This window comes from Ferruginibacter sp., assembly GCF_031391665.1.
Lineage (GTDB): Bacteria > Bacteroidota > Bacteroidia > Chitinophagales > Chitinophagaceae > Ferruginibacter.
This window is the reverse complement of record NZ_JANMUN010000068.1, coordinates 1-57,671: the sequence shown is the minus strand read 5'-3', so window position 1 is coordinate 57,671 and position 57,671 is coordinate 1. Positions and strand designations below refer to the sequence as shown.

Here is a 57,671-nt window from a genome sequence, read left to right as displayed (position 1 = left end):
TCATTAAATTTAGAATGATAGATAGCAATGTTGCCGCCAAAATGTTTTTGCAGGCGACGAATAATTTGTGCCGTCAATGCAATTTCCGGCAATAAATACAATACCTGTTTACCCTGCTGAAAATATTTTTCCATCAGCTTTACATACACTTGTGTTTTGCCGCTGCCGGTAACTCCGTGTAATAAACAAACATTTTTATTGGTGAAACTTTTTGCCACTGCATCACTTGCCTCTTGCTGGGCCGCACTAAATTCAAAATCAACATCCATATTGCGGGGCATGGTTTTAATTCTGTCGACACTCCGTTTTTCTACAAATAAAATATTTTTTTCTACCAGGCCGTTTAACTGTGCAACTGTTGCACCCGATTTTTTTAATAATGCTGTTTGCAAAACATCACCTTCAGTTTTTTCCAAATGCAAATAAGCTAAAAGCAATTCCATTTGTTTGGGGGCACCTTTCCACTCGTTTAATTTTTTACTTAGCTCATCGTCATTGTTATAAATGGGGTTGAGCAACACATAATTTTCTTTTTTGGCTTTGTATTTTTCATCCATGCTTTCCCATACAAAACATACTTTTTTTTCAATCAGTTTTTTTATAATAGGGTAAACATGGTTAATGTCGAGTATCTGCTGCACTTCTGATAAGCGTAATTCTTTTTTTATCAGCAAGGCTTCGGCCACTAAAAACTCTTCATTACCCAAATGCGAAAAATCATCACCGGCTTCTTCATTGTATAATAAAATTGTTTCGCTGCTTAATTTAAAATGTGCAGGTAAAGCCGCTGCCATTACTTCTCCTTCGCTGCACATGTAATATTGTGCCATCCATTGCCAAAGCTGCAATTGCTGCGGATATACTATGGCTTCATCATCCAATACATTTATTATAGGTTTAGTTTTATAAGAAGGTTCTTTATCTAAAATATTTTTTACAACGCCTGCATATTTTTTATTTTTCAATTCCACTTCTGCCCTGCAGCCGGGTTTTACTTTATCCATTAATTCAACAGGAATGGTATAAGTATAATTCTGCGGCAATGCCAATGGCAAAATTATTTCGGCCCACAGGCCGGAGGAAGGTTCAGTAAATAACATTTCATTGTTTACATTCATTGAGCGATGCTGATATTTAAAATTAAAGAAACAATTTGTGCAGGAGGCTGAAAATAATTTTTCTTTTAGAAAGCCCCTTCAGGGGTTTGGGGTTTTATCCAGCTCACTTTATATTCAATCAATTTTTCTGCCATTACATTATACATTTTTTCTTTCAGCCAATGCACATCTTTTGTGGTTAATCCTTCCACAGGTATTTCTTCTAAATAAACAATTCGTGATTTACCCGGAGTTAGTGAAAAAATATTATCGTAATGATAGCGATCGTAAGCATCTAAAAATAAAATAGGCTTAATAGGTGTTTGCGTTTCAATCGCAACCCTAAAGGCTCCATCATAAAATTCTTTTAATGGCTGGTGTGTTGTATTAAATGTACCCTCCGGGCTTATTACAATTGAAATGCCTTTTTTAATTACGCTTTTCAACTGCAGCACACTTTTAGCTCTTTTTGCGGCGCTGCTTCTTTCAACCAGTACAACCGTATTTCTGTATAAAAAACCAAAGATGGGAATTTTTGCCATTTCGGCCTTTCCCAGAACCCTGAAGTGTTGTTTGCGGATGGCCTTCATTAAAAGCGGGATATCTAAATACGATATATGATTAAATACAAAAACATATTGTTTTTTGGTATCGGGCCTGCTCTCATATATATATTGTTGCCGGATGCCCATCATCAGTAAAAAAAAATCGGCCCAAAGCTGGCAAAGCTTATATATAAAGTTGCCGCCTTGTATTTTACCAAAAAAAGAAGCTATTACCACCAGTGGGAATATCAGTAAAAGAAAGGCCGTGAATAAGATAAATCCGTAAACACTGTACAGGATTTGTATAAAACGCAAGAAATACTGCATAATTTAGAGCGAATATATATTGTTTATGTACGCAGGCGCATTGCGAAATACTGGTTTTCAGTTAAAAAAAGCAGCTTTGCCCTCAAAATGCCCAATCGGGGATATTTTTATGTTTTACTGCGCCAAATTACGGTTTAAACCCTTACCTTTGCCGTCCTAAATTTGGGATATTTATGTTAGCAGTAGTAAAAATAGCAGGTCAGCAATTTAAAGTAAAAGCAGGCGACAGTTTATATGTGCCGCACATTGAAGGCAAAACCGGAGACCAGGTAGAATTTGCCGAAGTATTGATGACCGATAACAACGGAAGCGTTGTTGCAGGATCTGATGTAAAAGCTGTGGTTAAAGCTGAAATTATCAGCGATCTTATTAAAGGCGAAAAAGTAATTGCCTTTAAAATGAAAAGGAGAAAAGGTTTCCGTAAAAAGCATGGTCACCGTACCCAGTACACTCACATTAAAGTAACAGCAATAGCTTAAAAAAAGTTAATTGGTTTAATGGTTAATTTGTTTAGTAATAAAAACATTTTATCCATCGCACCAATAAACTGATAAACTGATAAACTAATTAACGAATAAACTTTTAAGACATGGCACACAAAAAAGGTGAAGGTTCCGTAAAAAACGGCAGAGATTCACAAAGCAAAAGATTAGGTGTAAAAATTTATGGTGGCCAGGCAGTACTTGCAGGTAACATCATCATCCGTCAACGTGGTACAGTTTATCATCCCGGTAAAAATGTTGGTGTTGGAAGAGACTTCACCATCTTTGCATTAACCGATGGATTGGTTGAATTCAGAAAAAGTAAAGGAGATAAAAATATAGTTTCTGTCAATGCTGTTGAGGCTACGGCTTAAATATTTTTTAATTTTTTTTGTTAGTTTGATAAATATTTCTATTTTTAAGTATTATTTACTAACCAATTAAATTTAAAAAAATGGCAACAAAGAAAAAAGCTGCAAAAAAAGCTGCTCCTAAAAAAGCTGCAAAAAAAGCTGCTCCTAAAAAAGCTGCAAAGAAAGCTGCTCCTAAAAAAGCTGCAAAGAAGGCTGCTAAGAAAAAGTAAGCTTTGCTTTTTAAAGCAAAAAAATACGGAAGCCCTGGTAATTTTACCGGGGCTTTTTATTTTGTAACCCTTTGTGACACTGTATTACAGCCAAGAGCATTTTTTAGATTTTACTTTAATTTTTATACACTTACAAAAAATAATTTTAAATAAGTTGATGAAAATATTTTTAGATACTTGATTGCGATACAACTTTTTTTTGCTTTTTATTTCAACTCATTTTTATTTTTTGCATTCAATTTTATAAAAATTACAGCTTGTTTTTTTGTCATTTTAAAAAAATGACCACTTCCTTATTTTTGATTTTATTACTTTTGAAACATGGATAATTACCAAATTGCCGAAAATTTTTCTCTTTTAAGCAAGTTAATGGACATACATGGCGAAAATAGTTTTAAGGCAAAAACTTATGCTATTGCAGCTTATCATGTTGAAAATTTACCAGAACAATTAAGCAATACACCACAAGAAAAAATTAGTGTTATAAAAGGTATTGGTGAATCGACAGCAAAAAAAATTATTGAACTTTTACAAACAGGTGAGTTAAAATTATTGCAGGAAATGATTGTAAAAACACCGCAGGGTGTTATTGAATTGCTGAACATAAAAGGTATTGGTCCAAAAAAAATACATACTATTTGGAAAGAGATGGAAATAGAAAGTGTGGGTGAATTATTATATGCCTGCCAGGAAAACCGTTTGAAATTATATAAAGGTTTTGGTGAAAAAACGCAACAAAATATTATTGAAACTATTGAATATTATTTACACAACCAGGGCAGTTATTTATATCCGCAGGTAGAAGAAGTAGCACCGCAAATTATTACTTATTTAGAAAAATTATTTTCGGCAGAAAACGTTTTTATTACCGGTGCTTTTAAAAGGCAGGCAGAAATTATTGACGAGCTGGAATTTGTAATAAACAGCACCAACGAACTGATAAAACCCAGGTTTGTAAGTGCCAACCCGCCAGAATTACTTGATGAAACACCCGATAGTTTGCTGTATAAACTATTAAATGGGTTGCGCCTGAGGCTGTACACCGGAACAGAAAACTTTAAGAAACGTGTATTTACCACCGGCGGCAGTGCCGAGTTTACAACAGCATTTGAGCAACAGTTTACCGGCATTAATTATAATAATAGTGATATTTCAATATTTGAGCAAGCCAAAATAAATTTTATTCCACCCTGTTTAAGGGAAACTGCAGGTGTTATTGAAAAAGCGAAGTCAATAAAAATACCCCACCTTATACAAACCGGCGATATAAAAGGCATCATCCACAGCCACAGTAACTGGAGCGATGGCAGTAATACCATTGAAGAAATGGCTAAAGCGGCTAAAGAAAAGGGCTTTGAATATTTAGTTATCAGCGACCACAGCAAAAGTGCTTTTTATGCACAGGGATTGAGTGAAGAAAAAATTGCAGCACAACACCAGTATGTAAATGAATTGAATGAAAAAATAACCGGCTTTAAAATTTTTAAAAGTATTGAATCTGATATTTTAAATGATGGCAGCCTCGATTACAGCAACAGCATACTTGCTACTTTTGATGTAGTGATTGCTTCTGTACACAGCAATTTAAAAATGAGTGAAGAAAAAGCGATGCTGCGTTTATTGAAGGCTATTGAAAATCCATATACAACAATACTCGGCCACATGACGGGAAGATTATTGCTGAGCCGCAAAGGATATCCGGTTGATCATAAAAAAATTATTGATGCCTGCGCTGCTAATAATGTAGTAATAGAATTAAATGCTCACCCCCGCCGCCTTGATATTGACTGGCGCCATATTGATTATGCACTGCAAAAAAATGTGCTCATCTCCATTAACCCCGACGCCCATACCATTGAGGGATTTGACGACATACGGTATGGCGTACTGGCTGCACAAAAAGCTATGGTTACAAAAGAACAAAATTTAAGCAGCATTGGCTTGAAGGAGTTTGAAGCTTACTTAGGAAAAGTTAAGGAATTGAAAGGAGTAAGATAATTGAAAAAATGAAACCAATTATATTTTGAAATTTGTAACAATATCCGACTCTCACGGTTATCATAAACAGCTTAAACTTCCACCGGGTGATGCTTTAATTCATGCTGGTGATATTTCAATGAGAGGTGATGAACTATCAATAATTGATTTCTTACATTGGTTTAGCCATCAAAATTATGAATACAAAATTTTAATTGCCGGCAATCATGATTTTTATTTTGAGAGAGCATCAATTGGGGAAATTGAAAAAATTATTCCTGAAAATGTTATTTATTTAAACGATAGCGGTGCAACAATTAACAATATTAAAATTTGGGGCTCACCCATTACTCCCTGGTTTTTTGATTGGGCTTTTAACCGTTACAGAGGTGAGCAGATAAAGAGACATTGGGATTTAATTCCTTCTGACACTGATATCTTACTTACACATGGTCCTGTATCAGGCATTCTTGACAGCACTAAAAAAGGAGAGCATGTTGGATGTGAAGATCTATTAACCCGGGTAAATGAAATTAAACCCCGTGTTCATATATGCGGACATATACATGAAGCATACGGAACCGTAGAAAATTCGGGGACTAAGTATATTAATGCAAGTGTGCTTAATGAGCGATATGAATTAACTAATGATCCGATTATTTTTGAGCTGTAATGTAAGAAGCTCTTTGAATTAATTTTACATAATCCAGTTTGGATAAAGTCTATTGCATTTTCATTTCATTACCACTATTAATACCAATAAACATTTCGCTATTTTTGTTACCTAAAATGCATTTATGAAAAAACACTTTTTATTGCTTGTAATTACCCTTTCTTTTTTTGCCAGAGGTTTTGCCGATGAAGGCATGTGGCTGCCGCAACTGCTGGCTGCATTGAATGAAAAAGAAATGAAGAGAATGGGAATGAAAATTAATGCCAGTGATATTTACAGTATAAGTAAAGGAAGTTTAAAAGATGCCATTGTAAGTTTTGGTGGTTTTTGTACTGCCGAAGTTATTTCAGATAAAGGGTTGCTGTTAACCAATCATCATTGTGGTTTTGATGCCATACAAAATCATTCTTCTTTACAAAACAATTATATACGTGATGGATTTTGGGCTTACAACAACGGGCAGGAATTACAAAACCCCGGATTATTTGCCACATTTATTATTAGTATTGATGAAGTAACAGCAACTGTACTAAATGGCATTACTACCAGCATGAGCGAAAGAGAAAGGCAAAGTGCTATTGATAAAAATATTAACGGGTATAAAAAAAATATAAAAAAAGAAAGCTACCAGGATATTGTAATCCGCCCCTTTTTTGAGGGTAATAAATACTTTATGTTTATTACCGAAACTTATAAAGATGTACGTTTAGTTGGTGCCCCACCTTCTTCCATTGGTAATTTTGGCAAGGATACTGATAACTGGATGTGGCCACGCCATACAGGAGATTTTAGCATGTTCCGCATTTATGCAGGTAAGGATAATAAACCTGCAGATTACTCAGCCGATAATGTACCGTACAAACCTAAACGCAGTTTAAATATTTCTTTAGATGGGATGAAAGAAGGCGACTTTACCATGGTGTTTGGTTTTCCGGGAAGAACAACAGAATATTTACATTCTGCTGCAGTGGAGCAAGTAATGAATGTTAGCGACCCTGCTAAAATTGCCATACGTGAAAAAGCATTGGATGTACTGAACAGTTTTATGCGTAAAGATGAACAAATAAAAATTCAATACGCAGCAAAATATGCAGGTATAGAAAATGCTTATAAAAAATGGAAAGGCGAAGTGCTGGGTTTACGCTCTTCTAATGCAGTAGGTAAAAAGCAGGAGCTGGAAGCCAGTTTTGAAAAAATTGTTTTATCTCAACCGGCAATGAATATTGCCTATGCTGATCTTTTAAAAAAAATAAAACAGGCTTATGCAGATATAGAACCTTATGCTTTGGCCCGTGATTATTACAATGAAATAATTTCAAAAATAGAATTGTTTGGCATTGCTGCAAATGCCAATTCGGTAGTAACTGCCTTTACAAAAGATGAAGCAACTTATAAAAAATCCGTTACCGAAGTTGGTGAAAAATTAACCGGCACTTTTGGAGAATACAATGCCACAGTTGATCAAAAATTATTTGAAGTATTGATGGAAATGTATGTAAACAACCAGAAGGAAGAAAATGTTTCTCCGCTGCTGAAAAAACTTTTAGCAGAAAATGGCAACTCATTTGCAGCATTGGCAAAATCTATCTACAGCCAAACATCGCTGGCCGATTTAAACAAAACAAAGAATTTGATTAATGGTGTGGGCGCCAGCGGCATTCAAAGCATCTCTAATGATGTTGCTGTAGTTTTGTACAGCGATATTTTTAAAACCTATGCAGCAAAAGTATCGCCAAAATTAAATGAACTACAAAATACTATTAACGAGTTGCAACGCACTTACATGCAGGCGCAAATGGATGTGTTTACAAAAAAAATATTTTATCCTGATGCCAACAGCACTTTACGTTTAACTTACGGAAATGTAAAAGGATATATTGCAAGAGATGCCGTGCAATATAATTTTTATACTTACCTGGACGGCGTGATGGAAAAATATAAACCCGGAGATTATGAATTTGATGTGCCGCAAAAATTAATTGACCTGTATAATAAAAAAGATTTTGGGCAATATGGTGTTAATGGAAAACAACCTGTTTGTTTTATTGCTGCTAACCACACCACCGGTGGTAACAGTGGCAGTCCTGCATTAGATGCGTACGGCAATTTAGTAGGCTTAAACTTCGACCGTGTTTGGGAAGGCACCATGAGTGATATCAATTATGATAAAAATATTTGCAGAAACATAATGGTGGACATCAGGTATGTTTTATTTATTGTAGATAAATTTGCCGGAGCAAAAAATATTATCAGTGAGTTGAAGTTGGTGAAAAAGAAAAAGTAAAACAGTAGAGTAAATCGTTAGTATGCCAGGTTGAGTTTATTCAAGCTTCTATATTTTTTTGAAAGACTCTGCGGAAGTAATCCGGCTTCGACAAGTTCAGCCTGACAGCTTTTAAATTTTTAGGTTAACTTTATTAAAATGAAATTTCGTGATGCCATACAAAGTGACTTAGCAACCATTGTTGAAATTTATAATTCAACTGTTGAATGCAGAATGGTTACTGCCGATACAACTCCTTTATCTGTGGAGAGCAGGCAAGAATGGTTTGATGAGCATAGTGCAGATAAACGTCCGCTGTGGATGGTGGAAGATGATAATAAAAATATAATTGGGTGGGTTAGCTTTCAATCTTTTTATGGCAGGCCGGCTTATGATGCTACCGCAGAAATAAGTATTTATCTGCATCCTTTACAAAGAGGAAAAGGTTATGGCAAAGCTGTATTACAATATTGTATGGATACCGCTCCTGCGTACAATATAAAAAATTTACTGGGCTATATTTTTGCTCATAATATTCCGAGCCTGCAACTATTTACTGCTCTTGAATTTGAAGAATGGGGCCATTTGAAAAACATAGCCATACTTGATGGTATTGAAAGAAGTGTAAAAATATTAGGGAAACGGTTGTAAGCTTTAGAGAATATAGCTCATTTTAATCATCGTATTTGTTTTAAAAGTATTGGTTAGTCATTTGAATATTTAAATCAATGGACTATTCAATTAATTTGGAGTTTCTATGTAGGAGTTTAGGCGGAAATAATAGGGTCATGTAAAACTTTCCTTTTTAAAAATATTATCGCTCCATTAAATTTGGTGAGTAAGAAGAAGTAATGATAAATGTCAAACTAAAACCCGTCGTCTGAATCATTAGAAAATTTGTATTGATAACTAACTGTATTACTAGGGCTCTTAATAACAATCAGGTGAAAGTATATTACTCTATCGAATGCTGGGAATTTTGCATGCATTGACAGAGCATTTGTAACCGGATTAAAATATTGGTCGCCCCAACTGGTTAGCTTTTTAAAATCCATTGGTGATCCATCAGTTTTAACTTTAAAAGAAAGTTTAAACAGGTTACTACCCTGCTGGTATTCGCTGTAATCACCATTTCTAAAATCCCGCTGAAGAATAGCGCCAATCGCATCATTTACAAACGACCGGAAATTATTGAGTTCAAGCTTTGTATTGTTTTTACTTTGTGTATTAACAACTGTGTCATCTTTATAATCATAGCATTGAGCCGTTTTAAATTGGTCTAAACTTTCAATATAGGATGACAGAAAGTATTTATTAAGATATGATTTACCAGTGTACTTCTTATTCTTTTCCATAACACTACTGAAATTACCATAATCGAAAACACCATTCTTATAATATTCAGTACAATAGGGATTACTTCTAAGATAGGATAACCATTTTCCCTCTGGTTTGCCGTTGACTACTTCTCCCTTTGCCATAATTTTAGTATTAAAAAAGCGATCGTTCCCGAAAACCTCTCCATCGAAAAAGCCTTTCCCACCATTTACTGTTTGTTCCCCATTTGGCTTATAAAAATCAATTAAAAAAGTATCCGCCACGTTAATCAAAAGTTTTCTTTCAATCTTTCCGTCGGGGTAAAAATAAAACCACTCGCCAATTGGACTACCATTTTTGTATTTCCCGTTACACTTTATCTGCCCATTAGAATAAAATACCTCAAAATAGCCTTCCATTGAACCTTCGTTATAATTTCCTCTGCCAATAACGTTCCCCAGTGTATTAAGATCTATAAACGATTTAGAAAAATCACCAAAACTATCTATCCTTGTGTACCGCCGGTTTTGTGCACATTTTTGCTCAGTAAAATTGTAACTTTCATTAAAGTACATAACAATACTATCATCTCTAATAATATCATAAAATTTTAAATCGGTATTCTGACTTGTGACATTGTTACAAAATGTGATACAGATAATAAAAAAAGTCAGTAAGGATTGATAAATTTTCATTGGCTATATTTAACCCATTTTATTATAAAATGCAATATAAAGAATTATTTTTGTAGCATGTACATTCTGCAGGCATACGCTCATTTCTACAGGCACTCCGCCTATATTTCCATCATGATGAATGGAACCTCGGAAGCGTTTAAACAAAAGATAATAATTACCGGGCCTTAGTTGCTCAGAGTAAATGTAACAATTACAACGAACTTGAAGCTGGAGCTTCAAGGTAAAAAACATATTTTATGCAAATAGCAATTTTAGGTGCCGGTATGGTAGGCCGTGCCATGGCAATTGACCTTGCCAAAAATTATTCTGTTACTTCTTTTGATGTAAGTGAGCAATCGTTGCAACTGCTTGCACAAAAAAATAAATCTGTTACAATTGTACAAACTGATTTAAGTGATTACAGTAATTATAAAATTTTATTGAAAGATTTTGATTTTATAATTAGTGCAGTACCGGGTTTTATGGGTTATAAAACTTTAGAAGCTATTATTACGGCACAAAAAAATGTAGTGGACATTTCTTTTTTTCCCGAAGATGCTTTGCAGTTAGATGCGCTGGCAAAACAAAAAAATGTTACGGCTATTGTTGACTGTGGTGTGGCACCCGGCATGAGCAATTTAATTCTGGGGTATCATAATGCTAGAATGAAAATTGAAATTTTTGACTGCATGGTGGGTGGATTGCCAAAGAAAAGAACAAAACCTTTTGAATACAAAGCTCCTTTTTCTCCCATTGATGTACTGGAAGAATATACCAGGCCGGCCCGTTATGTGGAAAATGGAAATATTGTTACCAAACCTGCATTAAGCGATGCTGAGTTAATTGATTTTGAAAAAGTGGGTACGCTGGAATCTTTTAATACCGATGGTTTACGCAGTATTTTATTTACGATGAATCATATTCCGAATATGAAAGAAAAAACATTGCGGTACCCCGGCCATATTGATTTAATGAAAGGGTTAATTAAAGCAGGTTTTTTAAATACTGCTCCTGTCAATTTTAAAGGGCAACAGATATCTCCATTAGAATTTACTTCAGCATTGCTTTTTGATCAATGGAAATTAGGTGCTGCTGAAGAAGAATTTACCTTGATGACCATTGCAATAAAAGGTGAAGGCAAAACTATTAATTACCTGTTGTACGATGAATATGATGCAGTAACACAAACCAGCAGCATGAGCCGCACAACCGGTTATACCGCAACAGCCGCAGTAAACATGCTAATAAATAATTTATTTACAGCTAAAGGAGTTTTTCCCCCGGAGCTGGTGGGCATGGACGAAAATTGTTTTAATTTTATACTGAATTATTTGAGTGAGCGCAATGTAATTTATACAAGTTCGGAAATTAGTCATTGAGGCATTCGTCACTTTAACTGTTTTGGATTTCCAGTCTTGTGATTGCTGTAAAATATTTTAAAATGCAGACATTTACAATATTTTATAAGTAAAAAGCCAGTACATCAGTTGCAGTTTATTACATTTGCTGATACATTTAAATTATGAAATACACTTTCGCTTTAGCACTGGTTATTTTTTTAGCTGCCTGCAATGGCGGAGATAAAACAATTGATATTGATCCTGATCTTGTACATAAAGACGCTCCAAAAATTGCTTACAATATTGTAAACATTTATCCGCATGATACCAGTGCTTATACTCAAGGGTTGCAAATGTATAATGGCAAATTATATGAAGGAACAGGCGATTACGAAACTTCGTCTTTACGCATCACCGATTTAAAAACAGGTAAGGTAGAAAAAAAACACCTGATGGGTACTGCGGAAATATTTGGAGAAGGCATCAATATTTTTAAAGGTAAAATTTACCAATTAACCTGGAAAAATAATATTGTGTATGTGTATGATGTAAATAATATTGACAAACCAGTTAAAACTTTTAAGTGGCAATACGATGGTTGGGGTATTACCAATAATGGCACTGATTTAATTATAAGTGATGGTACTGCCAATTTATATTTTGTTGATGCTGAAACTTTCAGGTTGAAAAATACTGTTGCCGTTACAGAAGATGGAGTTCCTATTGATTCTATTAATGAGCTGGAGTATATCGATGGCTTTGTGTATGCCAATGTTTATGGAGAAGATTTTATTATAAAAATTGACCCAGCAAGCGGACATGTAATAGGTAAAATGGATTTGCAGGGATTAAAAGAAAAATATTTCCCAAAAGAAATTATTCCTGAAAGAACTGATGTATTAAATGGTATTGCTTACGACAGCACTACAAAAAAATTATTTATTACAGGCAAGCGCTGGCCAAAAATGTTTGAGATAACTTTGAATTAGATTTACGTCTGCAAAAGAGTTTTGTTAAATTTGATTAAACCATTGCAATATTTCTGCTTTTCTGCGCCTGGACACAGGAATGTGCATTTTATTATTTAATTCCAGCACCCCTTCCCTATCAACCTTAATTACATGACCTTTGTTTACCAGGTAGGATTTATGCACTCTTAAAAACTGATGATCCAGTAATATATCTTCATATTCTTTCAACGTCTTTGACACGATTAATGTTTTCTGATTAGCAAAAAAGAATTTTGTGTAATTACTACTGGCCTCAAGTAATACAATGTCTTGGGGGTTGTACAAAAAAACACCTTCATTAGTTGATAATGCCAGCTTGAAATGCTCCTGGCTTTTTTGCCGCAGGTTGTAAATAAGATTATCTACCAATGGCTGTTGAGAGCTTGCCGTTGCTGTTTGCATTTTTACAATATGCCGGTTCACTGCATTTTTTAAATCAACAATATCAATTGGTTTCAACAAATAATCCAATGCGCTGAACCTGATTGCCTTGATTGCATATTTATCATAGGCTGTGGTAAAGATGACGTCAAAATCCCATTCGCTGGCCTGGTTCATAAAATCAAATCCATTCATGCCGGGCATTTCAATATCCAGCATTACCAGCGATGGTTTAAATGTTTCCAGTAATGATAAAGCTTCGGTTGGTTTATTGGAAATTTCAATTTGCTTATCACCCGGTATATGTTTTTCAAGCAATACTTTTAATATGCGGCCTGCCGATTGTTCATCATCAACTATAAGGATTTTAATCATTACTGCTTTTTTTATTTACAGATAATTGCGCTGACAAATTAATTATAACTCTTGTACCGGCAGCATTTCCGTTGCTGTCTTTTAAGTCAATAATTTCAATAACAGCAGATCCAGGATGCTGCTCATTTAAAACTTCAATACGGTGCAAAGCCAGTTTTGTGCCTTTTGATTCCAGTTTAGCGGCTGCCAGTTTTTGCTGTTTTATTGCTTCGGCCTTAGCTCTGCCTACGCCATTATCTTCAATCACGCATTCAAGCCTGCCTATTTTTTCGCTAAAGTGCAGCAACAGTTTTTTCTCCCCTTCTTTATTTATCAGGCCATGCCAGATAGCATTTTCAACAAATGGCTGCAACAATAAGGAAGGTATATAAATATCTTCCTTATCCAGATTTTCATCCACTATTATTTCGTAGCCAAATGACTGGCTAAACCTGAGCGACTCCAGTGATAAATACAAGCCAATAGTTTCCAGTTCGCTGCTAAGCGGAATTAAATTCCTGTCGGAATTATCTAAAACCAACCTTAATAATTTAGAGAATCTTGACAGGTAATCATAAGCTGCATCAACTTTCTCTGTTACAATACATTCCTGTATGGCATTTAACGAATTAAAAATAAAATGCGGATTCATCTGTGCCCTTATGGCTTTGGCTTCCAGTTCGGCCAGTTGTTGCTTTATAGCTGCTTTATTTTTTATTGTTTTTACCCTGCGTCTGAATAAATAAAAAACAAATAAGCCAACAATACCTATTGCAAAAATTCTAAACCACCAGGTTTGCCACCACGGCGGCAATACTATTATTGTAATCCGTGTATCATTATTTATCCAGCCCCCTTCGTTGTAAGATGTTTGAATAAGAAAATGGTATTTGCCCGGCTTTAGGTTATAAGTTACCTGGTTGTTTTTAGTGGGCTGCTGCCATCCGCTATCTAATCCTTGTAATTTATAATGATAAAAAAAACGGTTGCTGGTAATTAGTGTATTGGTTAAATAATACAGAGAAAGTTTGGCATTGTCATACTCAAGTTTTATAGAATCTTTGGGCTGCAACAACTCATAGCCCCCATCATCGTACAACCGGTGTACTACTAAGGCGGGTTTATATTGTTGCTCAGGTTTTACATCGTTGGGGTCAACCACAAGCAGGCCGCTATTGCTAAAAATTATTTTACCAGCTTTGGTTGTGGTGTTGCCCACTACCGAAAAACCTGCATTGCTTACACCATTTCGTTCATCAAAATGCTGAAAAGTTTTAGTAGCAGGATTGTAACTGATTAAGGAATTAAAATTTGTGATCCACACTTTTCCCAGCCTGTCGGTTACTATATTTTCTACCCGTGGGTGTCGCAGCCCGTTATGCTTGTTAATAATGGTTATGCTGCCTTGAGGGTTAATAATATTTAAACCATCGTAAGTACCAATATACATACTGCCGGCAGAATCTTTTGCAAGGCAATATACCCTGTTGGAGCTTAGGCCATTTGCTGTTGTATAAGTGGCTAAAGTTTTTTCTTTAAAATTATAACAATAGGCAGCACCGTTTGGCGATGATGCTATCCATATTTTATCGCCATCGGGCAGCATATCAACTATTCTTTTTTTTGCAATTGCTTTTAGCAGTGGGTGTGTATCAAAGCTATCTATAGTAAAGGTTTGGGGGTGCAGCATAAATAACCTGTTATCTGCACCTACTATCATCACGCTGTTGGGTAGTTGCCGCACTACCCGTACACCGTTTACCGGAAGTGATTTTGTATGTGTACTTAAAAATTTTATCAGCCGCCCATCTGCATTAAATTTTGCAAGGCCCTTTCCATTATAGGTTACCCACATATTGTGCTGGTTGTCTTTGTATATAGTTCCAGATTCGGTTGTTGTTTCGGCAACGGGTATCTTGGCAAGTGGCGATGTAATATTTGTTGAAGTATTGCTTTTGGGGTTCCAAATAAAAAGTTTATTAATGCCTTTAATCCAAATATTACCATTAATATCTTCGCCTACACCTGTTATGCCGCCGTTTATAATTTTACCTTTTTCATCTATAAAATTACTTCGCTGCTCAAACATGCCGCTAAGCACATTGGTATAGTTGAGGCCCGATGTAGATGTAATGATTATATACCCATCCTTGCGGCAAAATATCCATCGCAATATATCTGATGATATAGTATTGCTGTTTAGTGCCTCGTGGCGATAGCTGTAAAATATTTCTTTGCTTGCATCAAATCCTATTAAGCCACCCGAACGGGTAGAAAGATAAATAGTACCATCAGCTGCGGTACTGCTGGCAAATATGGAGGCTTTAATAAAAACGCCCTTAACATCTTTAACTGTATTGTAAATTTTTACAATGCTGTTTATGCCGATATTAATTTTATACAGTATAAAACTTTCATCGGATGTAGCAAGCACTTCTTTATCGTTTAGTTTGCAAATACTTGAAAGGTTTTCTATCGGCACATCGGTCAATATTTTTTGGTTGGCAAAATTTATAAGCATTGCCTTATTGTCCATCACAAACATATAGCTTGTTCCATTAAATTTTCGCAGGTTGGTAATGCCTGCGCCTTTTCTTATATTTTTATCAAACCAGTTTAGCACTTGCCACTGGGTTTTTCCCTGGGGCAGTAAATATGTTTTTCGGGTACTGCTGGCAATAATGCCTAACCCTTCTACTTCAAAACAAAAATCAATATTGGCATTTTTCAAACTGTCGTGAATTATCACCCGGGTTATTCTGCGTTTTTCATCCATCAATGCAAGGCCCTCATTGGTGCATATCCAAATACGGTTGCGGCTGTCGCAAAATAAAAACCCAATTTCATTACGGGGCAGCGCAGGGTGTGTTTCTTTAAGGTATTGCGAAATACGGGTACCATCATAGCTTATCAATCCGTCGTTGGTAGCCATCCATACAAAACCAGTGCTATCAAAACAGGCATGGCCAATTATATTACTGGGCAGGCCTTCGGCTATTCCTAAATGACGGAAAGATAGCTGCTGTGCTTTTGAAGTAAATGCAACAGATACAAGCAACAGCCAGCATAAACAAATGCGATATAAAAGTTTATGGTTCACTTAATAATACAAAAATATACACCCTTTTTTGTATTATTCATCCGTTTGCTCATTGCTGCTACCATTAAATAAGTAAAATACAATTTACGCACCTTTCAATAAATAATTATATCCATTCACTTTTTTGCACATACTGATGCTGCTTTCTGTACATAGCTTAGCCATGCAAACAACCATACATGACAGAGATAAATTTAATAGCAGAAAAAATAAATGAAGTAAGGGATGAAATGAGGAGAACTGGTGTATGGAAAAACGAAACCCCTGCCTGGGTAAAAGAATTTGAAAAAAGAACAATAGATACCGGCGAAGATTTTAGCGAATGGCTGCAGTTTGTTTATTTACCAAACTGCCCGCAGGAACCTGACAACAGCCTGTTTGTTATTGAAAAAAACTACATAGTACCACAGGCAATTAAATTTTTTGGCAGCGATATTAAGAAAGGAAAGTTGCTGCAATTATTAATTGAATTGGATTCTTTATCATAAAAAATGAAACAAACTATATGAAAAAAATAATTCTCTGCTTATGGGTTTTGGTGCAATGCCATTTATTGGCTGCACAAAGTGTAGGCATAGGCACAGCCGCACCCAACAGCAGTGCAGCCCTGCATATTAGCAGTACTACCAAAGGATTGCTGTTACCCAGCATGACAACAACGCAACGTAATGCCATTGTATCGCCGGCGGAAGGATTGCTGATTTACAATTTAAGTACTAACGAATTAAATCAGCGGCAAAGCGGCGGCTGGAAAATTTTAATTAACAATGATTCATGGACGGGTGGTGGCAGCGGACAATTATTTAATATAGGCGACAATGTAGGTATCAACACAGCAGGCCCATCCGAACGGTTGGATGTTAGTGGTAATATTCGCAGCAACAGTTCTATGATAATTGATAATACTGCTGCCATACTGCAATTGAAAAGTGCTGGGGTTAGTACAGGTTTTGTACAATTATCAGGCGATAATCTTCGCTTTGGTACCAATAGTGGTAACACCAATGGCAGAATGATTATGCGGTTTGATGGAAGCGATATGTTTAGTTTTCAAAAAACAGTATCGGGTGGCTCTTCGGTACAAATGAGTGCCAGTGGTGTCCCGGTTGGATTGTTAGAAGCAACTACCAGCGGCAATGTATCGCTTACTGCTGTTAACGGCAATACACAGGTGCAATTAGGTGGCGAAGTGTTTATAAACAATTTTACTAACAAAACAGGTATTGGCACTTCATCCCCGGATGAACGGCTGCATGTAGCAGGAAAATTAAAAGTTTCAGGAACTGAAATGACAATTGACGATGGAAGAATAACAGCCACTGCTACCACTTCAGCATATAATCTACTGCCGCTTGCATATGGAAGGATCAACGATAATGGTACTAAGGCAGGAGGAACCCCAAATTTTAGTTGCGTAAGAGTTTCAGAGGGTACTTATGAGATTACTGTTACCGGAAGTACGGCATCTTCCGTAATTACTGCCACACCAGGAAATGCCAGAGTTATAAGAGCAAGGTACATCGGGGCCGGAGTATTTGAAATATTCACCAGGGGTTTTTCTAATGAGGATCTTGATTCAGAGTTTCATTTTATAGTGTACAATCCATAACAATCAATTTTTATTAACCATTAAACTTTTTTAAAATGAGTTTTGATTTTGAAAAATTTGCCAACGCCATTGAAAATGGCTTTAAAGGAAACTGTGTGGGTTATGCCTTTGTTGTTTCGTATAAAGAAAACTGGAAAGTAAAAAGAGCCGGGGGACAGGCCCGTACACTCATAAACACACCGCCACTGGAAATGAGTACCAACATACAGTTTCATACAGCCAGCGTAAGTAAAGCAATAACTGCAGTTGCTTTATTAAAAGTATTGTACCAGCGGGAAGATGTAAGTCTGGAATCATCCTTTTATAAATTTTTACCCAGCCACTGGCAGGTACACCAAAGCCTTCGGGGCATTACTTTTCAGCAATTGTTAAATCATACATCGGGTTTTCGTTTTAGTGGCGGATTAGATTATGCCGCATTAAAAAAAGATATGGCAGCAGGTGTAAAAACTGCGGACATTGGAGTAAGAGAATACCAGGGAGAAAACTTTGCCATTATGCGTTTATTAATTCCTGACCTGGCAAAATACCCTGTTTCTAAAAATGCGCAGGGCGGCACGGGTATTGATATTTTACAGGCCGCCGAATATGCTGCGTATTATATTGACTATTTGCAAAAAGAATTATTTACAAAAGCAGGGCTGCCAAAACTAAAATGCGAAGCCGAAGCATTTAAAACAGGAATGTGTTATCACTTTCCGCACAACAATAAAGCAGGTACCGATTTTGGGAACCAAGTTTTAGTAGCTGGCTCAAAAGGCTGGGTAATGTCTGCAGCAGAACTGGCAAAGTTTTTTAGAACAGTTCATTATACAGAAAATATTTTACCCAGCTGGCTAAGTAATAAAATGAAAAATGAATTATTAGGCTACGACCAAATTGGCAATACATCTGAAGGCATTGGTTTTTACTGGAAAAATGGAGGATTCCCCGGCTCACAAAATGCTGGTGAATTAAATACCCTGATCATTGGTTACGATAATCATGTACAGGTTGCTCTAATCATAAATTCGGAGTTGGCAGGCAATAAAGGAATGGTTGAAATAATTAATGCCGCACATGATGACGCTTATAAAATGATAAAAGTAAATGCAGATGATTTGGAAAGAAGCTAAAGCGAAAATAAATGAGGGTTTTTAAAGTTTACTTGCTCTATCGTTTGCAAATTACCTTTTGTTTAGTGCTTATACTTTACTGATAACATAAATAACCGAACTGCATTTTGTTTTATCTCCCAATGCTTTTAAGTTAGATATAAAGCCATTAATAAATGCTTTGATAATATTTCCTTTACCATTTTTATATTTTTCGCTGAGCATGCTCACATAAAAGCTATCGTACCACATAGGTTTAATAGCAGTGATTTTTAAATTGTGCTGAGCAATTAATTGCTGCATTGCTGGAGGAGAAAAATGATACAAATGCCGGGGCACATCGTAAGCTGCCCACTGCGCTGCATAAATTGCTGCATCTTTAGAAGTATAATTGGGTACAGCAATAAATATTTTTCCGTTGGGTGTAAGTAAGGTTGATAATTGTTTTATGTATTCATGCAATTCATGCACATGCTCCAGCACATGCCACATTGTTATGGCATGGTAGGTGGAAGGTTTTAATTCAAATATTTTTTCGGAGGAAAGCGGTTGTATGGAATATAATGCTGCAGCTTTTGCCCTTGCGGTTGCATCGGGTTCTAAACCGGTAATACCCCAGCCTGCAGTTTTCATGGTGTTTAAAAACGCCCCGGTGCCACAACCAATATCTAACATTTCTCCTTTCACCATGCCCACTTCATCTATAAGTAATTGCTTTTTTTTATTTAAAGTGCGGCTTCGTACCCAATGGTATAAAGTATTTACAAAACCTTTTTTAGTATCGCTGTGAGAAATATAATTATCCGACTGATAATATACCCCAATTTCATTTTGTGCCGGCACATCCTGCGTAAACCCTGCTGTACAATTTTTGCAATGCCAAACAGCAAATTCTTTTTGCGAAACGGTATAATCTTTTGCGTTTAGTTGTGGAGCAATATTTGGAGAATAACAAATGGGGCAGTTAGTATATTGAATCATGCAGTACTACTTTATTGAGGGGCAATTTGGTTGGTATTAATGGTTGGTTTATTTCGTTTTTCGTTAAAAAAAATTAATAGCCCAATTACACCCGAGGTAACACAAACATCGGCAACATTAAAAATACCTGTACGAATATTACCGATGCCCACATTTAAAAAATCGGTGACATGCCTGTCGTATAAAAGTCGGTCGATAATATTTCCTATACCCCCAGAAAGAACAAGTGCAATTGAAAATACTTTCATCGCTCCCATTTGCTGCAGGTTTTTTAAAGTGTAAATAAATAATCCTGATAAAATTAGCAATGGTAAAATACTTAACAACCAAAAACTAACCTGCTTTGGTAAATCGTCCCCCAAACTTAAAGCCGCCCCGGTATTTTCAACATATTGTAATCTTACCGTATCATTCAGGTATGTTTTTGTGGCTTTATCTTTTAAATGTTCTTTGGCAAGATCTTTTGTTACCCTGTCGCAGCTTATAAATGTAAGGCAGCAAATGCAGAACAATATTATTCTTGTACTTAGTTTCATTACGTATTTATTGTATGGGCATTGCGTTACCTGCCATTGAAGAAGCGTTTAAACTATTAGAATAAATGAGTAATGCCAGTAATGCAATTGATACAATTATTATTGCCCATATCCACCAACGGCTCTTTTTTACAGGCGCTTCTTCACTAAAGTATTCAGTCATTAATGTGTTGGTACTATCCTTATCGCCTACCAAAATATGATGTTCCGCTTCGGGGTGAATTACTCTTGCTGCATTTACATCCTGCAAAAAAACTTTGGGCAAATCAATGGGTTGAAATTTTATACTGCCAGAACCATCAACAAAAAATTGACCGACACTTTCAAGTATAACAGGTTCATTATTATTCAGCGATTTTTTTATATCGTCACAAAAGTGTTCTAAGGCTTCTGTTGCTTCGTACTTATCGCTGTTTGTTGTTGCTGCAATATATTCCGGCAATCCGTCCATTATATTTTCAGCTTCGCTAAAAGTGATTGCAGTAAGCGGTGCTTTAATTTTTTTGTCGAGAAAATCGGTGGCGGCTTTACCGGCAGTTAACGATAAAGTACCAATGCCCGGTAAGGCACAGTATTTATTTTGAAAAAGATATGAAGCAATTAAATGTTGCATTGAATTTAAGGCGTTGAGCAAAGGTATGCAGTAAAAGTGAGTGACACAACGATGTTAAATAGAATTATTGAAGCTGGTTCCAAAAAAATAGTCAATATTCAACGCTCAATGTTCAATAATCAATGTAAACGTATAGTACTAAACTTTTTGTTGCATTGCTGAAAGCGCATCTCAATAAATACACTTGTATTTTATTGGGCGTTGAAAATTGGACATTGCTTACTGTAAATTTATAAAATACTTTTCCAATTTGCAGGCTGCATTAAAATGTTATCCTTACACCACCCAAAACATTTAATCCATACACTTCGTAATTATGCCAGCGCTGGTATTTATTATTTAAAATATTATTTACATCAAGCCATGCGCTAAAAGTTTTATTTACTTTAAATTCCATACCTGCGCTTAAATCGGTTCCACCGCTAAAGTTTTTTGAAGTATTGCCTTTTGCCAAATAATTTCCGCCGCCAAACATATAAAAATCTCCTTTAAGCAACACCTGCTTAAATGCCCACCAGCGTAAAGAACTGGTGAATTCCATAGGCACAGTATTCCATGCTTTTCCATTGGTATTAAAGCCGGTGTAACCATTTAAAGTTAAGCCAGCTGTTACCGTAAATTTATCCTGGCTGATATAACTTAAGTCGCCATGTACACGAAAATTATTGGCTTTGCTTTCGTACACTACTTTAAAAGATTTATTATCTGTTGCAGTATCATTTATAAACAAAGGGATATCGGTATAACTTATTAAACCTGCCTTTGCACTAAAATTAAAGTGTTTACCGAGTGTAGCTTTTATGCCACCATAGTACTCAATTTCTTTTGTATTTTTTTGTGCTGTAATAGTTTGCAGGTAAGGATTAATGTTTAGCAGATTACGAAAAGTATTTTTTGTGTAAGTGCCCACCCATCCTGCCTGTATCATAAAAACTTTTTCTTTTACCTGTACCTCAGCATATACATTGGGCAGCCAAATAAAAGTGCCATTATCCCAGGTTGGTGTAATACCTGCATTAATGGTAAACTGCGGCGATGCAAAAGTTAATGCCGGTGCTACCTGAAAAACATTATTGGTAATTTTTACATTGCTCGTTAAATCTTTTGTAGTGTAACTTGTAATATCGGCACGGCCTTCTACTTTTATTGCCATGGCTTCGCCAAATTGTTTTTCAAGAGGTGCGGTTATAATTAAAGAACTTTCGCTTAATTTATTTTTACCGGTAAAAATATTTACCTGCACATTGGGATTGTATTTAATTCCAAAATCGCCAACAACGGTGTTACGAATACCGGCTTTAAGCATCAGATCCTGGTACTGGTTGCGTACACTGTCTTTTTTATAATTGTACAATGCATGATCGTATCCATATAAATACACATCATTCTGGCTGTAGTTTACACTGCCATATGCTTCGTTCTTTGCAGTAAAATAACTGCCTGTTGCTTTTAAATTAAGTTGTGAATAATCCTGATATTTTATTTTTCCTTTGCTGGAAATATAATCGGCATATACATTGAGCAAACTTGTTTTAGTATCGCCAAAACTAAAACCTGCACTTACATAAGGAGTAGAAAAATTACCAAAACCAACTTTTAAATAATTACGCATGCCTAAATATAAATTAGTATCCTGCTGCAATGCCAGTGGCTTTAAAGATATGGGCTGATAAGAATAAAATAAATTTTGAGCAGGCACCACATAATTCATTTGGGGTTTACCGGTATCGGCATTAAGCTGCGATGCTGCAAAATTTATTTTTACTGCATTACGTAAAACCGGTTTGTAAGAGGAAGTGATATCAATTGTGGTTCCTTTTTTAGTGGTATCTTTTTGGGCAAAAGTTGCAACAGACAACAGGCAACAGGCAATAAGCAAAAGACAATGGAGGCAATGTAATTTATTATTTCCTTTGTTCAATATTGAATAATTTTCTTTTATGCTATCCATCTCAGTTTTATTTATAAATTTTAAAAGTTGTTCCAAGTCCCCTTCAGGGGATTTAGGGGTTAATTACCTGTAACCTTACTATTCACCTTCTCTTCCTCAATAGCTTTATCTAATTTTTGCTGTGCTTCAGTTTTCAATTCGGGGATAACAGAATTTTTTGCTACACTTTCGTAAGTGGCTTTTGCATTAAAGTAATCTTTCTGCTGCATGAAAATATCTCCCAATAAAATGTAAGCTTTGGTTACCCAAAAATCGTACGAACCTGTTTCTTTAATTACTGCAAGGGCTGATTTTTCTGCTGTGGTTAAATTGCCCGAAGTAAACTGGCAATTGGCAATTTCATATCTTGCCTCGGCACCCCAGGCAGATTTATTTATTGCTGCACAAGATTTAAATGAACTTATCGCCGCTGCACAATCGCCACTCAACTGCTGCGATTTGCCCAATACTAAAAATGCAATTGACCTGTCATCGGTGCTGATACCTTTTTTAGTAAGCAAAGTTTTTGCCGCATCGTTTGCTTTGGTATAATCCTTTAGTAAATAATAACACCGCACCAAACCTCTTAATGCTTCCAACTGATTATCCTGGTTTACCGAACCTGACAATAAGGATTCGAAATACTTTTTTGCGGCTGCATAATCTTTCAACTCAAAATAATTTATTCTGGCGGCTTCTAAAGTTGCTCTTTCAAAATAACGGTTTTGCCCTTTTGCATTTACATAATCGTAACCGGGTAAAGCATTTTTAAAATCTTTATTTTTATTATAACATTCGCTGCGGAAATAATTGGCTTCTAATGCAAAGGCGCCAGTGGGGTATTGCGATAAATAATTATTAAAGCCTGTAATTGCAGCATTACAATCGTTGGCACTGTATTTTATTTCGGCAGCGGTATAGTTTAAAGAATCAGCTTCGCTAACAGAAATATTTTTACCATTCTTACGCATCAGCTCCACGTAATCGTTCGGCCTTCCTTCTTCCACATAAATACTTTTAATATTATCCAAAGCATCATCTGCCTCGGCTGATTGCGGATATTTTTGAATTAATGTTTGATAATTTACCAGTGCATTTTTATTATCGTCAATATTATAATAACTCAATCCTAATTTTAAATAAGCCACAGGTTTTAATCCGCCTGCATCGGGCATATTAATAATGTTAGTTAAATAGGGTACAGCTTCCCTGAATTTTTCGTCGGCCATATACGTATTGGCAATTTCCATATTTACATCGGGTACTAAATTACTTTGCGGATACTGGCGGGTAAGTGTATTAAGTGTTCTTATTTTTTCTGTTGAACTTTTTACCCCTGCAATCATTGCTTTTTGAAAATAGGCATAATCACTTTGCGGCAGTGCATTATTAATTACATTATCGTACATGCTGTTGGCCTTTGCAAAATCACGGTTCATAAAATAACAATCGGCACTGCGTACGTATGCATCCTGTTCCATTGGCGACGAAGTAGTGCCTGCAACTTTTGTAACCTGCTCAAAATAATTTAAAGCCTGTTTGTAATTTTCTTTTTTCATCCAGCTGTAAGCCAAATTATATCTTGCTGCCTGAGGATTGGCTTCACCCTGCGATGGGGCACTGCTTTGCAAATAAAAAGTCATGTAACGGATAGCATCATCATACTTTTGATTACGCAATGCAATTTCGCCTTTCCAAAAATTAGCATAAGGTAATATTGGCCCTGCATACTGGTCTGCTAAAACTTTAGTTAACAATTCATCGGCCCTTAATATTTGCTGATCGTTTACATACTCCACCGCTTTGCCAAACAAAATTCGGGGATACACTTTTTGCATCGCCAGTGTTGGTTTACCAAGGGATTCATAGAGTGATAATGCATCAGAAAAATTATTGGTGTTAGCCAAAAGCCCTACCAATAATTCTTTGGCTTCTATCTCATAATCGGAATTAGGATAATCGGCAAGAAATTTTTTCAACTCATTCAGTGCAATATTTTGATACCCCAACTCGTAAGAAAGTTTGGAGTAGATAAACCTTGATACTTCCTGCTGCTTTGCGTTACTGTTATTATAAGCACAGTATTGAAAAGCATTTCTTGCATTTTCTTTTTGATTGGTCCTTAAATAACAATCTCCAAGTAAATACATACTGTTTTGCCCCAGCGAATCTTTTTGGTTACTTAATTGCTTAAAGCCATCTATTGCTTTGGTTAACTGATTGGCCTGGTAATAGCAATAACTTAACTCATACAACACTTCTTTATCAACCTTTTTGCTGTTGTTTACATAATATTCCAGTAGAGGCAAAGCTTTTCCAAATTCTTTTTTCTCAAAATATAATTGCCCCATCAGCAACTTCAATTCTTTTTCATAAAATAAATTACCGCCCCTTGCCAGCACACTTTCGCCATACCGTAATGCTTCATCTTTTTTTCCCTGAAAATAATATATTTCGGCAATGTAGTAAGGCACCACGCCTTTGTATTCTTCTTTTGTTTCTACTAATTTAAAAGCCTTTAATGCTTCGTTGTACTGCCTGTCGTAATAACTAATAAAACCATAATAATAATTTGCAGGGTAGTAATATTTGTTTTTAGGCAACTGATGAATTTCGTTAAACAATGGTTTAGCCTGCTCAAATTGTTTTAAATTAAAATAACAGTAAGCCCGTTCAAATTTTGCATCGGCAATTTCATCATTGCTTAAATTATCCAATCCTGCCCTTTCGTAATAAGTAATGGCATTGCTAAAATCGTCTTTGGTAAAATAAAATTTTGCCAGATGATAACTCATCAACTGCCGGCGGGGTTCGTTATTTACAACTTCTATGTATTGCTTTGCTTCGTCTTCGGCTACAGGTTGCAGCAATTTTAATTCGCAAACGGTATAAAAATAATTTATATCATCGTTTATATAGGTATGATTGCTGATACTGTTATCCGGCGTTTTATCTTTAAGCTCTTTAAATAGAGGATAAGCCAGGGCAAACTGTTCTTTTACAAACAATTCTTTGGCATCGTTATATTTTTTTTCGGGATTGGTAATGGCGTTGGTAGGTTGTGCTATTACTGTACAATAAAGCCCGGCAAAAAAAAGCAGGGCTGTAAGTTTATGTTTTATCATGTTGGTATGTTCGGGGCTTTTACAATTGTAAAATTAACTATAATGACAGTTAAGCAAACACTGTTCCAATTTTATTGTGAATAAGTGGATAAATGTTAGCTGTTGTAATGTAAACGAATGTATTTTTGTTTTGCTGTTAAGAATTTTGTAAAATTTAAAATAAAAAACAATAACCTCTAAATTTAAAAGAAAATGAAAAAACTACTTTCAACAAAGTATTCGGCCGGAGCGTTTAGCACTGCCATGTTAGTATTAAGATTAGGTGTGGGCATTTTAATGCTGATGCATGGGTATAATAAACTAATGAAGTTTAGTACAATGAAAAATGAGTTTATGAATTTTTTGGGCATTGGCAGTACCATGAGTTTGGCCCTGGTAGTTTTTGCAGAATTCTTTTGTTCGGTATTTTTAATTTTAGGTTTGTTTACCCGTTTAGCAACAATACCTTTAATAATTGCAACCTGTGTAATGGTTTTTATGGCGCATAATGGAGATGTTTTTGGAAAAGGAGAAACGGCAACTTTATATCTAATCAGTTATATTGTAATATTATTTGTAGGCCCGGGACGTGCCAGTATAGATGGTATGGTTGGCAAATAAAAAATAAACCAGCAATAATGAAAAGACTTGATTTGGTACAGCTGATAATTATTATCGTTGGCATATTTAGTGCCTTCTTTTTTATTATTTCCCTGCCGCAATTTTTGTTTTATATCTATACCTGGTTTAGTGATGGGGCAAAAGGAGGCTATTATCTTGATACAATAGTTGCCAATATTATTATTAGCGGCTCCTACCTGGCTGCTGCATTTTATTGCATATTAAAATCAAAACATTTTGCAGGATGGATATGCCATAACGCAAAATTAAATGCCGAGATTAATTTTGCGCTGGATAAAGCAGCATTACTTTTTGTACTTTTTGTTGGACTCGGCATTTATGGCATCATAAAAAATTTGCCCGCTTTACTGGTTGATGGGTTTAACCTGATAAAGAAAAGCAATAGTAATACTTTTCTGGAGGGTTCACAAGACCGCTTAAACGCAAGTATTATAATACAGGTATTTACTGTTCTTTTATTTTTTACACTGGTGTATTATGCAAAAATATTTGCCGATTTTTTTGCTGCAAAAATAAATAATGCCGAACCTGAAGATGAGATAGCAGCAACGGCTGAGTTAAATGATTAAATATGTTTGTAACAGAAACACAAGTTCGTATTCATTATGCCCTTACCGACCAGATGGGTGTGGTATATTATGGCCACTATGCACAGTTTTATGAAATTGGACGAACAGAAGCCATCCGCCAGATTGGTTATACGTATAAAGAAATTGAAGCTCTGGGAATTATTATGCCTGTTGTGGAAATACACAGCAAATTTTTACGCCCTGCAAAATACGATGACCTGATTACTATTAAAACAACATTAAAAGAAATGCCTGCTCATCATAAAATTATTTTTTACGCAGAGATTTATAATGAGCAGGATAAATTATTGAACACCGGCGAAGTAATTTTATACTTTTTAGATGCTAAAACAATGAAGCGTTGTGCAATGCCGGAAGCGCTGAGAGAAAAGTTGGTGCACTACTTTTGAGAAATGAATAATTGATAATGGATAATTAATAATTTTTTAAAAGCAATGCAGTTTTCATACTTATAATGCTAACGAATTGAAAACATTATCCATTATTCATTACTCCTTACACCCTGTTATAATCTCCTCTCCAATTTTTTATTGCCTCTTTAATTTGTTTAGAAGATAAATTTTCCGAAACGGCACGGTGTGCCAAATCAACAAACTCGTTATTGGGTGCAAAACGTAAGGCAATGTATTGCGACATTTTTAATTTACTGTCGGGCAAATTACCGGTGATGGCAAAGTAGCGCAGGCTTTCCTCGGCACGTATTCCCCTGTCTTGTGCCTTTAATGCAAATGACCGGGCAAACCAAAGTGCTAAAATTACTGCAACAGTTAACGACACCATGGCTGCAGCCTGCAACCTTCCGCTGCCTTCGTTAAGGGTTTTAAAAAAATGTGTCAGCGTTAATATAAAAGGAAATAAAACTGCAGTAAAAGCCACATAATGAAATAGCGGCACCATGCGGCGGTGATTTTTAAAATTTTGTGCTTCCATAAATTATTTTTTATTTCTTCTAAATTAAGCAAAAGAATTTTAAGTAAGTATTCTCTTTAAAGTCCTCCCTTTGGGAGGATTTAGGTGGGCATTATTTTAAAATATCCAGCACTTTCCACATTTTTTCTCTTACAGTTGCCGGGCTGCCATCGAAATTATTTACAATAAAAGAAAACGTGTATTCATTACCAGTTTTACTTTTAATGTAGCCGGTATAGCTTCTTACGCCGCTAATATAGCCATCCTTCATTTTAATGCCATTCATTTCAGGCAGGGCATTGTAAAAAGATGGAAACCATTTTTGCTGCTTGGCGTATTGCATTACCGTTACCAAAGCGTTTGTGGTAACCCTGTTGGCAGGAGAAAGCCCACTGCCGTCGATGATGTTTAATGCAGATTTTTCAACACCATTTTTTTTCCAGAAATTTTTAATGATGGCAATGCCACTATCTGTAGAACCAAATTTTAATTTTTCATAAGCAATTGTTTTTACAAAGGCCTCGCCGTAAAGGTTAATGCTTTTTTTGAGGAACCAGTAATTAAGGCTGTCTAACTGTGGTGAAACAATAGTAAAAAAAGTTTTAAGATTAATTGGGATATCTTTTTTCTCCACTTCAATCCCGTTGTATGAACCGATAAATAAATACTCTTCTATTTTATTATTTTTTATTTCATTAGCGAAGGTAAATGTCAATTGCTCTGCTGCATTGGGCATTGCACCACTTATTTTAAAGTTGCTTTCTCCTAAAGGAATAGTGCCTCTTACAAAACCACTACTACCATAAGGTGCTAAATAAATATAAGCATTATCTCCACTCCCTTTCTTTGCAGTAATTACCTCGCTGTACAAACCCACATTCTCTAACCGGGGAATTATTTTTTCAATTGCTGCTTTGTCACCAATTTTTTCGCCTGCTTTTAAAATAATATCATATTGATTTTCTCTCCAGTTTAATGAAGATGCGCCTGCACCGTAATAATTACCAATATCCTCCCATATCCATCCACGTGGTGTATTATTACTTTCCCATTTCCTGTCGTACCCAAAAATATTTCCCTTAATTTTTTTAATGCCTGTTTTTTGTACAGCTGCAACTAGTTTTTTTAAGATAGCCTGCTCATTCGTTTCTTTCCATCGCCAGCTTCCTAATGATGGATCACCATACCCTATAATGTAAAGGTTACCCTCAAGTGCATTATTTTTAATTTCGCCATCGTAAGCTAATTCCGTTTTATACGTGTACCCATTCCCCAGCAGTTCAAACGCACTAACACTGGTAATTACTTTTTGGCAACTGGCAGGCGCTAACCCAACCTGTGCATTTTTATCAAAAACTATTTTGCCGGTTTTTGTATCCACCACATACAAGCTTAGTATGGCATGTTTAAATTGTACATCCATTTCCAGGTTGCTGATTGCAGTAGTTAATTTTGCATCAATATTTTGTGCCGTCAAGTTTGAACAAATACAAGTCAGCAGTGTTATTATTATCCATTTCATGGGCAAATAAATTTATTTCTCAAAGCTAAAAGATTTAAATTTGAAGTATGGAAAATTTGATAAACGAACCTGCGGTACAGTACAATTATTATTCCCTGCAGGAATATTGGGATATTGAAAGCAGCACTGAAATTAAAAATGAATATTACAATGGTAACCTTGTTGTAATGCAGGGAGCCTCCCTGAACCATAATAAAATTCTCGCCAATTTAGTTGCAGTACTTGCAAATAAACTCAAAAGCAAAGGTTGCAGCATGTACTTAAGTGATTTAAGATTAAATATTTCGGCTGCTAATGCCTACGTTTACCCTGATGCGATGATTATATGTGGCAACCCTGAATTAACTGAAGATAAGTTTGATACTGTAAAAAATCCGAACGTAATATTTGAAATAATTTCTAAAACCAGCGAAGCCAACGACAGGAGAAAATTTTTTTATTACATGCAAATGACTGGGCTAAAAGAAATTGTAATGATTAATTCTTACGACCAGATAAAAGTAGAAATTGGTTTAAAACAAGATAATGGCAGTTGGCAAATAATAACTTATACTTCTTTACAGGATGAAATATTACTTTCTTCTTATGATGAGAAAATACCTCTTGCAAATATTTACGAAACGGTGACGTTTGAATAAATTTTTTTCTTTTTCCCTCATTTTAATTTATGATACAAGCAACCATAATCACCATTGGCGACGAACTTTTAATAGGTCAGGTAATAGATACCAACAGCGCCTGGATGGCACAGGAATTAAACAGAGCCGGCATACGTGTGGTAAGGCGTGTGGCAGTAGGCGATGTATGGGACGAAATTTGGAATGCACTTGACGAAGAAAGTAAACATGCCCAAATAATTTTAATAACGGGCGGGCTTGGCCCAACAGCCGATGATATTACCAAACCATTGCTGTGTAAATATTTTGGTGGCAAATTAGTGGTAGATGAAGGTGCTAAACAAAATGTCATCAACATTTTTAACAAGCTTAACCGGCCCATGATTGAAAGAAATTTACTGCAGGCCGAAGTACCTGATGTTTGCACCGTAATTCAAAACAAAAGAGGCACCGCACCCGGAATGCTTTTTAATAAACCTCACCCGACCTCTCCTGCAGGAGAGGAGATTGTATTTGTTAGCATGCCCGGCGTACCTCACGAAATGAAAGGCATGATGGAAGATGAGGTAATTCCACATCTTACCAAAAAATTTAAATTGCCTGTAATAATACACCGCACTTTGTTAACGGCCGGTGTTGGCGAAAGTTTTTTAGCAGACCTTATACAAAATTTTGAAGAAGCCTTACCAACGCAAATTAAATTAGCATACTTGCCTAATTATGGCATGGTGCGTTTGCGTTTAACCAGTTCGGGTTTTGATAAAGCACAAATTGAAAAAGATATTGAAACGCAGTTTTCCCAACTGCAGTTATTGGTAAAAGATTATTTAGTAACCAATGTTGATGAACCCATGGAAAAAGTGGTAGGCAAGTTATTATTACAAAAAAATAAAACCATGTGCACTGCCGAAAGTTGCACCGGTGGTTATATTGCACATTTACTTACTTCCATCCCCGGCTCATCTGAGTTTTATGATGGCAGCGTGGTAAGTTATTCTTATGGTGCAAAAGAAGATCTGTTAAATGTTAATCATCAAACTTTATTAACCAAAGGTGCAGTGAGTGAAGAGGTGGTAACCGAAATGGCCAAAGGTGCTTTGCAAAATATTAAATCCAATTATGTAATTGCAGTAAGCGGCATTATGGGGCCGGGTGGCGGCCTGCCCGAAAAACCTGTTGGCACTGCATGGATAGCTGTGGGCAGCAAAGAAAAAATTGTAGCACAAAAAGTTTTTTTCCGTTTCGACAGGGCAAGAAATATACAGTTAACCGCCGTTACCGCATTAAATTTATTGCGGCAGTTTATCCTGCAAAATACATAGCCACAGATTGCACCGATTAACACGGATTTTATTGTCATTAATCTCAATATTTCCTTTAGGCATATTCTGCATTTATCTGTGTAAATCCGTGCAATCCGTGGCAAAATTTCTTCCATGTATTTTCTGTGAAATCTGTGTAATCTGTGGCAAAACTTTTTTACTTACTTTTGCCTTGCCAGTACAACGATTGTTAACACACAAACTATTTTATGAGTGTAGTAGATTTAGTTATGCCAAAGCTTGGCGAAAGCATTATGGAAGCCACCATTTTAAAGTGGCACAAAAAACCGGGTGATACCATTAAGCAGGATGAAACGCTTTTGGATATTGCTACCGATAAAGTGGACAGTGAAGTGCCCAGCACTGCCGAAGGTGTAATAGAAACTATTTTATTTAACGAAAATGATGTGGTGCCCATTGGTACCGTAATAGCCACCATACGTGTAGGCGCCAATGCAGCCCTAAGCAATAGCGAACCTGCGCCGCAGCCAGCACAACCGCAATACGAAGATGCAAAAGTAGTAGAAGAAATTCCTTACACACCTTCGCAACCGGTACAAACTTCATCACCGGCAAATGGAAGAGAAGGTACTGCAATAAAATTTTATTCGCCATTAGTTTTAAATATTGCCCAGCAGGAAGGCATCAGTATGACAGAGCTGGAAAATATTGCCGGCACCGGCCAAGATGGAAGGGTAAGCAAAAAAGACATTTTAGCTTATGTTGCCAATAAAGGTACAGGCAATCAAACACAACAGGCACCGCAACAAAATACACCACAGCAAACGCAACAGGTAACTGTTTTGCCAACAACCAACAACCAACAATCAACAACCAACCAACCTACCTACCAACCCCCAACCGTTTTCACCGGCAATGTAGAAGTTATTGAAATGGACCGCATGCGCAAACTTATTGCCAAACACATGGTGGACAGTAAGCACACCAGCGCACACGTAACCAGTTTTGCCGAGTGCGATGTTACCGGTTTAGTAATATGGCGTGAAAAAGTAAAAAAAGATTTTGAAAAACGTGAAGGCGAAAAAATTACTTACACACCATTATTTATAGAAGCCATTGTAAAGTGTATCAAAAAATATCCTTTACTCAGCAGCAGTGTTGATGGCGATAGAATAATTGTAAAAAAAGATTTAAATATTGGAATGGCCACTGCTCTGCCCAGCGGAAATTTAATTGTACCCGTAATTAAAAATGCCGACCAGTTAAATTTAACCGGCCTTACCAAACAGGTAAACGGCCTGGCCAATGCGGCACGTACCGGAAAATTAAAACCCGATGATACCACCGGTGGCACATTTACTTTAACCAATGTGGGTACTTTCGGCAGCATTATGGGTACACCTATAATTAATCAGCCGCAGGTTGCAATTATGGCCGTGGGTGCAATTAAAAAAAGGCCCATGGTTATCGAAACACCGCAGGGCGACAGCATTGCCATCCGCCACATGATGTATATTTCACTCAGTTACGATCATAGAATTATTGATGGCGCTTTAGGCAGCACTTTTTTAAATGCCGTTAGTAAAGAGCTTGAAAATTTTGATGTGAATAGAAGCATATAAAGATTTCAGATTTAGGATTGCAGATTTCAGATTTGTGATGTGTATCGTTTTGAAATTTTTTAATACCAGCTTTATATTTTCATGGCATCATCGTTGCGTCGCAATCCTTTCAACGGCATACCATTGGGGAACTTTTATTGCAGCGTAGATAAATTTGGTAATAAAAATTTTGCTGCAAACACTTATGATACCAACCTCTTTTCAAACAGAATTGGAAACTGCTGTTCCACAATTGCTTGATCTGGCAAGAGGATTAACCTGTAATAACATATCAAACAACTGTAAATTTATTTTTAGTGAAATAAAAAACAGCGATAAAAAAAATTTTGAAATACAACGGTTAGTGTTAAAGGAGAATGAAAAGAAAACACCGGTATTGTTAGAAGAATTAATGCCCACACTTCAAAAAAATTACAACAATTTTTACGACATCAATTTACAGATACATAAGTCTTCAAAAAAAATAACTATTATTGACGTCCGTTGTTTCTTTAAAAATTCTTTAGATAATAATTACAAGCAAACAATAATAAATAACCCACCAATGCTTCATTTTAAAGTTCCAATACCCAATTGGTTAACAAATAAGCAAGAAAGGTTTGATATTAATTGGGAGCATCATAAATTCATCAATTATTGGAAAATATTTTGGGCAAGACAAAAGCTAAGAATGAAACGCCGGTAAGGTTAAGGAACTTTGAAAATACAAACAATAGTACTAATACATTTAAGGCACATTATTTACTGCATATCGTATATTTTTTTACAATAAAATTATAATTCTAAGCAATTTTATATGAACCAAGCAGCTCTGATTATCTTGCTCTTTATCTTTTCATGTAATTCCAATACACAAAAGCAAATTATTGGAAAAGATTCCACAAACATAATAATCGTACAGCAGGGTGACAAAGAAATGGAAGCTGCTATTTATATTGCCAAGTCATCACTTTATAAATTTGACTCCGCCCTGTTCACTAACAAATCTGATTATAATTCATTTGCTTTAAAAGTAAGATTTACATATGGCAATAATAATGGTGAGCATATTTGGCTCAGTGACATTACAAAAATTAAAGGAGAATATGTGGGCATAGTTAACAATGAGCCGGAATACGTATCAAACTTGAAATTAAATGACACTATCAGAGTAAACAAAGAGGATATTTCGGATTGGATGTATTTAGATAAGGATATTTTAAAAGGAGGATTTACTATCAGGCTTCTTCGGGACAGGATGACTGCGATAGAAAGGGCAGCGTTCGATTCTAATAGCTTTTATAAATTTTAAAATCAAAACTTACAATCATGAAAACAATGACCTGCAAACAATTGGGTGGCGCATGTAACAAAGAATTTACTGCAAACAGTTTTGAGGAAATGGCGCAGCTAAGCAAACAGCATGGCATGGAAATGTTTAAATCAGGCGATAAAGATCATCTTAAAGCGATGAATGAAATGCAGACATTGATGCAATCGCCTGAAGCTATGAAAGAATGGTTTGAAAACAAAAGAAAAGAATTTGATGCACTGCCGAATAGTGAATAGTTTTTTTAATCTCAATAAAAATATAGAGCAGGCGATAAGAATAACGCCTGCTTAAACACATGAGAAAACTTAATGTAACCTAAATAAGATCGTTTCAGTATAAACCACTGTTCATTTTATAATTTAGTAAAAGTTCTTACGCCTGTACCATAACCGGCATTTTGTACACGCCATGATGCGCCGGTTGCCGTAAAATTTATTTCTATCACTGCAAAATCACCTGCGTCGGTTGGTTGAGTGGGACAAACAAAAGTATTAAGCGTTGTTTCTACAAAATAAACAACAGTATGTGCGCCAACTCCTGCTCCACCGGGGTTGGTTACCTCGTAAACACCATTAGCAATTTTTTTAACAAAACAGTTTACGCCTGTGGCTGCCCGTAAGTAGGTGCCTGTTCTGTCAACCGGGTTATTTACTGAAGTAACCGCCACCAGCCTGGAAGCTTCTGTTTGATAAATACCACTTTTACTGGTTACAGCGTAGTTAACTAAATATAATCCGGCAACTGCTGTATTAACATTGCTTGAGGTGGATTGAATATCGCTTACAGTTCCGTCTTCGGCAGTGTATTTTGCACCTGCATCTGTATAGGCTGCACCAATAGCAACGGTTACCACATCATCGCCTTTTAAAGCAATAGAGGGCACTTTATAAACTTGCGAAACATCTTTTGTAGTTTCTTTTTTGCAACTGAATAAACTGAGTGCAGCAAACAAAAATAATAATCTATATAAACTTTTCATTGTTACTTGTTTTAGTTTAATAATTAGTTTTGGCCTGTTGTATTTACATCCCACCACACCTTTTCTGTTACCGGTTTTTGTGTGGGAGTATTGGGATTAGCAGAAACTTCACTGTCAGGATATAAAAGCCTTACAGGAAATCTTGCCCCAATATTTGATGTAAGCGAAACTGTAAAAATATCAGGGTAACCAGTTCTTCTCCACTCCGTCCACGCTTCTGCATTTTCGGTACCGCACATGCTTACCCATTTTTGAAAGATGATGACTTTTACCATATTATCAACTGTACCGGCCACAGGAAACTGTACAGCAGGTTGTGCTATATAAGTATTAAAATCGGCATCGGTAAAGCCCCATCGGTGAAAAGAAATTTTCACGCCATTTTCGTACAACTGTTTGGCATTGCCTGTTCCCCATCCTCTTGCAACTGCTTCGGCCTGTAAAAAATAACTTTCGGCAGCACTCATTAAAACTACCGGTGATGCACCACCGCCGGGGCCGCCAACTGCTGGGCCGGGTTTCGAAAACTGGCGATCGTTTAATGTAGCCGGGTTAGGTAAATTTCTTCCATTACCCTGCACTATGCCAAAATGATTACCGGCATTTGGTGCTGCAGTAGCCCTTAAGTAAAACTCATCTACACGTGGGTCGTTATTATTTATCAGATAATCTAATGCCGTGCGGCTTGCTAAAATATTAAACTCCCCCAATGAATGTATAAAAGCATATAAAGGATGTTCATTAAAAGTAGTATTGGAGAACTGCACTTCTGCATCATCGCCTTCGTTTAAAAATTTAGCATTGGCTGTGTACATTGCTTTAATACCATTTTCTGCAACAGGGGGCTGCACATAAGCCTGGCGCAAATAAATTCTAAGCTTAACTGTATTGCCAAATCGTGCCCACTTTTCCATGTCGCCGCCAAAAAATAAATCATCGGCTCCGGGATGTGCAGTTGAAGTTTCATCTATCAATGCCAATCCATCGTTCACTAATTTTATCAATCCTTCGTACACATCTTTTTGCGAATCAAATTTTGGTGCTATCACTCCGTCGCCTCCTTTTAGTGCATCACTAAAAGGTATGTCGCCATGCAGGTCGGTCATTATTTGAAAAACATAAGCCTGCATAATTTTAGCTACAGCCACATAATTTTTTTGTCCGCCTGCTGTACCCTGTTCCACAATATAACGCAGGTCGTTTAACGGCCCCGAGTACATGTTTATCCATTGCCTGTCGAAGGTGGAACTTGTAATAGTGTACTGATCGTAAGCCGTAAACTGGCTGCCGGTTGGGCCCTGCGTCCAGTACTGCCCCCAAAAGCCACCAATTATTTGATAAGGGTTGCCCATATTGTAGGCGGTAAATGCCTGTGCTGTGGGCAATACTAAATCGATTGATACTTTAACAGGATTATTGGGATCGGTGTTTACATCCAGGTAATCTTTTTTACATGATGCAAAAACCAGTAGCCCTGTTATTGCAATTATCAGTTTATAAAATTTTATCCTTTTCATAATTAAATATTTATTGGTTAATTAAAATACTATTCTTACGTTAACACCATAATTGCGTAATGATGGAATAGTACCGTATTCATACCCCTGCACATTACCTGTACCAAATGAATTGGCTTCAGGATCAGAATACGTGTTTTCTTTTGGTGTCCATAAAAATAAATTTCTGCCCGACAGACCAACAGTTGCACTGCTGAAAGGCATTTTCTTTAACCATGTTTTTGGCAACCTGTAATTAAAAGCTACTTCTCTTAATTTAATAAAGCTGGCATCAATTAAATGTTCCATGGCATTAGGAGATGAAAAAGTTGTCCAGTACTGTTCTGCGTTCTGCACTTTTACTGTAGTGTTTTCTGTAAACTTTCCATTAGCATCCTGTATTACGCTGTTTGGTACAATAAATGCTTCCCTGTCGTTTAGCAGTGTACGTGGGTCGGTACCAACAAATTCCTGCAATGCCTGTGTTCTTGAATAAAACACACCGCCTTTTCTTGCATCAAATAAAAATGATAAACTAAATGCTTTATAAGAAAATGCATTATTTAATCCCACTAAAAAATCGGGCTGTACATTACCATGAATTTTAGATTGCGGATCGGTGATTGGATAACCTGTTGTACCATCTACCACTACTCTTCCCTGCGGATCTCTTAAAAAAGACGCCCCATAAAAAGAACCGTAAGGCTGGCCAACCTGTGCCACTAAAGCTGCGCCGGTAAATCCACCGGGTAGTGCTAAACGCTCTGTGCCGGGAAAAAGTTCCACTACTTCGTTAGTATTTTTTGTAAACGTTCCGGTTATTTCCCACGAAAAATTTCTTTTGCTTACCGGCATCCCTTTCAATAATAACTCTACACCTTTATTGGTAACCAAACCTGCATTTAATGTTTGTGTGGTATAACCTGATGTAGGTGCAATGGGCACTGTGATGATCTGATTTTTACTTCTGTTATTATAATAAGTTATTTCTGTATTAAACCGATTTTTAAATAGCCCAAACTCCAAACCAAATTCGTATGAAGTGGTTATCTCCGGTTTTAAACTCGGGTTTCCAATAGCGTTAGCCTGCGAAAATCCTGCTATACCGTTTAAAGGAAAATTAATTTGTGAATTTTGAAAACCATCAGTAGTTGTGCCTGTATTAAATACCGACTCTAACAAATAAACATTGGCATCATTACCCACCTGTGCTGCACTCGCTTTTAATTTTCCGAAAGAAATTACATCAGGTAATTTAAAAGCATCGGTAAATACAAACGATGCATTTACGCTGGGATAAAAGAAATTATTACCGCCTTTGGGTAAAGTTGATGACCAGTCGTTACGTGCTGTTAAACCTAAAAATAAATAATTCTTCCACGCAAGGTTTACATCGGAATACACACCGTACAATCTTCTCAGCGTTCTTATATTAGCGGCTACTGGTGGCTGTGCGGAATTGGCCAGGTTGTAAAATCCCGGAATGGTTAAGGAATTGATAGTACCAAAATTGGTTTCAAAAGTGCGCTGACGGATATTATGGCCCAGCAAAACACTTAAAGAAAGATTATCGGATAATTTTCTTTTACCAGTAGCCACTAAATCTGATGTAAATTCTCTTACATTAATTGTACCTTCTGAATAAGTTCCGGGAAACTGGTTAGCACCATTTTGACCCGCCTGATCAATAATTCTTTTAGAAATAATTTGTATGCGTTTATCACCGGATACATCAGTACCTACCCGTAAACTTATATCAATCCACTTTACAGGTTTATAACCCACCTGTGCATTACCCAGCACACGGTCAACTGTTGAGGTGTAAGAATCTTCTCCTAAATAATACCATGGATTAACAGTATAAGCGCCATAAAATCCATTAAGGTCATTGAACTTATTTTTATAATCTCTTAATTCCAGTAAAGAAATATCACGGGGTGTTTGTAATATTTGATCGTAGGGCGAAGCACCCTGCCCCTGCACCGAAAGATCGCCTTTACTTCTTATGTAATTTATCGTAGCACTGGTGTAAACTTTATCAGAAATATCTGCTGTACCCGTAAGTTTTACTGAGGTACGGTTGTACTGGGTACCAGGCATAATTCCTTTTTGATCTACATTATTAAAAGAAACAAAAAAACTGTTTTTATCATTACTCTGTGCAAAAGAAAGATTGTTGGTAAACGTTCCGCCAACATTGAAAAAATCTTTTACATTATTTTTTAAACCCACGTATGGTTTAACTCTTTGTTCTCCATCAACCACTTGCCCCCATGGTTTTAATGTACCATCAAATTTTGGCCCCCAGCTAAAATTTTCTCTGGAGTCCGGTGCTTTTTGCCCGCCCTGGCCATAAGCATTTTGATACTCAGGTATGCGGAGAATAGATTCGAGATTGTAAGAGCTGCTTACAATTACTTCCGATTTTTTTCCTCTTAAACTTTTACCACTTTTGGTAGTAATAATTAAAGCACCATTAGCAGCACGTGTACCATACAATGCTGCAGCTGCCGGGCCTTTTAACAGCGTAACCGATTCCACATCCTCGGGATTAATATCATTACCACGATTACCTGCATCTACCTGGTTATTTAAATTATCACCAGTACCGTTCTCTGTATTATCAATCGGTATTCCATCCACCACAATTAATGCCTGGTTGTTACCGGTAATAGAAGTACCGCCACGAAATACAATACGTGTTGAACTTCCTACACCACCCGAACTGCTGGTGATTTGTACACCCGCTACTTTACCCTGCAATGAATTTAATACACTGCGGTCCTTGCCTCTTGTAAGTTCTGCATTATTAATAGTTGTGGCTGCGTAACCAATACTTCTTGCTTCTCTTTTTATTGAATTGGCTGTTACAACTACTGCTGTTAATTCAGTTGCCTGCTCCGCTAATTTTACATCAAGCGAAACATTGTTGCCAGGCAAAAGCTCCTGTGTTTTGTAATTAATAGCACTAATTATCAATGCAGCATTATTACTTATGCTGATAGAAAAATTTCCGCCGGCATCAGATTGTGTTCCTGTTTTTGAACCTTTAATAACAATGCTTGCCCCGGAAATTGGTGTGCCGTTCTTTGAGTCGGTTACTTTACCAGTTACCGACCGCTGTGCAAATGATTGCGCTGCTATACACATCGCAACTACACATAGTAGTACTGTTTTTCTCATAATGAATATTTTTAGTTAACTGTAAAATTACCCGGCACAACTAATTTTATTTGCCTGCATTATATAATGCGTTATACGAACTTGATAAATTAACTGTACAGTGTTGTTTAAAATTCAAACTAATGTCTTTGTTATTATTGATGAATGGTAAAAAAAACAAGTTGAGCAAACAAAAAAATTTTACTACCCATGCAGCATTTTTAAGTCTATTGTTTTTATAGGGTAAATATTTTTTTATTGCAGCACATCCTGCACAATCCTTTACAGCATGCAGTTTCAGTGATTTTTTATTAATCTACTTATCAAGTAGATTATAATACTATAAATTTTAACGGAAAAATAATTGGATAACCGGAACGGCGTACAAGAAGAGAAATGCTATCATGACATAATGGTGACAATTAAAGAATACTAAAAGTATTTTTTTGCTCTTCCAATAATAATACTGGTTATTTTTAAAGTGTATTGATAACTATTTTATTTTGTGTTTAAGCAGATGCTGCAAACATTTATAAACAAAAAAGCCCCGCAATAAAAAATTACTGCAGGGAACTAACACTAAAACTAAAACTAACTTGCTTTTGAAAATTGTAAAGGTTGTTGCTCTAAAATAGCCGAGAGCATATTAAAAATATCATTGTGGCGGTAGTTGTACCTGAACTCCGATTCTTTTACATGCAGGTAAAGTGTGGCATTATTCATACCACGAAATTTTGTGAGGCGGCCTTTAATTAAGCCCCAAAAAAAATCTATCTCATCAATCTGCGATTTTCCTTTGGGCATTTCAAGTGCATCATGGGTAATGCGGATAAGTTTATGTGCATTAAAATCGGCAATACCATTGTATTGTTTCAATTTTTCGTACCAAATACCTGCATTACCATTTACTCTTTTACTGCGTACAATTTCATTAATGGTTGCTTTATCAACATCATAAAGTAATTGTGTAAATATGCCATCGGGGGTTTTACAAATGCCAAATGAGGTGGTATTAATTTCGGGTTGTTTGTTTAAACTATCCTGCATTAACAAATCGTGGTTATTAAAAATACTAATTGGGTTATTTTCTTCGCAATAATGCGCAATAGCCATACGGATAAGTTTAAGATAGCTGTTGATAGTTACCCTGCTTATACCACTGATATTTGCAATTTGTGTTGCAGTTAAATCTTCGCAGAATAATTTCAGCAGCATCCGGAATTTCCTTTCGGAAACACGGCTCCCTTTTAAATACTTGTTTTTCATTACTCCTGTTTTGGCTATACTAATGGCTTTGTAAAACACTAATTATTTTGCTGATAAATTATGTTAAAATATTATCAACGGCATATTAAATGGATAATGCGACATCACTAGATTAGTTGGAATAATTTTGAATAAAAAAAAATAGTGATTGGCAGCATTAATCTTTTTTTATGTAATTCATAAGCCTGTTTAATTGTTTTGATTTTGAATAAAAGTTGCAGTATAATTACATTTTCCCCCATTTTCATACACCTGCCAAACACTGCTTTTAAGGTAGTGATGCAGAAATTAAAAGCAATACATAAAAATTAAGATTTTAATTTATTGAAGTAAACGGTTTGTATATTTATGAAACAATTATTAAATGAGTAAAATCTTCATCCATATTTTATTAGTTTTTGGATTTTGCTGTTACTGCTGTTTAAATTTTAATTGTAACCAGCCTGCTGCAATAAAAGATAATCCTAAAGATTCCATTGGTGAATTTGCCTCTGCTGAAACAACCATAAAAAACGGGAATATTACTACTACCCTTTCATCAGATACAGCTAAACTTGTCAAACTTTTAAATCTTAAAAAACATAAGCCTTACCACGTTAAATTCCAATATACATTTATTGATAATTCGGGAGGTGGAGAAAGATTATCTGTACCGGGCCCATCCGACTTTAAGCTGGAAGCCATTTTATATTTCGACGCTGCTACCTTTGCTTCTATTATGAATTTTTATAAACGGGCAGACTGGAATGCCCCCAATTACAATAAGGAAGAATTTAATTTTAACTGGCTTGATGATTCGGTTAAAAGAGAATTATTAAAATCCGATTCCAGTTATCACGGCCATATTGATCTTTTTTTCACAGAGCCCAACGACCCCAATTCCCATATCTGGATACTAAATAAAAAGATCTTGCTGCACAGGTTTTCTCTATAAATTACCCCAACAGATTTTATAAATAATTTTGAGCAACGGTAAGTATCAATTGATTTAAAAATTATAAATTACATTTCTTTTCACTCAAAAAAAATATTTATGAAAAAGATAGCAGCAGTTGCAATGCTTTTAACATCTTTGTTTACAAACACCGCCAATGCACAACAGGATAAAAGTAAACGCCCCAGTCCGCCTGCAGTGGCCACACAGGAGTTAACTTCTGGAGCATTAATTAATATTGATTACAGTCAGCCGTCAATAAAAGGCCGAACCATTGGTAAAGACATTGAACCAAAAGATGGTGAAGTGTGGCGTACCGGTGCCAACGAAGCCACCGTTTTTGAAACCAGCAAAGCAGTTAAAATAAATGGTAAAGAATTGCCCGCCGGTAAATATGGTTTGTTTACTATTTCGGGTAAAGATAATTGGACAATTATTTTTAATAAAACCTGGAAGCAATGGGGCGCTTTTAATTATAAGCAGGCCGATGATGCGTTACGTGTAGATGTAAAGGTGGAAAAAGCACCTGCCTTTGCAGAAAAAATGACCTTTACAATTGACAAAGCCGGGCTGGTAACATTAGTTTGGGGTGATAATAAAATTACTTTTACTGTTGAATAGTTTTAATGTTTTTTATAAGAAAGAGCCGTACACATTGTGCGGCTTTTTTATTTGTAAATTTTGTAGCAAAAACAAATAAGCTAATTGCAAAAAAAATAAAATTCTCAAGCAACAATCATTACTTTAATTGCATCTGTACCAGAGTATGACCATAACAATTGCATTCGAGCAAGAAATTATCAGCATGATTGAATGGATTAAAAAATATCATACTGTGGTCTTACTATTTTTTCTTTCTTCCTGTGCCACAATTATAAACCAACCGCTACAAAATATTTTTATTGCTACTGATAAAAACATAAAAGTTATTTCGGTGGAGAAAGCAGTTTTAATGGATTCATCAAAACACACCAATGCCCGAAAAGAATACTTTGTTAAGCGAAGCAACACTCCGCTTGTCATTACTGTACAAACTGACAGTACAAAAAAAGTAATTGTTTTAAAACCTAAAAACTCTTTTGCTTACTGGTATAATATTGCAGCCAATTACGGTATTGGTATGCTAATTGACAGAGATAATGTAAAACGGTTTACGTATCAGCAAAGCAGTTACGTTTCAGTTGAAGACTCTAGTATTACCATTAAAAGATTTGCCCCAATAAAAAAAGGCGCCATCAATCTTTCTCTATCGCTGCCTTTTACCACAGTATTTAATATGATTGACAGCAGTGGAAAATATAATTCAGCAGGCATCTATGGTTTGGAGGCAGGTATAGATTATTTTTACAGCACTAATCATTTTTTATCCGTAAATATTGGCGCAGCAACAGATGTATTTGCAGAACATTTTGGCCCCGGTTATTATGAAACCGGAAGTACAATATATGCCAGTGTAAAAAATAATAACGCAGTTGGAAGTTTTGATTTGGGTTATGGTATTAATGTATCTAAGTTAACATGGTCAAAAATTACTCTAGACAGTGCTACTACTTTTTATAAAAGAAAGAGCAATATAAACATTGGCTTAAGTCTTTCTGCACAATACAGAGTAGCAAATAATTGCAGGCTGGGTGTACTTTACCAACCCGGTTTATTAAATACAAGTTTTAAACCTGCTGTTAGTTATCAGCATTACATTTCTTTTAATTGTACCTGGAAATTGCGTATAAAAAAGGGAAGTTAATTGCAAAATAGTATCCGCAACACTGTAATTACATAAGTGCTAACTTTAAGGATAAATTTCTGCAAAAAAAATGAACCCCTTCTGGACACATATTGTAATTAAAACAACGCTTAAACACAAAAGCAATAATCCCGATAAGGATAAAAGTTACAGTAAGTTTGAACTTGCCAAAGGCATGTGGGAATTGAAGCTGATCGTTATCCGTAACATAAAAGATTTTATACTGATAACACTGGGTATTTTTTCTGCTGCGTTTGGGTTTAAAGGTTTTTTATTAACCAATCATTTTATTGATGGTGGTGCTACCGGCATTTCACTTTTAATTTCTGCCCTAACAAAAGTGCCGCTGTATGTTTTATTAATATTGATAAACATACCTTTTATAATACTCGGCTATAAAATTTTAGGTAAAGCCTTTGCAATAAAAACAGCATTGGCTATTTGCGGCCTTGCATTGGTAGTTGCAACGGTAACTTTTCCGGATGTTACAAAAGACAATTTATTAGTGGCATTGTTTGGTGGTTTTTTTTTGGGTGCCGGCATTGGTTTATCGGTAAGGGGTGGCGCCGTTATTGATGGCACCGAAGTGCTCGCCATATTTTTAAGCCGCAAATTAGGTACTACCATCGGCGATATCATTATCCTTATCAACGTTATCATATTTTCTGCAGCTGCCTATTTTTTATCTGTTGAAATTGCATTGTACTCCATGGTTACATATCTATCAGCATCAAAAACGCTCGATTTTATTATTGAGGGAATTGAAGAATATATGGGAGTAACCATCATCTCTTCTCACAATGAAGAAATAAGAGAAATGATAGTAAGCACTATTGGCCGGGGCGTAACTGTTTACAATGGCAAACGTGGTTTTGGAAAAAGTGGCGAATCGAAAAATATTGATATTGTTTATACCGTAGTTACAAGATTAGAGTTGAACCGCCTTAACTCTGAAATAGAAAAAATTGATCCCAATGCATTTGTGGTAATGAGCAGCATTAAAGATACTAAAGGCGGCATGATAAAGAAAAGGCCGCTGAAGCATTAATAATTTTATGTGTCAAATAAAAATCCCTCCACAAAAATTATGGAGGGATTTTTTATTATTGATCTTCATTTTTCTACCAAAACTTAACATACAAAGCTACCAGTATAAGCAATGTTGCTACAATCATTGCAATAACAGGCGGGCTTAGTTTAAACATTGATTTATCCAGCTCAAAAGCTTTAGGATTTACTTTAGGCCCGGCTAGACTAATAGCAATCATTACTGCCATAGTAATAAAGAAAGCCCAGCCCATATTAATTAAGAAAGGTATTTCGTACACACCATCATTATTTTTAAACGCAGTGTACATAAAATTTTCGTGACCGAAAACTGATACAGCAAAACTGTTGAAGAATATTGCCATTGCAAAACCGGTAATTAAACCAGCAACAGCCGCCGCACCTGTAGTGCGTTTCCAAAACATACCCAAAATAAACATTGCAAATACACCCGGGCTGATGAAGCCGGTATATTTTTGTATGAAAGTAAAACCACCTTCTCCGCTAATTCCTAAAAAATCTTTCCATTCAAAAACAACAGCAATTACAATTGCAACTAATGCCGCCATTCTCCCAATCCAAACCATATTTTTTTCTTCGGCTTCTCTACCAAAATTTGCATTAGTAACAGATTCCAGTACATCGCCTTTAGAAATTTCGGTATTGATCTGCGGAGTTTTTTTCTTAAAATATTTCATATAAATATCTAAAGTAAAAATAGTACCAATGCTGTTTAGCTTACCGGCAAGCGAAGCTACAATAGCTGCTGTTAATGCTGCAATAGCCAATCCTTTTAAACCTGATGGAAGAAAACCAAGGATAGCAGAATAGGCACCATCCATACCGCTCAAGCCAGGTAAATGTCCATTTTTATGTAACACATAAGCAGCAATACCCGGCAACATTACAATTATCGGCATTAACAATTTTAAAAATCCTGCAAACAAAATTCCTTTACGTGCTGTTTGCAAATCGGCACCCAATGCTCTTTGAGTAATGTACTGGTTGCAACCCCAGTAATTTAAATTTACTATCCACTGGCCTGCAAAATACATGGCAATTCCCGGCAGAATTAAATATTTATTTACATCTTCCTGCGATGATGCTGCAGTGGGTTTATCTAATATCATGTGAAAATGATCCGGCGCCTGATCCATCAAAGTTTTAAAACCAGCCAACGCATCTTTACCTAAACCAAATTTTTCACTCACAATAGTTAAAGCAAAATAGATTGTAGCAAAGCCACCGATAATTAAAACTGCTACCTGTATTACATCGGTGTAACCAATCACTTTCATTCCACCCAATGTAATTATTAATGAAAATACTGCCAGCGCAATCATTATAGTATGCAAATACTCCGGCCCAACCAATCCACTTATTGCAATAGCACCCAAATATAAAATTGAAGTAAGATTTACAAACACATACAAAAACAACCAAAAGATGGCCATGATAAGCGACACCGTTTCGTTATACCGTGTTTTTAAAAACTGCGGCATGGTGTAAATCTTATTTTTTAAATAAATAGGGATAAACCAAACAGCAATAATAATTAATGCCAGTGCTGCAATCCATTCGTAAGCTGCTACAGCAATACCTACAAAATATCCGTTACCGCTCATGCCAATAAATTGTTCGGCAGAAATATTAGATGCAATTAGCGATGCACCAATTGCCCACCAGGTTAGTGAACCTTCGGCCAAAAAATAATCGTGTGATGCTGTGATGGTTGCTTTTTTCTTTTTATTATATACCCAGTAACCATAGCCGGCCACCAGTAAAAAATAAACTACAAAAATCAACATGTCTAAAGATGATAAACTGTTCATGAGCAAGTTTCTGTTTTGTGATGAGAAAATTTATTTATTGTTTATTTGGTAAAATACATCATTCCATTTTAATTCATTCTTTAAATTGTAAATGTTGGTGTCTTTATTGATACAAACAAATTCAATATTTGCCATGGCTGCAAAATCTTCTAAATTTTCTGCAGTTAAATTTTGGCTGTAACCCGTATGATGTGCACCGCCGCCATATATCCATGCAGCGCATGCAGTTTGCATATTGGGATGCGGTTTCCACAACACTCTTGCAACCGGTAATTTTGGTAAATCAAATGTTGGTTTTACTGCATCAACAGTATTTACCAATAATCTAAAACGGTTGCCCATATCCATTAGTGATGCATTTAATGCAGGGCCTGCGGCTACATTAAAAACCAATCGCACCGGATCGGCTTTGCCACCAATGCCCAACGGATGAATTTCGCAACTGGGTTTTACGTTAGCAATACTGGGGCAAATCTCCAGCATATGACTGCCTAAAACCATTTCATTTCCCGGTTCAAAATGATAAGTATAATCTTCCATAAAAGAATTACCGCCCGGCAAACCGGTTCCCATTACTTTCATGGCTCTAACCAATGCCGAAGTTTTCCAATCGCCTTCGCCTGCAAAACCATAACCATCGGCCATTAAACGTTGCGCTGCAATGCCGGGCAATTGTGTTAAGCCATGCAGGTCTTCAAATGTATCGCTGAAGCCTTTATAATTTCCATCTTCTAAAAATTTACGAATACCAATTTCAATTTTTGCAGCATCACGTAAAGACTGGTGTTGATTGTTTCCTTTTTTTAAAGAAGGCATTAATTTATACAGCGCTGCATACTCATCGCACAACTTAGTAATGGCAGTTTCTTTTACATTATTTATCACACCTGCTAAATCGCCAATGCCACAGGTATTTACACTGTAACCAAATTTTAATTCTGCTTCCACTTTATCGCCATCGGTTACAGCAACATAACGCATATTATCGCCAAAGCGAACAAATTTTGCTCCCTGCCAATCGTTCCATCCCAATGCAGCTCTTGTCCATCCTGCAATTTGTGCTATTACATTTTTATCCTGCCAATGTCCTACAACCACTTTTCTTTGCATACGCATGCGGCTCATCATAAATCCAAACTCACGGTCGCCATGAGCCGATTGATTTAAATTCATAAAATCCATATCAATATCGCCCCATGGAATATCCCGGTTGAATTGAGTATGTAAATGCAATAATGGTTTTTGGAGAATCTTTAATCCATTGATCCACATTTTTGCAGGAGAAAATGTGTGCATCCAGGTGATAATACCAATACAGTTTTTATTACTGTTGGCATCAATAACTAAATTGTAAATTTCTTCGGTGGATTTTAAAACGGGCTTAAAAACAACTTTAACAGGGATAGCTGCTGCATCATTAAATGATTTTGCCACCAGGGTGGAATGCTTTGCCACCTGCTTTAAAGTTTCTTCTCCATATAAATTCTGGCTGCCGGTTGCAAACCATACTTCTAATCCTTTGGTGCTGATACTATTTTTCATTTTTTTATTTTTATCAGATTATCATTAGAGAAGTCTTCTTTTTAAAAGAAGACTTCTCTGCGAGGCGCTATATTATTTAGTTAATATTTCAATATCTTTTACCTGTGTTGGAAACCACACCGTCATTTCGCCTTTGCCCCTGTTGGCCCAGCTGTAATAAGGTATGGCTGTAAAACTTTGTTTTTGTGTTGAAATGGTTTCGTTATTATTTATAATTACTGCAGGTACTTCGGCTTTTAGAATCGTGATGCCATTTAAAACCGCAGGTTTAAATTCGGTGGTAAAATTAATATTGGCAGGTATTAGAATGTTACTGGTTTTACCATTATTATCAGCCCATTCAGCACAATAAATAATTGGGCCACGCTGTAAGGCCACTTTGCCGATATCGTTGGTAACTTTTTCGTTAGCTACCACTCTTTTTACCTCCATTGGCAGTAACACTTCTACCACATCATTTTTTTTCCAAGCTTTGTTTATTACAGCATAACCATTTTGAATGGCAAAATCTGTTACAATTCCATTTACTTTAATTACACTTTTAGTATTTGATGGTGTTTCAAATTTATAAAGATCGGATGGCACGGCGCTGTTGCTTGCCCAACCCGGAACTCTTACCAATAGATTAAATGTATTTGTTGCAGCCGAATTTATTTTTAAAATTAAATTGCCATCCCACGGATAATTATTTTGCTGTTCAATTTTAACGGGCTTATTATTTACCATTAAATCAACTGTGCTGTTGATAAAAAGATTTACAAATAAGTTATCATCTTTTTGTGCATACATATAACCCGGCACAGAAGGAATTAAACGGGTTAAATTAGTGGGGCAGCAGCTGCATTCAAACCAGCCCGATCTTGCACCTTCAAAATCTTTATGATTAAAACTGTTACGCACTTCCATCGCATTGGTGTAAAAAAAAGATTTGCCATCTAAACCAATACCAGAAATTAATCCGTTGTACAGCATTTTTTCCAGCACATCAATATACTTTGCATCGCCGTGCAATAAAAACATTCTGTAATTCCAGTACACTCCGGCAATGGCAGCGCATGTTTCGTTGTACGCAGTGTTGTTGGGCAGTTCGTAATTTTCACCAAAACGTTCGCCATCACCTTTTGCACCAAGTCCGCCTTGAACATACATTTTTTTAGTTACTACATTTTCCCAAATTTTATCAATGGCTTTTGTCAGGCTGTCGTCGCCGGTTAGTGCGGCAACATCTGCAACAGCTGCATATAAATACCCAGCTCTAACGGCATGGCCTACCGCTTCATCCTGCTGCACAACCGGCTTGCTGTCCTGCCAGTACGAACCATTTTTCCAACTGTCCGCACTTTTGTTATCATAGCCAGGGTAATGCCCTCTTGCTTCAATAAAAAACTTAGCCGTATTTAAATATTCTCTTATACCGGTAATACGAAACAATTTAACCAATCCCATTTCTACAATTTCGTGGCCGGGTGCTACAGATTTTTTTCCGGGGCCAAAAACACTGCACACCAAATCAGCATTTTTTAAAGCGATGTCTAAAAAATTTCTTTTTTTAGTTGCCAGAAAATGTGCTGCGGCAGCTTCGTACATATGGCCGGCATTATATAATTCATGACTGAGCTCTCTTTCTTTTTCCCATCTTTCTTTACCTACCCAACTGCCTACATTTACGGGATCAATAGTTCTTGCAGTGTATAAGTATCCATCGGGTTCCTGTGCAGCCTTAATAATTACAATTAAAGAATCTACGTAAGCTTCTAATTTTTTATCGGAATGTACTGCTAAGGAAAACGAAGCGCCTTCAATGGTTTTATAAATATCCGTATCATCAAAAGGATAACGTGTACAAAACTTTCCCTGCTTTTGCGCTGCCATTACAAAGTTTTTTACACGGCCTGTATTTTCGCAGCGTTCAAATGATGCAGGAATGGTTACCGTTCTGTTAGTTTCTATTCTGGGCAACCAAAAATTATCGGATAATTTTACCTGCGTAAAATTTACTTCTTTAATGGCATAATCTTTTTGCTGTGCCAGTACTGGCAAGCCTAAAAAAATCACAGCTGATAAAAAATAATTTTTCATACAATTTTTTTAACAGAGAAGTCTTCTTTTTAAAAGAAGACTTCTCTATAAACTATCTAACTGAAAACTTATATAATGAGGTATGACTGTATTTTTCTCCCGGCTTTAAAATAGTATTAGGAAATGAGGGTTGATTTGGTCCGTCGGGAAAATGCTGTGTTTCTAAACAAAGCCCTGCATGCAAAGCATATTGTTGATTATTTTTTGTGTTGGTTAAGGTGCCATCTAAAAAATTGCCGCTGTAAAATTGCACGCCGGGTTCTGTAGTAAACACCTCCATAAAACGTCCGCTGCCAGCATGGTATAATGTCGCAATACTTTCTAATGCATTACCGGTTTTATTTAATACCCAGTTATGATCGTAACCGCCTTTTACCGAATCAATATCTCTGCCTATTTTTTTTGCTGCTGTAAAATCCATTGGTGTGCCTTTTACATCAGGCAATTTACCCGTAGGGATTAAGACCGCATCTACTTCGGTAAACTTATCCGCTTTCAACATTAAATCATGATTTAAGATGGTGGAATCTTTTCCTGCTGATAAATTAAAATAACAGTGATTAGTTAAATTAATTGGCGTGGCTTTATCTGTTGTTGCAGCGTAATCAATATTTAATGAATTATCTGCAGTTAATGTATAGATAACTTCAATTGACAAATTGCCTGGATAACCTTCTTCGCCATCTTTACTTAAATAAGTTAATTTTAAACTGCTGTCACCAGTTTGTTTTTCTGCTTTCCACATTACTTTACCATAACCTTTTAATCCGCCATGTAAAGATTGCCCGTTATTGTTTTGGGCTAAAGTGTAAGTAGCTCCATCTAATGTAAACTTGCCTTTGGCAATGCGGTTACCATATCTTCCAATCAAACACCCAAAATAAGGATTCCCTTTTTGAATATAACCAGCCAGCGAATCGTAGCCTAAAATAACATCTCCATCTTTTCCTTCTTTATCTTTTGTAATAATTTTTGTAACGGTACCTCCGTAATTTAAAATACTTACCTGCATGCCACTGGCATTGGTTAATGTATATTCTGTTACCGTTTCGTTGTTAAATGTGCCGAAAGGTTTTTCAGTGATGCTCATTTTGGTTTCGTTTTTAGTTGCAGTTTTTTCCGTACTGTTATTGCAGGAAAATAAAAATACAGAAGCTGCCAGAAGAATTGATAAATGTTTCATATTTAACTATCGTTTTATTTTAAAAATGCTGAGTTAGTTTTTTAATTAAATACTCTAACTAATCGCCGACAGGCACTTCGACTTCGCTCAGTATCAACCGCTGTCGGGGTTATTCGACTACTTTTACTGTCCGTAATAAGAATCGGGGCCGTGTTTACGTTCAAAATGTTTTTGTATCAATGCGTCTTTTAATCTTGGGGCATTAAAATTAATTTGCTCTGTAAGCAAGGCAATTTTTGCAATACATTCCAATACTGCACTGTTGTGTACCGCTTTTGCTGCAGTTTTGCCCCAGGTAAATGGCGCATGATTACCTACCAATACCATTTCTACCTCTTCGTATTTTAATTCATTTACTTTAAAGCAATTCATTATTTGAAAACCGGTTTCATATTCGTAATTGCCTTTTATCATTTCATCATCCATCGGTGGCGCACAGGGAATATCAACTGTATTGTAATCGGCATGTGTTGTTCCAAATATTGGAATATCCCTTTGTGCCTGCGCCCATGCGGTGGCGTAAGTAGAATGAGTATGAACAATACCGCCAATATTGCCCCAATGTTTGTACAATACGGCATGTGTTAATGTATCGGATGATGGCCGCAGATCACCTTCAATAGTTTTGCCATCAAAATCAACGATCACCATTTTTTCCGGTGTCAATTCTTCGTAAGCAACACCGCTTGGTTTAATGGCGAATACCCCAAGGCTTCTGTCGGCAGCGCTAACATTACCAAATGTAAAAAGCACTAAACCCAGTTTGGGTAATTGCATGTTGGCTTCGTATGCTTCCTGTTGTATATATTGATATTTATTACTCATCACTGTTTTTACTTATTCCTTAAAAGATAAAATATAATATTTTAAAAAACAATTCAATCATTCTTTCAATTACCCCGGCCTTTAGGTAGGGGCAAATAATATATGTCTACAGGCTTTAGCCAAAATTCATTCCACACTAACAACCAGGTTTGGCTAAAGCCTAATACATTATGAATCTATATCCCGGGCTAAAGCCCGGGGCAATTCATTATTTATTTTCAATCTTATTTCCTAAATCTAAATACATTTTGTATCGCCTTGCATAATAAGCTATCTTATCAGCTTGCGGCTCATAAGTTTTTTCAAAGCCCTGCCCCATGGCGTTCATCGCATCTTCTACTTTATTATAAATACCTGCGGCCGTTGCTGCAAACATGGCTGCACCATTGGCACAGGTTTGTTCGCTGCTGTGTATGCGTATGGGCATGTTCAATACATTTGCCATTGTCTGCATTACATAAGTTGATTTTTTTGCCACACCACCCAATGCAATAATTCCTTTTACAGCAATGCCTTCTGTAATAAAACGCTCTACAATTGCTTTACTGCCAAAGCAGGTTGCTTCAACTAAACTTTTAAATATTCTTGGTGCGTTGCTGGCTAAATTTATGTTTGCAATTACACCTTTTAATAACTGGTTTGCATCAGGAGTTCGCCTGCCATTCATCCAGTCGAGTGCTAACTCATCAGTATCATTTAATCCGATGGCTGCTGCTTCGTTTGCTAATGTGGCAATAATTTTATCGCTTATTTTTTCTCTTTCATTTTCATCACTTATAAATTGATTGATTGGCCAGCTTAATAAATTTTTAAACCAGGCATAAATATCACCAAAGCCAGATTGTCCTGCTTCCATACCGATCATACCGGGAATAACAGAACCATTTACCTGGCCGCAAATACCTTTTACCAAAGTATCTTTTACTTCATCAATCGGCGCCACTAAAATATCGCAGGTAGATGTACCCATTACTTTACTTAAATAATAAGGTTCAATTTGCCCGCCTACCGCACCCATGTGACAATCAAATGCGCCGGCACCAATTACTACGTCATTTGGCAGTCCTAATTTTTGCGCCCACTCGGTACTGATAGTACCAACAGATTGTGCAGAAGTATATGTTTCTGTAAATAATTTATCTGTAATGCCATCTAACAAAGGATCGAGTGATTTAAAAAAATCATTGGGCGGTAAGCCGCCAAACTCTGCGGCCCACAATGCCTTATGGCCGGCACTGCAAACACCCCGTTTTAATTTTGCTGCATCATTACCACCAGTTAACACAAAAGGAATCCAGTCGCAATGCTCCACAAAAGAATGTATGTTTTTTTGAATTGCTTCATCTGCTCTTAAAATATGCAGCAGCTTTGCCCAAAACCATTCGCTGCTGTAAATGCCGCCAACAAATTTTAAATAATTAATGGGAAATTTTGTTGCATGAATATTTATTTCTTCGGCTTCTTTGGTTGCGGTATGATCTTTCCATAATACAAACATGGCGTTGGGATTATTTTCCATGCCCGGCAATAATGCTAATGGTGTCCCGCTTTTATCAACTGCTACCGGCGAAGACCCTGTAGTATCTACCGAAATGCCTTTTACATTTTTAGCGATATCAGGTCCCGCCTTTTGCAAACAATTTTTTATGGTGGCTTCTAAACCTTCTGTATAATCTAAAGGATGTTGCCGGAATTGGTTTTTACCAGCGTTGCAATATTTCCCATCTTTCCATCTTGGATAATAAAAAACAGACGACGCCATTTCTTCTCCATTAGATGCATTCAGCAAAACCGAACGAACGGAATCCGTACCAAAATCTACACCAATTACAAATGCAGTATTGCTCATTATTTAATTTAATAGTTGATTTAAAATATCATTGTTATAATCTTCAATAAATCCGATAATATTTGTATAGGAAGAAAATTCTTCTTTTGTATGCATGGTTGTTATTACCACACATTTCATATTGGCATGTAATGCAGCTTCCACTCCTTTTGGTGCGTCTTCAAATACAATACAATTTTGCGGATCAACATTTAATTCTGCAGCCCCTTTTAAAAAAGTTTCGGGATCAGGTTTACTTTTTATCACATCATCGGCACTTACCAATGCACCAAAATAATTTCGGATGTTTAAACCATCCAACACAAAATCTACATTAAATAAAATGGCTGCCGAACCAATGGCCATTTTAATTCCTGCGGTATCGGCTTTTTTTAAATAGTCATCCAGTCCGTCAATCAATTTTAAATGCGGCCTGAAATCCTGTTGATATTTTTTTTCCTTAGTAATTCCGATGAGGTCTTTTTCTTCCTGTGTAAATTTTCCGGGAAATATTCTGTCCAGGATTTCTTCATTTTTTCCATAACATTCTCTCTTGCTTTCTTCTAAAGAAAACATTTTACCATACTGATGAAAAATATTATGCCATGCCCTGATGTGAAATGGCATATCATTTACCATAGTTCCGTTTAAATCGAATAAAAAAGCTTTTGGTGGTTTCATATTTATGCAGCTCCGTAAATTATATTGTTCAATTATTTCAGGCTTAAATTTACAATCGTAATGAATATCAAATTTTTAATTTTTTAGCCGTATGCACAACTGCTATTTTAAAATTAATTGATGGTATATTATCAAATTATACTAATTTAACAGTCAATAACTGATAATATAGTATTTATAAAGTATGAAAACCCTAATTCAGAAAATACATATTGAAGAGCAGCATTCTTTTGCCTGCCGCAAATACAGAACCCCAAATTTTGAAACCAGCTGGCACAAACATGAGGAGTATGAACTGATATTGATTACTGAAGGTCATGGTACAGCTTTAATTGGCGACTATGTGGGTGAATATAAAACAGGAGATATTTATTTTATTGCCGGAAACCTTCCTCATTCATTTCGTAAAAGGCACCACAAAATTACCGGTGATGCCATTGCCGCACATTTTAAAAAAGATGTTTTTGGGGAAACGTTTTTTTTAGCCCCGGAAATTAAAAACATCTTTACACTATTAAATAAAAATGATGCCATCCAATTATTAAATAAGTTGAAGAAAGAAGTTACAGCTTTATTGATTGAAATGGAAAATGCGAAAGGTTTTAACAGAATTAATTTATTGCTGCAGTCGTTGCAAAAAATGAGTACTTCATCAAGCTTTGCAAGGGTTACGGAAGATTTTTCATCACCAGATAATAATATTAATCCTGCTATTGATAAAATAATTGATTACTCTTTTAAACATTATTTAGAGCCGGTAACATTGCAGCAGGTTGCCCAAATTGCAGACATGAGTATTCCCACCTTCTGCCGTTTCTTTAAAAAAAATATTAAAAAAACTTATTTCAATTTTTTACAGGATTTACGCATCAGCCACGCCTGCAAATTATTAACTACCACTGATAAAACTGTAATGGATTGCTGTTACGAAAGTGGCTATAACAGTTGGGCACATTTTACCAAACAGTTTAAGCAGATAAAGAAAATTACACCATCGATGTACAGGAAGGAATTTGTGGAGAAGGGGAAGTGATTGGCACGTAGAGGCGCAGAGAAAACTGAGGAAATTAACAATATTTTTTCTTTAAATTTTATAATATTAATTATGAGACTTCTATTATTGATCATACCTTTTTTGTTTTCCTGCACAAATAAAAAGTACAACGAAGGCGTTAAGGAAAATACTTCAAATAGATCTGAAATTATAAATTATTTAAAACATGAATTCCATATAACAGTTGATACATCTAAGATAGATTCCAATTATAGAAAAAATAGATTATTAAATTATCATAGCCTTGAAATAGACTCCTTAATTAATTCAAACTTGTATATTGTTAACTACAAGCCTTTAAATTTAAGTTTTATAAGGTTTTATAATTATTTTGGAATACACGATACAACCCGGGAAAACATTTTCAATGTTTATTTAATTGAAGATAATACTACCCGGAATTTCTACATTGATTTTATAGATAACGATGCAGGAATGATAATAGAACCAGTTTGTGCATACTCTTTTATAAGAACTCCAATTAAATCTTCTGATTCAAAAAGCTATATTTCACCAGATAATATTGATGCTTACAATAGTATTAATTCTTCAAGAATGTATGGTGAGAGTGAGTTTGAATTTCAAAATAAAAAATCAGCAATTCAATCCTATCTAAATGTTGCATTTCGTTATAATAAACCCACAAAAAAAATATTGGATAGTTTATTCTTCTTTTACGATCATCATTTATATTCCAAAAATGACCTTTTAATGGCGGATCCCAAAGAATTATATAATTTCTTAAGAATACAGGGCGCAAGAATTAGAAAAGAGCCAGACTATGGCTCAAGGGAAAAATCACTTGTCTATTTAAAAGATCAAATTTCGCTTTTGTTGCTACAAGCCAACAGCACAGAAAATGAGCGTTTGTTTATTTGGGTCTATACAAGTAACTCCCACCTTAGAGTCAGGCGACTTTTAATCTCAGGAAATAAAGTATCTACTTTTTCATACTTCATAAATGAATATGAATTGTGTTTCGAATAAAGCTATTGACACTATCCACTATTCATTTCTCCACCCTAAACCAGTCCACTTCTACAAAGCCGGCATCATTAATCACTTGTGTTCTTGTACAAAAGAAACCCATTGCTGCACCAATCCATTTACCCGGTGTTGCTTTAAAAGTTTCTGCAATATCAGTAAATGTTTTACCATCGTTACTGTAACTAAATGTACATACAGCACCTTTGCTTACTTTTAATTTAAAATACAGATCACCGGCTGTAATTTTTGTTATTTCAGTTTCCACTTCGGGTTTGCCCTTTTCAGCATCAATGCATTTAGTATAACTTAAATAAAGTCCATCAGCTTTTTTGGTTACCGCAGTGTTAGCGTAACTCATACCTAAAACTACCAAGCCAAATTTTTCTCCATTGGTTTTTGGTGTAAATAAAAATTTAGCTGTGGCTGTAAATTCTTCTGCAGGAAATTTCTGGGTAAGGATGTTCGGAATATCCCATAAACTTTTTGCGCTATCAGGATTAAAAACGCTGTTGAAACGGATTACCCCTTTTGCAGGATAACAA

The 57,671-nt window shown here is 36.0% G+C and carries 51 protein-coding genes (1 of these 51 running past the window's edge); 27 read left to right on the top strand and 24 right to left on the bottom strand.

Going from position 1 to position 57,671, the window contains the following annotated elements; translation table 11 throughout:
- Nucleotides 1–1,118, bottom strand: part of the annotated coding region (gene priA, locus ACY651_RS05170) for a replication restart helicase PriA (RefSeq protein WP_462250397.1) (this coding region is incomplete at its 3' end). Its footprint begins 1,132 nt before the window's first position; 1,118 of its 2,250 annotated nt are in view.
- 65 nt (nt 1,119–1,183) lie between these two features.
- On the bottom strand, nt 1,184–1,969 hold the full coding sequence (locus ACY651_RS05165; protein ID WP_462250395.1) for a lysophospholipid acyltransferase family protein: 786 nt from the start codon (nt 1,967–1,969) through the stop codon (nt 1,184–1,186).
- A 173-nt stretch (nt 1,970–2,142) separates the two neighbouring features.
- Between ACY651_RS05165 and rplU the strand changes: the two genes are divergently transcribed.
- From rplU to ACY651_RS05130, 7 genes are all read left to right on the top strand, one after another.
- Nucleotides 2,143–2,448 (top strand): 50S ribosomal protein L21, encoded by a 306-nt coding sequence (gene rplU, locus ACY651_RS05160; protein ID WP_462250393.1) that lies wholly within the window; start codon nt 2,143–2,145, stop codon nt 2,446–2,448.
- A 110-nt stretch (nt 2,449–2,558) separates the two neighbouring features.
- Nucleotides 2,559–2,825, top strand: a complete 267-nt coding sequence (rpmA, locus tag ACY651_RS05155) for a 50S ribosomal protein L27 (RefSeq protein WP_462250391.1) — start codon at nt 2,559–2,561, stop codon at nt 2,823–2,825.
- An 80-nt stretch (nt 2,826–2,905) separates the two neighbouring features.
- Nucleotides 2,906–3,034: a hypothetical protein gene (locus tag ACY651_RS05150; protein WP_430989759.1), complete on the top strand. Its 129-nt coding sequence runs from the start codon at nt 2,906–2,908 to the stop codon at nt 3,032–3,034.
- 321 nt (nt 3,035–3,355) lie between these two features.
- Complete coding sequence (locus ACY651_RS05145) at nt 3,356–5,032, top strand: helix-hairpin-helix domain-containing protein (RefSeq protein ID WP_462250389.1); 1,677 nt, start codon at nt 3,356–3,358, stop codon at nt 5,030–5,032.
- A gap of 25 nt (nt 5,033–5,057) precedes the next feature.
- Nucleotides 5,058–5,684, top strand: coding sequence for a metallophosphatase domain-containing protein (locus ACY651_RS05140; protein WP_462250387.1), 627 nt, complete (start codon nt 5,058–5,060; stop codon nt 5,682–5,684).
- Nucleotides 5,685–5,808: 124 nt separating this feature from the next.
- A complete protein-coding gene (locus ACY651_RS05135; RefSeq protein ID WP_462250385.1) occupies nt 5,809–7,968 on the top strand; it encodes a S46 family peptidase in 2,160 nt (719 codons plus the stop codon).
- Between the two features lie 138 nt (nt 7,969–8,106).
- Complete coding sequence (locus tag ACY651_RS05130) at nt 8,107–8,598, top strand: N-acetyltransferase family protein (protein WP_462250383.1); 492 nt, start codon at nt 8,107–8,109, stop codon at nt 8,596–8,598.
- A gap of 215 nt (nt 8,599–8,813) precedes the next feature.
- On the opposite strand, the gene ACY651_RS05125 is transcribed toward ACY651_RS05130, so the two are convergent.
- Nucleotides 8,814–9,959, bottom strand: a complete 1,146-nt coding sequence (locus ACY651_RS05125; protein ID WP_462250381.1) for a toxin-antitoxin system YwqK family antitoxin — start codon at nt 9,957–9,959, stop codon at nt 8,814–8,816.
- A gap of 239 nt (nt 9,960–10,198) precedes the next feature.
- Here ACY651_RS05125 and ACY651_RS05120 point away from each other — a divergent pair, with 239 nt between their 5' ends.
- Both ACY651_RS05120 and ACY651_RS05115 read left to right on the top strand, forming a co-directional pair.
- Nucleotides 10,199–11,320, top strand: a complete 1,122-nt coding sequence (locus ACY651_RS05120; RefSeq protein WP_462250379.1) for a saccharopine dehydrogenase family protein — start codon at nt 10,199–10,201, stop codon at nt 11,318–11,320.
- Nucleotides 11,321–11,463: 143 nt separating this feature from the next.
- Complete coding sequence (locus ACY651_RS05115) at nt 11,464–12,270, top strand: glutaminyl-peptide cyclotransferase (protein WP_462250377.1); 807 nt, start codon at nt 11,464–11,466, stop codon at nt 12,268–12,270.
- A 24-nt stretch (nt 12,271–12,294) separates the two neighbouring features.
- On the opposite strand, the gene ACY651_RS05110 is transcribed toward ACY651_RS05115, so the two are convergent.
- Together ACY651_RS05110 and ACY651_RS05105 are read right to left on the bottom strand one after the other, a co-directional pair.
- On the bottom strand, nt 12,295–13,047 hold the full coding sequence (locus tag ACY651_RS05110) for a LytR/AlgR family response regulator transcription factor (RefSeq protein WP_462250375.1): 753 nt from the start codon (nt 13,045–13,047) through the stop codon (nt 12,295–12,297).
- A complete protein-coding gene (locus ACY651_RS05105; RefSeq protein ID WP_462250373.1) occupies nt 13,040–16,126 on the bottom strand; it encodes a sensor histidine kinase in 3,087 nt (1,028 codons plus the stop codon). Before ACY651_RS05105 ends, ACY651_RS05110 begins: the two co-directional genes overlap by 8 nt.
- A gap of 179 nt (nt 16,127–16,305) precedes the next feature.
- On the opposite strand from ACY651_RS05105, the gene ACY651_RS05100 reads away from it, so the two are divergent.
- Genes ACY651_RS05100 through ACY651_RS05090 form a run of 3 tightly spaced genes read left to right on the top strand, consistent with a single transcriptional unit; the run spans nt 16,306 to nt 18,850 of the window.
- Entirely contained in the window at nt 16,306–16,614 is a 309-nt protein-coding gene (locus ACY651_RS05100; protein ID WP_462250371.1) for a YqcC family protein, read from the top strand.
- A gap of 17 nt (nt 16,615–16,631) precedes the next feature.
- Nucleotides 16,632–17,735: a hypothetical protein gene (locus ACY651_RS05095; protein WP_462250369.1), complete on the top strand. Its 1,104-nt coding sequence runs from the start codon at nt 16,632–16,634 to the stop codon at nt 17,733–17,735.
- Nucleotides 17,736–17,770: 35 nt separating this feature from the next.
- Complete coding sequence (locus ACY651_RS05090) at nt 17,771–18,850, top strand: serine hydrolase domain-containing protein (RefSeq protein ID WP_462250367.1); 1,080 nt, start codon at nt 17,771–17,773, stop codon at nt 18,848–18,850.
- Nucleotides 18,851–18,919: 69 nt separating this feature from the next.
- Here ACY651_RS05090 and ACY651_RS05085 read toward each other — a convergent pair whose 3' ends face one another.
- From ACY651_RS05085 to ACY651_RS05065, 5 genes are all read right to left on the bottom strand, one after another.
- Nucleotides 18,920–19,810, bottom strand: coding sequence for a class I SAM-dependent methyltransferase (locus ACY651_RS05085; RefSeq protein WP_462250365.1), 891 nt, complete (start codon nt 19,808–19,810; stop codon nt 18,920–18,922).
- Between the two features lie 11 nt (nt 19,811–19,821).
- The gene (gene lspA / locus ACY651_RS05080; protein WP_462250363.1) at nt 19,822–20,346 is read right to left on the bottom strand and encodes a signal peptidase II; all 525 of its coding nucleotides are present in this window, start codon (nt 20,344–20,346) and stop codon (nt 19,822–19,824) included.
- Nucleotides 20,347–20,353: 7 nt separating this feature from the next.
- Nucleotides 20,354–20,959 (bottom strand): hypothetical protein, encoded by a 606-nt coding sequence (locus ACY651_RS05075; protein WP_462250361.1) that lies wholly within the window; start codon nt 20,957–20,959, stop codon nt 20,354–20,356.
- Between the two features lie 262 nt (nt 20,960–21,221).
- Nucleotides 21,222–22,910: a TonB-dependent receptor gene (locus ACY651_RS05070; protein WP_462250359.1), complete on the bottom strand. Its 1,689-nt coding sequence runs from the start codon at nt 22,908–22,910 to the stop codon at nt 21,222–21,224.
- A 59-nt stretch (nt 22,911–22,969) separates the two neighbouring features.
- Nucleotides 22,970–26,014 (bottom strand): tetratricopeptide repeat protein, encoded by a 3,045-nt coding sequence (locus tag ACY651_RS05065; protein WP_462250357.1) that lies wholly within the window; start codon nt 26,012–26,014, stop codon nt 22,970–22,972.
- Nucleotides 26,015–26,206: 192 nt separating this feature from the next.
- On the opposite strand from ACY651_RS05065, the gene ACY651_RS05060 reads away from it, so the two are divergent.
- Genes ACY651_RS05060 through ACY651_RS05050 form a run of 3 tightly spaced genes read left to right on the top strand, consistent with a single transcriptional unit; the run spans nt 26,207 to nt 27,614 of the window.
- Entirely contained in the window at nt 26,207–26,614 is a 408-nt protein-coding gene (locus ACY651_RS05060; protein WP_462250355.1) for a DoxX family protein, read from the top strand.
- Nucleotides 26,615–26,631: 17 nt separating this feature from the next.
- Nucleotides 26,632–27,204 carry a hypothetical protein gene (locus ACY651_RS05055; RefSeq protein ID WP_462250353.1) on the top strand — a complete coding sequence of 191 codons (573 nt, stop codon included), beginning with the start codon at nt 26,632–26,634 and terminating at the stop codon, nt 27,202–27,204.
- A gap of 2 nt (nt 27,205–27,206) precedes the next feature.
- Nucleotides 27,207–27,614: an acyl-CoA thioesterase gene (locus ACY651_RS05050; RefSeq protein WP_462250351.1), complete on the top strand. Its 408-nt coding sequence runs from the start codon at nt 27,207–27,209 to the stop codon at nt 27,612–27,614.
- 106 nt (nt 27,615–27,720) lie between these two features.
- On the opposite strand, the gene ACY651_RS05045 is transcribed toward ACY651_RS05050, so the two are convergent.
- Together ACY651_RS05045 and dacB are read right to left on the bottom strand one after the other, a co-directional pair.
- Complete coding sequence (locus tag ACY651_RS05045; protein WP_462250349.1) at nt 27,721–28,155, bottom strand: DUF6526 family protein; 435 nt, start codon at nt 28,153–28,155, stop codon at nt 27,721–27,723.
- Nucleotides 28,156–28,246: 91 nt separating this feature from the next.
- Complete coding sequence (gene dacB, locus ACY651_RS05040; RefSeq protein WP_462250347.1) at nt 28,247–29,656, bottom strand: D-alanyl-D-alanine carboxypeptidase/D-alanyl-D-alanine endopeptidase; 1,410 nt, start codon at nt 29,654–29,656, stop codon at nt 28,247–28,249.
- A 47-nt stretch (nt 29,657–29,703) separates the two neighbouring features.
- On the opposite strand from dacB, the gene ACY651_RS05035 reads away from it, so the two are divergent.
- The 6 genes from ACY651_RS05035 (at nt 29,704) to ACY651_RS05010 (ending at nt 34,726) form a co-directional block, all read left to right on the top strand.
- Nucleotides 29,704–30,294: a Uma2 family endonuclease gene (locus tag ACY651_RS05035; RefSeq protein ID WP_462250345.1), complete on the top strand. Its 591-nt coding sequence runs from the start codon at nt 29,704–29,706 to the stop codon at nt 30,292–30,294.
- A 29-nt stretch (nt 30,295–30,323) separates the two neighbouring features.
- Nucleotides 30,324–31,595 (top strand): CinA family nicotinamide mononucleotide deamidase-related protein, encoded by a 1,272-nt coding sequence (locus tag ACY651_RS05030; protein WP_462250343.1) that lies wholly within the window; start codon nt 30,324–30,326, stop codon nt 31,593–31,595.
- 209 nt (nt 31,596–31,804) lie between these two features.
- On the top strand, nt 31,805–33,178 hold the full coding sequence (locus ACY651_RS05025) for a dihydrolipoamide acetyltransferase family protein (protein WP_462250341.1): 1,374 nt from the start codon (nt 31,805–31,807) through the stop codon (nt 33,176–33,178).
- 184 nt (nt 33,179–33,362) lie between these two features.
- Complete coding sequence (locus ACY651_RS05020) at nt 33,363–33,863, top strand: hypothetical protein (protein WP_462250339.1); 501 nt, start codon at nt 33,363–33,365, stop codon at nt 33,861–33,863.
- A 111-nt stretch (nt 33,864–33,974) separates the two neighbouring features.
- Entirely contained in the window at nt 33,975–34,469 is a 495-nt protein-coding gene (locus ACY651_RS05015) for a DUF2314 domain-containing protein (RefSeq protein WP_462250337.1), read from the top strand.
- 17 nt (nt 34,470–34,486) lie between these two features.
- Nucleotides 34,487–34,726 (top strand): hypothetical protein, encoded by a 240-nt coding sequence (locus ACY651_RS05010; RefSeq protein ID WP_462250335.1) that lies wholly within the window; start codon nt 34,487–34,489, stop codon nt 34,724–34,726.
- A gap of 116 nt (nt 34,727–34,842) precedes the next feature.
- Here ACY651_RS05010 and ACY651_RS05005 read toward each other — a convergent pair whose 3' ends face one another.
- The 4 genes from ACY651_RS05005 to ACY651_RS04990 form a co-directional block, all read right to left on the bottom strand.
- Nucleotides 34,843–35,469, bottom strand: a complete 627-nt coding sequence (locus ACY651_RS05005; protein WP_462250333.1) for an immunoglobulin-like domain-containing protein — start codon at nt 35,467–35,469, stop codon at nt 34,843–34,845.
- Nucleotides 35,470–35,492: 23 nt separating this feature from the next.
- Complete coding sequence (locus ACY651_RS05000; protein WP_462250331.1) at nt 35,493–36,986, bottom strand: SusD/RagB family nutrient-binding outer membrane lipoprotein; 1,494 nt, start codon at nt 36,984–36,986, stop codon at nt 35,493–35,495.
- A 21-nt stretch (nt 36,987–37,007) separates the two neighbouring features.
- Complete coding sequence (locus ACY651_RS04995; protein WP_462250329.1) at nt 37,008–40,148, bottom strand: SusC/RagA family TonB-linked outer membrane protein; 3,141 nt, start codon at nt 40,146–40,148, stop codon at nt 37,008–37,010.
- 570 nt (nt 40,149–40,718) lie between these two features.
- Nucleotides 40,719–41,393, bottom strand: coding sequence for a hypothetical protein (locus tag ACY651_RS04990; protein ID WP_462250327.1), 675 nt, complete (start codon nt 41,391–41,393; stop codon nt 40,719–40,721).
- 364 nt (nt 41,394–41,757) lie between these two features.
- Between ACY651_RS04990 and ACY651_RS04985 the strand changes: the two genes are divergently transcribed.
- From ACY651_RS04985 to ACY651_RS04970, 4 genes are all read left to right on the top strand, one after another.
- Nucleotides 41,758–42,327, top strand: a complete 570-nt coding sequence (locus tag ACY651_RS04985; RefSeq protein WP_462250325.1) for a hypothetical protein — start codon at nt 41,758–41,760, stop codon at nt 42,325–42,327.
- A gap of 99 nt (nt 42,328–42,426) precedes the next feature.
- Nucleotides 42,427–42,948: a DUF2911 domain-containing protein gene (locus ACY651_RS04980; RefSeq protein ID WP_462250323.1), complete on the top strand. Its 522-nt coding sequence runs from the start codon at nt 42,427–42,429 to the stop codon at nt 42,946–42,948.
- Between the two features lie 145 nt (nt 42,949–43,093).
- Complete coding sequence (locus ACY651_RS04975; protein WP_462250321.1) at nt 43,094–44,071, top strand: hypothetical protein; 978 nt, start codon at nt 43,094–43,096, stop codon at nt 44,069–44,071.
- A gap of 70 nt (nt 44,072–44,141) precedes the next feature.
- A complete protein-coding gene (locus ACY651_RS04970; RefSeq protein ID WP_462250319.1) occupies nt 44,142–45,119 on the top strand; it encodes a YitT family protein in 978 nt (325 codons plus the stop codon).
- Nucleotides 45,120–45,192: 73 nt separating this feature from the next.
- Here the strand turns inward: ACY651_RS04970 and ACY651_RS04965 are convergent, their stop codons facing one another.
- From ACY651_RS04965 to ACY651_RS04935, 7 genes are all read right to left on the bottom strand, one after another.
- Nucleotides 45,193–46,950: a sodium:solute symporter family transporter gene (locus ACY651_RS04965; protein WP_462250317.1), complete on the bottom strand. Its 1,758-nt coding sequence runs from the start codon at nt 46,948–46,950 to the stop codon at nt 45,193–45,195.
- A gap of 30 nt (nt 46,951–46,980) precedes the next feature.
- Nucleotides 46,981–48,492: an L-arabinose isomerase gene (araA, locus tag ACY651_RS04960; protein ID WP_462250315.1), complete on the bottom strand. Its 1,512-nt coding sequence runs from the start codon at nt 48,490–48,492 to the stop codon at nt 46,981–46,983.
- Between the two features lie 72 nt (nt 48,493–48,564).
- Entirely contained in the window at nt 48,565–50,571 is a 2,007-nt protein-coding gene (locus tag ACY651_RS04955) for a glycoside hydrolase family 127 protein (protein ID WP_462250313.1), read from the bottom strand.
- A 52-nt stretch (nt 50,572–50,623) separates the two neighbouring features.
- The gene (locus ACY651_RS04950) at nt 50,624–51,754 is read right to left on the bottom strand and encodes an aldose epimerase family protein (RefSeq protein ID WP_462250311.1); all 1,131 of its coding nucleotides are present in this window, start codon (nt 51,752–51,754) and stop codon (nt 50,624–50,626) included.
- A gap of 123 nt (nt 51,755–51,877) precedes the next feature.
- Nucleotides 51,878–52,579 (bottom strand): L-ribulose-5-phosphate 4-epimerase, encoded by a 702-nt coding sequence (locus ACY651_RS04945; RefSeq protein ID WP_462250309.1) that lies wholly within the window; start codon nt 52,577–52,579, stop codon nt 51,878–51,880.
- A gap of 208 nt (nt 52,580–52,787) precedes the next feature.
- Complete coding sequence (locus ACY651_RS04940) at nt 52,788–54,428, bottom strand: ribulokinase (RefSeq protein ID WP_462250307.1); 1,641 nt, start codon at nt 54,426–54,428, stop codon at nt 52,788–52,790.
- A 3-nt stretch (nt 54,429–54,431) separates the two neighbouring features.
- Nucleotides 54,432–55,088, bottom strand: a complete 657-nt coding sequence (locus ACY651_RS04935) for an HAD family hydrolase (RefSeq protein WP_462250305.1) — start codon at nt 55,086–55,088, stop codon at nt 54,432–54,434.
- Nucleotides 55,089–55,272: 184 nt separating this feature from the next.
- Here ACY651_RS04935 and ACY651_RS04930 point away from each other — a divergent pair, with 184 nt between their 5' ends.
- A complete protein-coding gene (locus tag ACY651_RS04930) occupies nt 55,273–56,121 on the top strand; it encodes an AraC family transcriptional regulator (RefSeq protein WP_462250303.1) in 849 nt (282 codons plus the stop codon).
- A gap of 72 nt (nt 56,122–56,193) precedes the next feature.
- Nucleotides 56,194–57,129 (top strand): hypothetical protein, encoded by a 936-nt coding sequence (locus ACY651_RS04925; protein ID WP_462250301.1) that lies wholly within the window; start codon nt 56,194–56,196, stop codon nt 57,127–57,129.
- Between the two features lie 22 nt (nt 57,130–57,151).
- Here ACY651_RS04925 and ACY651_RS04920 read toward each other — a convergent pair.
- On the bottom strand, nt 57,152–57,671 hold a 520-nt coding region (locus tag ACY651_RS04920; RefSeq protein WP_462250299.1), incomplete at its 5' end, for a beta-xylosidase family glycoside hydrolase.

Bases quoted from the DNA above. Each gene is read 5' to 3' on its own strand.
- ACY651_RS05060 (WP_462250355.1), top strand. From the start codon at position 26,207: ATGAAAAAACTACTTTCAACAAAGTATTCGGCCGGAGCGTTTAGCACT.
- ACY651_RS04985 (WP_462250325.1), top strand. From the start codon at position 41,758: ATGAGTAAAATCTTCATCCATATTTTATTAGTTTTTGGATTTTGCTGT.
- ACY651_RS05045 (WP_462250349.1), bottom strand. From the start codon at position 28,155: ATGGAAGCACAAAATTTTAAAAATCACCGCCGCATGGTGCCGCTATTT.
- rpmA (WP_462250391.1), top strand. From the start codon at position 2,559: ATGGCACACAAAAAAGGTGAAGGTTCCGTAAAAAACGGCAGAGATTCA.
- ACY651_RS05050 (WP_462250351.1), top strand. From the start codon at position 27,207: ATGTTTGTAACAGAAACACAAGTTCGTATTCATTATGCCCTTACCGAC.
- ACY651_RS04930 (WP_462250303.1), top strand. From the start codon at position 55,273: ATGAAAACCCTAATTCAGAAAATACATATTGAAGAGCAGCATTCTTTT.
- ACY651_RS04955 (WP_462250313.1), bottom strand. From the start codon at position 50,571: ATGAAAAATTATTTTTTATCAGCTGTGATTTTTTTAGGCTTGCCAGTA.
- ACY651_RS04945 (WP_462250309.1), bottom strand. From the start codon at position 52,579: ATGAGTAATAAATATCAATATATACAACAGGAAGCATACGAAGCCAAC.
- ACY651_RS05135 (WP_462250385.1), top strand. From the start codon at position 5,809: ATGAAAAAACACTTTTTATTGCTTGTAATTACCCTTTCTTTTTTTGCC.
- ACY651_RS05125 (WP_462250381.1), bottom strand. From the start codon at position 9,959: ATGAAAATTTATCAATCCTTACTGACTTTTTTTATTATCTGTATCACA.
- ACY651_RS05000 (WP_462250331.1), bottom strand. From the start codon at position 36,986: ATGAAAAGGATAAAATTTTATAAACTGATAATTGCAATAACAGGGCTA.
- ACY651_RS05075 (WP_462250361.1), bottom strand. From the start codon at position 20,959: ATGCAACATTTAATTGCTTCATATCTTTTTCAAAATAAATACTGTGCC.
- ACY651_RS05030 (WP_462250343.1), top strand. From the start codon at position 30,324: ATGATACAAGCAACCATAATCACCATTGGCGACGAACTTTTAATAGGT.
- ACY651_RS05015 (WP_462250337.1), top strand. From the start codon at position 33,975: ATGAACCAAGCAGCTCTGATTATCTTGCTCTTTATCTTTTCATGTAAT.
- ACY651_RS05065 (WP_462250357.1), bottom strand. From the start codon at position 26,014: ATGATAAAACATAAACTTACAGCCCTGCTTTTTTTTGCCGGGCTTTAT.
- ACY651_RS05010 (WP_462250335.1), top strand. From the start codon at position 34,487: ATGAAAACAATGACCTGCAAACAATTGGGTGGCGCATGTAACAAAGAA.
- ACY651_RS04970 (WP_462250319.1), top strand. From the start codon at position 44,142: ATGAACCCCTTCTGGACACATATTGTAATTAAAACAACGCTTAAACAC.
- ACY651_RS05020 (WP_462250339.1), top strand. From the start codon at position 33,363: ATGATACCAACCTCTTTTCAAACAGAATTGGAAACTGCTGTTCCACAA.
- ACY651_RS05095 (WP_462250369.1), top strand. From the start codon at position 16,632: ATGAAAAAAATAATTCTCTGCTTATGGGTTTTGGTGCAATGCCATTTA.
- ACY651_RS05165 (WP_462250395.1), bottom strand. From the start codon at position 1,969: ATGCAGTATTTCTTGCGTTTTATACAAATCCTGTACAGTGTTTACGGA.
- ACY651_RS05090 (WP_462250367.1), top strand. From the start codon at position 17,771: ATGAGTTTTGATTTTGAAAAATTTGCCAACGCCATTGAAAATGGCTTT.
- ACY651_RS05110 (WP_462250375.1), bottom strand. From the start codon at position 13,047: ATGATTAAAATCCTTATAGTTGATGATGAACAATCGGCAGGCCGCATA.
- ACY651_RS04965 (WP_462250317.1), bottom strand. From the start codon at position 46,950: ATGAACAGTTTATCATCTTTAGACATGTTGATTTTTGTAGTTTATTTT.
- ACY651_RS04935 (WP_462250305.1), bottom strand. From the start codon at position 55,088: ATGAAACCACCAAAAGCTTTTTTATTCGATTTAAACGGAACTATGGTA.
- ACY651_RS04980 (WP_462250323.1), top strand. From the start codon at position 42,427: ATGAAAAAGATAGCAGCAGTTGCAATGCTTTTAACATCTTTGTTTACA.
- ACY651_RS04925 (WP_462250301.1), top strand. From the start codon at position 56,194: ATGAGACTTCTATTATTGATCATACCTTTTTTGTTTTCCTGCACAAAT.
- ACY651_RS05145 (WP_462250389.1), top strand. From the start codon at position 3,356: ATGGATAATTACCAAATTGCCGAAAATTTTTCTCTTTTAAGCAAGTTA.
- ACY651_RS05085 (WP_462250365.1), bottom strand. From the start codon at position 19,810: ATGATTCAATATACTAACTGCCCCATTTGTTATTCTCCAAATATTGCT.
- ACY651_RS05130 (WP_462250383.1), top strand. From the start codon at position 8,107: ATGAAATTTCGTGATGCCATACAAAGTGACTTAGCAACCATTGTTGAA.
- ACY651_RS05120 (WP_462250379.1), top strand. From the start codon at position 10,199: ATGCAAATAGCAATTTTAGGTGCCGGTATGGTAGGCCGTGCCATGGCA.
- dacB (WP_462250347.1), bottom strand. From the start codon at position 29,656: ATGAAATGGATAATAATAACACTGCTGACTTGTATTTGTTCAAACTTG.
- ACY651_RS04990 (WP_462250327.1), bottom strand. From the start codon at position 41,393: ATGAAAAACAAGTATTTAAAAGGGAGCCGTGTTTCCGAAAGGAAATTC.
- ACY651_RS05005 (WP_462250333.1), bottom strand. From the start codon at position 35,469: ATGAAAAGTTTATATAGATTATTATTTTTGTTTGCTGCACTCAGTTTA.
- ACY651_RS04995 (WP_462250329.1), bottom strand. From the start codon at position 40,148: ATGAGAAAAACAGTACTACTATGTGTAGTTGCGATGTGTATAGCAGCG.
- ACY651_RS04940 (WP_462250307.1), bottom strand. From the start codon at position 54,428: ATGAGCAATACTGCATTTGTAATTGGTGTAGATTTTGGTACGGATTCC.
- ACY651_RS05035 (WP_462250345.1), top strand. From the start codon at position 29,704: ATGGAAAATTTGATAAACGAACCTGCGGTACAGTACAATTATTATTCC.
- ACY651_RS04975 (WP_462250321.1), top strand. From the start codon at position 43,094: ATGACCATAACAATTGCATTCGAGCAAGAAATTATCAGCATGATTGAA.
- ACY651_RS05150 (WP_430989759.1), top strand. From the start codon at position 2,906: ATGGCAACAAAGAAAAAAGCTGCAAAAAAAGCTGCTCCTAAAAAAGCT.
- ACY651_RS05070 (WP_462250359.1), bottom strand. From the start codon at position 22,910: ATGGATAGCATAAAAGAAAATTATTCAATATTGAACAAAGGAAATAAT.
- araA (WP_462250315.1), bottom strand. From the start codon at position 48,492: ATGAAAAATAGTATCAGCACCAAAGGATTAGAAGTATGGTTTGCAACC.
- ACY651_RS04950 (WP_462250311.1), bottom strand. From the start codon at position 51,754: ATGAAACATTTATCAATTCTTCTGGCAGCTTCTGTATTTTTATTTTCC.
- ACY651_RS05025 (WP_462250341.1), top strand. From the start codon at position 31,805: ATGAGTGTAGTAGATTTAGTTATGCCAAAGCTTGGCGAAAGCATTATG.
- ACY651_RS05115 (WP_462250377.1), top strand. From the start codon at position 11,464: ATGAAATACACTTTCGCTTTAGCACTGGTTATTTTTTTAGCTGCCTGC.
- lspA (WP_462250363.1), bottom strand. From the start codon at position 20,346: ATGAAACTAAGTACAAGAATAATATTGTTCTGCATTTGCTGCCTTACA.
- ACY651_RS05100 (WP_462250371.1), top strand. From the start codon at position 16,306: ATGACAGAGATAAATTTAATAGCAGAAAAAATAAATGAAGTAAGGGAT.
- ACY651_RS05055 (WP_462250353.1), top strand. From the start codon at position 26,632: ATGAAAAGACTTGATTTGGTACAGCTGATAATTATTATCGTTGGCATA.
- rplU (WP_462250393.1), top strand. From the start codon at position 2,143: ATGTTAGCAGTAGTAAAAATAGCAGGTCAGCAATTTAAAGTAAAAGCA.